The organism is Arthrobacter oryzae, assembly GCF_037911235.1.
Classification (GTDB): Bacteria; Actinomycetota; Actinomycetes; order Actinomycetales; family Micrococcaceae; genus Arthrobacter; species Arthrobacter oryzae_E.
On sequence record NZ_JBBLYW010000038.1, the window covers coordinates 1 to 57671 of the forward strand.

Here is a 57671-nt window from a genome sequence, read left to right on the forward strand (position 1 = left end):
GCCTCCCGCCGGGGATGCATTTCCCAAGAACTGCCGTATTACCGGATGCCCCGGACGCAACATTGCGTCCGGGGCATCCGCCTTTAACGGGTCTAGCTTCACAGGGCTGACGGGACGCCCGGTGGTGCGTCCGATTAGGGTACGGGTTCGACGTCGTTCGCGTGGTCCAGCGGCGCCGGCACCGGCGCTGCCGGGGCGCCTGCACCGCGAAGCTCGTCGACGCGGACCAGAACCACACCGCCCACAATCAGCACCCCGCCAAGCAGCTGGACGGGACCGGGCAATTCACCGAGCAGCAGCCATGCCCAGATGACGGCGAAGAGCACCTCGGTGAGCGACACAAACGATGCCACCTTCGAACCCAGGGCCCGCGCGGCCACAATGCCCGAAACGTAAGCGAGGACGGTGGCCAGGACAACCAGTCCGCCCAAAGAAACCCACCACGGTGTGACCCACGGTCCGAGCGTGGTGTCCGCCGTGCTGAACGCCATGGGCAGAAGGCCGGTGGCTGCTGCCAGCCACATCACCGCCGCGCCGACCATCAGCCCGCCGGACGCCAGGACGATAGGCGGAAGGGTGTCATTTTCCTTGGCCGTGATGAAGAAGTAGATCGCCAGGCAGACGGCGGCGGCGATGCCCCACAGGACACCGACGAAATCAATCCTGACCGCACCTGTGAGGTCCAGGACCAGGACGAGTCCGCCCAGTGAAAGCAGCGTTCCCGCGATGGTGAGCGCCCGGGGACGCCGGCGGCTCGCAGCCCACAGCCAGAGGACGATGATCACCGGCGCCAGGTACTCGAGGAGGAGGGCAACGCCCACCGAAAGGCGTTCGACGGCGTTGAAGTAGAAGAGCTGGCACGCCGCCACGCCGATCAGTCCGAACAGCAGGATGGTCAGCCAGTTGTCCTTCAGCTGGTGCCAGCGGCCGCGCAGGGCAGGGACAGCCGGGATGGCAAGGATGATGGCGGCACCGGTGAGGCGGGCGGTCACTGCCGCGCCGGGAGTCCAGCCGGTTTCGAGCAGGGACTTGGCAAACGATCCGGAGAGGCCGAAGACGGCCGAGGAAAACAGTGCCACGCCGAGCCCGGAGGCCAGGAAGCCGCCGGGCCGGTGCGCGGCACCGGGACGGGGAACGGCGCCCTGGATAGACGCTTCGGCGCGTTTGCTTACGGCAGGCACGGCTACCTCCTGTCAGGAGTAAAGTGGGGTAATGGTCATGACATTACGCCGGGAACCTGTAAGGAGTCAAGATGGTTTTTGCCCCTGACACTGAAGTGGCGCTCCGCACCGTGGTGGCGCTGATCAACAGCGCGGCCAACGGAGAAGAGCACCTCGCCACGATCGAGGACCTGGACCGTTTCCTCCATGCGGAAGGCTTCTCCGGCGCGAGGACCCGGGATGCCGCTGAACTGGCCAGCGTCCACAAGCTGCGGAGCCAGCTTTCCGGGCTCTGGACCATGGATGAGGACGCGGCAGTTGAGACGGTAAACCGCCTGCTCCGCGAAGCGAACGCGCTTCCGCAACTGATCAAGCACGATGAATGGGACTGGCACCTACACGCCACCACCCGGGAGGCGCCGCTGGCGGACAGGATGGGCACGGAGGCCGCTATGGCGCTGGTGGATGTGATCCGCAGCAAGGAGATGGACCGGATGCTGGTGTGTGCCGCGGAGGATTGCGATGCCGTGGTGCTGGACCTCAGCCGGAACAGGTCCAAGCGGTATTGCGATACCGGGAACTGCGCCAACAGGGCGCATGTGGCCGCCTACCGCGCGCGGAAGGCCGCCTCGTAACGGGAAGCGGGTTCAGCGGGCGCGCTTTGAGGGGGCGTCGCGCCTAGCGGGGATCGCTGCCGGGCGAGGAATCCGTCGCACCGGGAGCCTGTGCGCCCGGAGCCTGGGGGCCGCCGGCCTGGGTGCCGGGGCGCGCGGAAAAGCCGCCGTGTCCGGACGACTTCTTGGAACTCAGGTTGACGCCGGAACCCTTACCGAGGTGGTCGGCATTGTCCTTGTGGCTCATCGAAAGCATCGCGGCAATCACCAGTGTCACGATGAACGCAATGCCCGCTCCCGTGAACGCGAGGTCGAAACGGGGCGTCCGGGCACTGCCGCCGGAGGCGAAAATCAGCACGGCGACGAAGGCAAGGACAGCCCAGAACGCGGAGAACATGAGGGGTCCCTTGACCGAGGTCCGCAGATTGCGCGGCTCTCCTGGTTTCTGGTGTGCCAAGGTGTTTCCTCCCGTGCGGCGCGGCCGGAGCACCGCCGCTTAAGTCAAGCGTTTGTTCTACGCCAAGTAGAACCGTTCGCTACTAGTTTACGGCCTCACTGGAAACGGACCGCGCATCGTGCCGCAGGGTCAGGGCCGCCAGTATCCACAGGACGCCCGAAATGATGGCACCGCCGCCGGCAACGCCGAGCAGGGCGTGTGCTCCGAGGCTGATGAAGAACGGCAGTGCCACGGCCGTCCCCAGCCCGATCACGCCGGAGGCCAGCCAGTCACGGGCCAAGACACTGCGTCCGCGGTACAGGAATCCGAGGTAGAGTTCCGCCGCCCCCAGCACGCCCAGACCCAGGGCCCCCAGGACACCGAACACAAGTTCGCTGCCCAGGAATGCCACAGCCACGCCCGCTCCGGTCACGACGGCGCCGGCGGCTGCCATGACCTTGCCGGCCGGCTGCCTGGCCGCGAGACCGAACTTCCCGAGTCCGCGGAGCAGCGTCACGCCGATGGCCAGCAGGTAAAGGCCGGCCGCCCAACCCATTTCGGAGGCCGAGGGCGACGCCCAGAACACCGTTACCGCGCCGAAGGCGAGGGCAACGACGGCCCTGGTGAGCACCGGCTTCCACAGGTCCGCGGCGGGAGCCGTCAGGGAAGCGGGATCGGCGGGAGATGCGGGGAGGGTCACGGGTCCAGTTTAGTGCGCGGCGGAATCCACGCGAACCGGATGGAAACCGGCCACCGGCCGCAACGGGCAGGACCGTTCGGAATTCCCGCCTAGGGCGAACCCAAGACCATCCACTTGTCGGTCCTCGCCCGCAGCCCCAGGGTCACCGCCCGGGCGGACATGTAGCCCACCGAAAAGGCCGCCCACAGCCACGCGAGCCCCGTGGGCCCGCCAATGTCCGAGAGCCGGACAGCCGCCAGCAGCGGCAGGTACACCGCAAGGTTCACGACGCCGGCAATCGCCAGGTACTTCGCGTCCCCGGCCCCGATCAGGACGCCGTCCAGCACAAACACATAGCCGGCCACCGGCTGCCCGGCTGCGAGGACCCACAGGGCTAGCATCAGCGCCGACTGGACGCCGGCGTCGGACGTGAACAACGCACCGGCCCAGGGGGCGGCGACGGCCAGCAACCCTCCGGTGACCACGCCGAATACCGTACCCCAGCGGATCATGGTCCGGGTCAGTTCGCGCGCCATGGCGGAATTCGCTGCCCCCAGTTCCTTGCCGATCAGCGCCTGGGCGGCGATGGCCAGGGCGTCCAGGGCGAATGCCAGGAAGGTGAAGATGGTCATGGCCAACTGGTGGGCAGCCAGGTTTATGGGGCCTTGCGCCGTGACCACCAGCACGGTTGCGAGGATCGCAATGCGCAGGCTCAGCGTGCGCAGCATGAGCCAGGACCCCACTTTGGTCATGGCACGCACGCCCCGCCAGTCGGGCCGGAGCGAAACTCCGTGGTCACGCGCATTGCGCCGCACGATCACCAGGTACACCAAGGCCATGCCCCACTGGGCAATGCTGGTTCCCACCGCGGAACCGGTCACGGACCACCCCAGGCCGTAAACCAACGCCAGGTTGAGGAGGATGTTCAGGGTGAACCCCGCCGAGGCGACGGCCAGCGGCGTCCGGGTGTCCTGGAGGCCCCGCAGTACGCCGGTGCCTGCGAAAATCAGCAGCATGGCCACGAGCCCGGGCATGGACCAGCGGAGGTAGTCAACCGCAAACTGGCGGACCTCCCCCGTGGCGCCCATCAGGTCGACAAGAAGGTCTGCACCGGCGAACCCTGCCGCCGCGAGCCCCAGGCCCAGGACGAGCGCCAACCAGACGCCGTCCCGGCCAGCCGCGAGGGCCTTGGGAAGCTTGCCCTCACCAATGGCCCTGGCAACGGCCGGCGTGGTGGAATACGCCAGGAAAACCATCAGCCCCACGGCCGTATGAAGCACAGCTGATGCCAGCCCCACGCCAGCCAGCTGGGACACGCCGAGGTGTCCAACGATGGCCGAGTCCGCCAGCAGGAAGAGCGGTTCCGCGATGAGGGCGCCGAATGCCGGGACGGCAAGGCGGAGGATTTCCCGGGTGTTCCGGCCGGCAGGAACGGCCCGAGGGGCGGCGCGTGATTCAGGCACGGAGCCAGCCTAGCCGGAGACACCTGTCACATGCCGCACGAATTAGTTGACTCTTCAACTAATTCTTGGCACAGTTAACTATTGAAACTTCAACGGCACTCCTTGATGGGTGTGCCGCTCCCCGATCTCCGAAACGGTAGAACTCCATGAACCAGTCCACCCTGACCACCACAGCACTCACGATCCTGCGCGTCATTGCGGGCTTCCTCTTCGCAGCCCACGGCTGGCAGAAGTTCAACGAGTGGACCATCGCCGGCACGCAGGCGGCGTTCGCCAAAATGGGCGTTCCGGCCGCTGAACTGGCAGCCCCCGCCGTAGCCACGCTTGAGCTCGTCGGCGGAATCGCCCTGATCCTGGGCGTGCTGACGCGCGTCTTCGCCGCGCTCCTTGCCATCAACATGCTGGGCGCCCTGTTCATGGTCCACGCACCCGCCGGCGTATTCGCCGCGACGGGCGGCTACGAACTGGTGCTGCTGCTTGCGGCCGGAGCCCTGGCGATTGCCCTGACCGGCGCCGGCAAGGTGGCTGTGGACCGGGCCCTGTTCGGCCGCAGCAACTCCAAGCTGAGCGTCCTCGCCTAAAGCGAAGATCACCCCTGGGGGGTCAACCCCGAGTGGCGCCGGGCCGGTCACGCGAGTGGCCGGCCCGGCGTCGTTCGTGGGCGAAACCTAAAGTATTCCCGCTGAGGAATATTACCCGGACACTCCCGTCAGCTCGTTGGGCACATGCGGGAGCTCAGCAGACTTGCTGACCTTTCCGGACGATAGGTCCACGGCATGGATCGAGCTGCTTGAGGGCTCTGTGACATAAGCGGTGGAGCCCTGCACAAACAAGGTCGGGCGGGGGTCCTGCCAGGTTTCGGATTCCTCCCATGCCGCAACCACCGGAACGACTGAGGCGATATTTCCGGTCATAGGGTCGATAATCCGCAAGGCGCCGTCGGTCCCCAGGACCAGGGCCTCGCCGGACGGACCCCTGCCCAGCGACCGGAACGAATAGCTCGCGCCGAGTTCCACGAGCTGCAGGGCGGCCGTCTCCGTGTTCACGAGTGAGATCCGTGTGGGCCGTTCAAGCACGGCATCCTTGTCCACCTTGTAGTCGCCCAAAACCACCGGCGACTCAGGGGATCCCGCCTGGTTTCCCATCCGCCCGTAGTCATCGGGACTGGACACTTTAGAAATCTTCCCGTCCCGGTAGACCAGCATGCCGTTTTCACAGCCCACCACCACGGCGTCATGACCGGCCACCGCCTCGCCGTGAACTCCCGGGCAGTCCTCGCTGCGCACCAGTTCCGCCCGGTCCTGGCCTGTCCCTGCAGCCAGCACCGCAATCCCCCGCCCCGACTCGTCGTCGCCGAGAGTGACGAGCAATTTCCCGTCCTCCAAAGGCACCGCAACGCCGTGATGGGCTTCCGGCGTGGTGTAGACGTCGGTTTCGGGAAGGACGCCCGCTTCTTTCGCCAGCCCGGCCGGGTCAAACACTTCCACCTTGCCTGAACCGTCACTGAAGAGCGCAGTCCTGCCGGAATGGAAGACCGCATGTCCGGACTTGCCGGCCTCGAACGCAACATCCGTCAGTACCGGCGGGGCAGCGTAGGAGTGCCCGTGATCGCCGTGCCTTTCGGTCCACACACCGGCATCAAACACCCTGAACGCGTTTCCCGTCGATACCAGGACGTGCCGGCCGTCCCCGGCGGGGTTCAGCCTATTGAAGCCGTCCAGCCCCGCCTCCCCCACCACCTCCAGCGAGCGGGCGTCGAGCACCGTTATGCCCTCGGCATGGGTCAGCACCAGCCGGGGGGCGGGGCCCTGGACCTCCTGGCGCGCAGGGGGCGACCCGGCGGGCTGGCCGCCGGGCTGCGGATCCGCTCCCGGGACCCGGCCCCCTGAACCCCGCCCGGGATCGGCGGCGCAGCCGCTCAACAGCAGCGCCGCCACGGCGATGCCGGCTGCCGCGGACAACCCGGGCGGACTCGGCCGCGAAGCGGGCTGCGAGCCGGGCTGCAACCCGGGCGGACTCGGCCGCGAGCCGGGCGTCCGGGACGGTGACAGGAAGCGGGATGCGTGGGTCAGTCGGTGGATAACACCAGTTCGGGTCTTCATGCTGTTAATGATAGTGATTCTCATTTACTTCTCAAATTGGGTGCGACTCAGTCATCGAACACTTTTTGACTAAGTTGTGACATCGAATAACAAAAAGTCACAGAAAAGAAACAAGAGCCCTTGACCATTGAAACGATCCACTGCTAAACCTGTACCGATACATCAGGGCAGTACACGCATTATCAGCAGTAACTTCAGTAACACCGGACCGCACCCAAGGGGCCCGCCTGGGCGTGCGGCATGGACCGCGGCGGATGAAGCGCCATATTCATCCCACGCGCTGCACGCTGGCGGCCTTTGGCCGCCCCAGGGCCCATGCTCCAGCGTCACTTCCGCTCCGTCATGCATTGAAGTATTGAAACGATACAAAGTCCAACACTGTGGTTGGTATTTCCACAGGCCATCAAAGGAGATGTTCGTGAGTTATCCCCCACAACAAAGCATCCGGCAGGACGGCCGCTCCGGCCCCCCGCCGGTAGGAAGCTCCGGAACACGGAACGGCAACGGCAACGGCAACGAACGTGACGTCCGCGGCACCGGCGAAAACCGCTTCTCCGGAGCGCGATTCCCCGGCGCCAAGACCATCACCGCAGCAGTGGCGGCGGCGGCGGTGGCTTTTACGGGCCTGCCCGCGGTCCACGCGGAAACGCCGCTGCCGCCCGCCGGTGCAGGCTTCCGCTTTGACTTCGGACCCGGTGCCACCGCTGACGGCTACACCCGGGTGGATGCCGGCCAGGCGTACAGCGCCGCGTTGAAGTTCGGTTTTACGGACACCACCCTGACCTCGGGCACGGACCGCGGCACCGCCGACCCGTTGCGGTCCGATTTCGTCCAGGCCCAGGGCGGAAGCTTCCTGGTGGACCTCCCCAACGGCGACTACACCGTCAAGCTCGTTGCAGGTGACGCCGCCGCAACCACCAACATTGCCATCACAGCCGAGAAGATGGCCAAGGTCCAACTCACGGACAAGCCGGCAGGCCAGTACCTTGAAATGGAATTCCCCATCTCACTCGTGGACGGGCAGCTGAACCTCGACTTTGGCGGCAGTGCGGCCAAGATCAACTCGCTGGTCATCGCTGCCCGCGCACCGCGGACCGCCACTGCGGATCCCGCCGTCTACCTCGCCGGCGATTCCACTGTGCAGACCTATGACGCCGGCTACATCCCGCAGGCCGGCTGGGGCCAGATGATTGACCGCTACTTTGATGACAAGGTTTCTTTTTTCAACCACGCGATTGGCGGACGCAGCTCCAAGAACTTCATCAGCCAGGGACGCCTGGATGAAATCCTGCGCGTCATCAACCCCGGCGACTACCTGATGGTGCAGTTTGGCCACAACGACGCCACAGCGGGTGTTGATGACCGGTATGCGTCCCCCGCAGACTACAAGGAATACCTGCGCACCTACGTCGACGGAACCCGCCAGCGCGGGGCTACCCCGGTCCTGGTGACACCGGTGGGCCGGCGCGATTTTGACGAAGCCACGGGTAAATTCAATGTCAGCTTCCCCGAGTACGTGGACAAGATGAAGGAACTGGCCGCCGAAGAGAACGTGGCGCTGGTGGATCTGTCCGCACTGAGCCGCGCCTACTTCGATGCAATCGGCCCGGAGGACACCAAGTCGGTGTTCCTCCACGTGGATGCGGGCGTGTACCCGAACCGGCCGAACGGAACCGTGGACAACACCCACTTCCAGGAGTACGGCGCCATCCAGATGGCACGGCTGCTGGCGGGCGGCGTCAAGCAGCTCAGCGTTCCGCTGGCCGCACGCGCCACGGAGGCCACCCCGCCGTCGAGCGTTCCCGCCAAGCCCCTGGGCCTGGTGGCCGGCAGCATCTCCAACGCCGGGGCGCTGCTCAAATGGCAGCCCGCCGAAGGCACGGACATTTACAAGGTGTACCGGAAGCTGGCATCCGAACCGGATAGCGCCTACAAACTGGCCACCACGGCAACCATCCCGACCGCAAACCTCGCGGGCCTGGCTGAAGGCACCGCCTATAACGTGCGGATCGCTGCGATGAACGGAAAAGGGCTGTCCGAGCCCAGCGATGCCCTGGCCCTGACCACCAAGAAAGCCAAATACAAGTTCGACTTCGGCCCCGTGGGCGCCCCGGTTGAGGCCGGCTACACCGGGGTCAACCGCACCATGGCGTACAGCAAGGATCGCGGTTTCGGCTTCAAGGACCTTTCGGTCCTCAGCGACCGGGACCGCGGTGCCGTCACCACCGACCTGCTCCGTGACTTCGTGCTCAGCGGCTCCAGCTTCGAGTTCCAGCTGGATGTGCCCAACGGAACCTACGCGCTGAAGAGCTATCACAGCGACTGGATCGGATCCACGCGGACCGACGTGGCAGTGGAAGGCAAGGGCTATGGGCAGGTCTCATCCGGCAAGGAGTCCTCGGCCGAAAAGATCATCAGCCAGGTGCTGGTGACCGACGGCCAGCTCAATGTCACCATCAGCGGTTCCGGCCAGCGGCTCAACGGCCTGGAAGTCACTCCCCTGCTGGTCGGCCCCACCAACCTGCGCACCACCGCCGTGGATGCCGCAGCTGATCCGGCGGCAGTGGCACTCGCCTGGGATGCCGTAGCCGACGCCGCCAGCTACAAAGTGTTCCGGCAGGCAAACTTCGAGGCGCAGCCGCAGCTTGTTGCTGAACAAATCACGGAAACGTCCTTCAAGGACACCACCGCGTTCGCAGGGCTGCCCTACAAGTACTACGTCGTTGCAGTGGACAACACCGGCCTCGAATCAGTGCCGTCCAACACCGTGGACGTGTCCCTGACCGACCCGAACACGCCAGCTCCCGCGGCGCCGGCCAAGGTGGACATCAAGGGCATTGAGAAGAGCAGCGTAAGCCTTAAGTGGCAGAAGGTCAGCGAGGCAGCCGCCTACCATGTGTACCGTTCGACGTCGGCAGACGGCACCTTCGCCTACGCCGGGCGCGGCACCGAGGTGACCTTTACGGACACGACGGTGCTGACCACCATCAGGTACTACTACCGCGTCACGGCCGTCAACAAGGGCGGCGAGTCGGCACCGTCACCTGTAATCGGCACGGACAGGGTCACGGTGGTGAACCGGCAGGCGGAGACGCTGGACCGCGCTCCCGTGGCCCTGCTGACGGAAGGAGGCGTCCGCGTCGGCTGGCGCATGCTGGGCCTGGATCCGGAACAGATCGGCTTCCATGTCATCCGCGACGGCGTCCAGCTCACCGTGGATCCGGTCCGGAACAGCACGTCGTACCTTGACGCCGGCGGAACGGCCTCGTCCAAATACGTGATCAAGGCTGTGGGCGCCGGCTCAGACCAGCTGACGGCCGAGTTCACGCCGATGTCCCGCAACTACCTGGCCATCAAGCTGGACAAGCCTGCGGATGACTACACGAAGGACGGTCAGCCCTACAGCTACTCCGCCGGAGATGCCAGCGTGGCCGACGTCGACGGCGACGGCGCGTACGAAGTCATACAGATGTGGTCCCCCTCCAACTCCAAGGACAACTCGCAGGCCGGCTACACCGGAACGGTGTACGTTGACGCCTACAGGATGGACGGCACGAAGCTCTGGCGCATCAACATGGGCCCGAACATCCGTGCCGGCGCCCACTACACCCAGCTGCTTGCGTACGATTTCGACGGCGACGGCAAGGCCGAAATCGCCATGAAGACGGCGGACGGCACCCGGGACGCAGCCGGAACCGTGATCGGCAACCCGAACGCCGACTACCGGACCAGCAGCGGCTACGTCCTCACCGGCGACGAGTTCCTCACCGTCTTCCACGGGCAGACGGGCACCATCATGGACACCGTGAAGTACGATCCGCCGCGCGGCGACGTGGCGGCCTGGGGTGACGGCTACGGCAACCGCGTGGACCGATTCCTCGGCGCGGTGGCTTACCTGGACGGCGAACACCCCTCCATGATGTTCAGCCGCGGCTACTACACGCGTGCCGTGCTGGCGACGTACGACCTCGTGGCGGGCAAGATCATCAAGCGCTGGATCTTCGACTCGGACGTAGCCGGCACGCAGTACCGCGGGCAGGGCAACCACAACCTTTCCGTGGCGGACGTGGATGCGGACGGCAAGGACGAGTTCGTCTTCGGCTCCATGACCATCGATGACAACGGCCAGCCGCTCTACACGACGGGCCTGGGTCACGGCGACGCGATCCACACCAGCGACCTCGATCCGTCGCGGCCCGGACTGGAGACCTTCGCGGTCCACGAGGACATGAGCTCCAGCGGGAACCGCGGTGCGACATTCCGTGATTCCCGGACCGGTGAAGTGCTGTGGAGCATTCCGGCCCTCAAGGACACCGGCCGCGGCGCAGCCGGGGACATCGATCCCCGCTACGCGGGTGCCGAAGGCTGGGCAATCGGCGGCACCGCGGCATGGAACTCGCCCGTGGGCCGGCTGATGTCAGCCAAGGGCGAGCTGATCGCGGAGAAGATTCCGGCCGCCAACTTCCTGGCGTGGTGGGACGGCGACCTGCTGCGCGAGATCGTTGACCACGATTTCGACGACGCCACATACAGCGGAGTGCCCACCATCAGCAAGTGGAACTGGAACACCGAGACCAGCGACAGGCTGCTGACGGCCACGGGCGCCAAGTCCAACAACGGTACCAAGGGCACCCCCGCCATCCAGGCCGACCTCCTGGGTGACTGGCGCGAGGAAATCGCCTGGCCGTCGTCGGACAGCACGGAGCTGAGGATCTACACCACCGCGGCTCCGACCGACATCCGCCTGCGGACCCTGATGCACGACTCCGTGTACCGCCTCTCAGTGGCCCGCGAGAACATCTCGTACAACCAGCCCCCGCACCCGGGTTTCTTCATCGGTGAGGGAATGGAGATGCCGTCCCAGCCGGACATCGTCTACACCGGAGCCCGCTAAGGAATCCACCCGGAAACGGACGCCGCCCCACCCGCATATGGCGGATGGGGCGGCGTTTGTGTCAGTCCGACCCGCCCGTACGCCGCGTGGTCAGTAAACTCTCAGCATGAGCGAGACTGCCGCCAATTCAGTGACCCTCCGCTTCCTTGCGGCCCCCATGGACGTCGGCCACAGCGGCTCCGTGGACGCCGGCACCGTTCTCGAATGGGTGGACAAGGCGGCCTACGCCGCAGCAGTCGGCTGGGCCAAGTCCTACTGCGTAACGGCCTACGTGGGCAACATCCACTTTGCCGATCCGGTCAACAGCGGCGACATGGTGGAAGTCACCGCCACCATCGTCTACACCGGACGGTCCTCCATGCACATCCGCACGGTGGTGTCCTCCGGCGATCCCAAAGGCGGACCGGCCACCATGCGCAGCCAGTGCATGGTGATTTTTGTGGCCGTGGGGCCGGACGGGAAGCCTGTGCCGGTGCCGCAGTTCGAGGCCTCCACCCCGGAGGAGATCGAGCAGCGGGACCACGCCCTGGCCCGCATCAAGGTGCGCGAAGACATCGTCAAGGCGATGAACGCGCAGGAATATACGGACGCCGGCACCGCCGAACGGGTCGTCCTCCGCTTCATGGCAGCCCCCACGGACGTGAACTGGGGCGGCAAGGTGCACGGCGGCATCGTCATGAAATGGATCGACGAGGCCGCCTATGTGTGCGCGTCCCGGTACTGCGGCAGGGACACCGTCGCGGTGTTTTCCGGCGGGGTGCGCTTCTACCGGCCGTTGCTGATCGGCCACGTGGTGGAGGTGGAGGCCCGGCTCGTGTACACGGGCACCAAGGGGATGCATATTGCCGTGCACGTCCGGTCCGGGGATCCCAAGGGCAGGGAGATGAATCTGACCACGTACTGCCTGACCGTCATGGTGGCCAGGGACGCGGCCGGAAACTCGGTACCGATTCCGCCCTGGGTTCCGGTCTCCGAAGAGGACAAGCGCCTGCATGCCCACGCCCGGGAACTGCTGGAGATCCGGGGCCGGGCGCCGGGAAACCGGCTGCCCAACCACCTTCTCACCGCAGGCGGGGTCCATGAGGCCCCGCAGGCCGGCGGCCAGTAGCCGCTAGAAGCCGCCGCCTCCGGCGTCGGCGGCCATGTTGGCGAACCGCGAATAGTGGCCCTGGAATGCCACCACAATGTCCTTGGTGGGGCCGTTACGGTGCTTGGCGATCAGGATGTCGGCCTCGCCGGCGCGCGGCGATTCCTTGTCGTAGACGTCCTCGCGGTGAAGCAGGATGACCATATCGGCGTCCTGCTCGATGGAGCCCGATTCACGCAGGTCAGAGACCATCGGGCGCTTGTCCTGGCGCTGTTCGGAGCCACGGTTCAGCTGCGACAGGGCAATCACGGGCACCTGGAGTTCCTTGGCCAGCAACTTCAGCGCACGGGAGAACTCGGAGACTTCCTGCTGTCGGGACTCCACTTTCTTGCCGGAGCTCATGAGCTGCAGGTAGTCAAGGATGACCAGCTTGAGGTCGTGCTGCTGCTTGAGCCGCCGGCACTTGGCCCGGATCTCCATGAGCGACATGTTGGGGCTGTCGTCAATGAACAGCGGGGCATCGTTCATCCGGCCCATTGTGGTGGCAATCTTGGACCATTGCTCGTCCTTGATGGTGCCCTTGCGGAGGTCCTGGAGGCCGATGGTGGCTTCCGCGGACAGCAGGCGCATGGCAATCTCGTTCCGGCCCATTTCCAGGGAGAACATCACCGTGGCCAGGTTGTTCTTGATTGCAGCGGACCGGGCAAAGTCCAGCGCGAACGTGGACTTACCGACGGCCGGGCGGGCAGCGATGACGATCATCTGTCCCGGGTGCAGGCCGTGGGTCAGCTCATCCAGTTCGTAGAAGCCCGTGGGGACGCCCACCATCCCCTCGCCGCGGTGGCCTGAGGCTTCGATCTCGTCCACAGTGGATTCCATGACGTCTTTGAGGACCACATAGTCCTCGGCGGTGCGCCGCTCGGCGACAGCGTACACCTCGGCCTGCGCCTGGTTGACGAGGTCTTCCACTTCTCCGTCCGAGCCGTAGCCAAGCTGGACGATCTTGGTTCCGGCATTGACCAGCCGGCGCAGGACGGCACGCTCGGCAACAATTTCCGCATAGTACCCGGCGTTTGCCGCCGTGGGGACGGTCTGGATGAGTTCGTGAAGGTAGGCGGGTCCGCCGATCCTGTTGATCTCGCCGCGCTTGGTCAGCTCATCGGAGACCGTCACGGCGTCGGCAGGCTCACCGCGGCCGTAGAGGTCAATGACGGCCTCGTAGATCGTCTCGTGGGCGGGACGGTAGAAGTCCTGGCCCCGCAGGATCTCAACGACATCGGCAATGGCGTCCTTGGACAGCATCATGCCGCCCAGGACTGATTGTTCAGCGGGGATGTCCTGGGGCGGCTTGCGACTGCCTTCGGAACTCCGGGTGCCCTCGATTGAGTCCAGGTGCGTAACTGACAAAGCTGCCGTCCTCCGTTGTGTACCGCGGCGGATTCCTCTTGCCGTCGGTGCTGTAGCTATCTGTCGTTGGGATGCCCTGCCCAGCGGAACCCCGCTGCGCGGCAGGACCAGTACTACCACCGGGCACTGACAGCCCTAATACGCAGGCTGGGCCGGCACCCGCTGTTCCGGCCTTAAATCCAGTTATCCCCAGTTTGCGGAGGTTATCCACAATTGAGCGTTCACGTCCGCCGCGGGGTGGATGCCAAAGGGCTCCGGCCAAGCGGCGGAATCAACTACTCGTGCCCCAAAAACAGGTATCCCGCTACGTTAGTACCCCTGCTCCGGCCCACCAAGCCCACATACATGCACAGCTGTGGATAAGTTGTGGACTAAGGGCCGCTGCTTGTGCACAGCCTGTGGGGTCACCTGTGGAAACAAAAAAAGTTTGACGGCGGATATGCTTCTGACCTGCGAAAACGCTCAAAATGCCGTGTGGATTAAAGATATTTTGGCGGAACGTTCATCCACAGCTTGCAGGTTCATATTGGGGATACCGGCCAGTAACGCGAGCTCCAGTGACGTGGAATATACGCTCCCTGTGATTTGCGCCACGGCGAAGGTCGCGAATTGACGCCAGCACCTGCTGGCTGTATGCGCCGCCCAGAATATGCTGTGGATAACAGCGAACTGGCATAAGCTCTTGGTATGGGCGATGTGTTAATAGTTATGCTGCCTGCCCTCATCCTTGTGGCAGTGATCTGGGCGGTTTCCACGGCACTCAAACCGCGGGACACCGGCATCTCCGACGCAGAGCGCTACCAGCTGGAACTGGCTCTCCGGTCGCAGGCGCACTACGCCTCCCAGGTGAAGGCGGCCACGGCCGCGCGGGCGCGCGTTGATGCAGCCACGCGGCCCAGCCAAAACGAGCAACAGCAATCACAGCAGGCCGACCACGCGCGGGCGGCCTTGCGCGCCCAGGCCGGGTCAGGTCCGGGCGTGGGCATGCACGGCTACCAAGGCCCGGTCCTCCCTGGGGGCCAATTGAACCCGCAGTTCGCCCTGCAGCTTCAGTCCATGGCCCGCAACGGCCAGAAACTCCAGGCCATCAAAATGCTGCGGCAGGCAACTCATTCAGATCTTTTGACCGCCAAGAATTACATAGATCGGCTGTAGCAATGGAATCGCTAGTCATCCCCGTCCTGATCCTGCTGCTTGCGGGAGCTGCCGTCCTGCTCATGGCCCGCGCCTTGGGACGGCGAACTGCCGGCGCCCGGGCTTCCACCGCCAAGGCGGACAGCGCAAGGACCTCCACCGCGACGGCAGGCGGCACCGCACTTCCCGGAGATCCCGCGGAACGCGCCCGTGCCGCCGCAGCCAAGCTCACCGAAGACCAGCACCGGCGCCTTTACGCCCTCATCGCCCAAGGTCAGGCCATGGCGGCCATCAAGCTGTACTACGAAGCCTCTGGCGACGGCCTGCGGGCCTCCCGCGACGCCGTCGGTGCCCTGGCCGCCCATCCTCAGCCGTTCCACTCAGCGGCCCCTGAGGCGGCGGAGCCCGACGACGACGACACCCCCCAGCGCTTCCCCTACCGCTACCGCGCCATTGCCAGCAAGGGCGATGTCACCCGGGAAGTCAGCAGCAACATGCTGAACGACGAAATTTACGGCCGGATCCGCACTCTGGCCAGGAGCGGAGACACCGAGGCGGCAGCAACGGCGCTGACGCGCCACTCTGACATTTCCATGAAGCAGGCCAGGGAGTTCATCGCCCTGCTCGACGACTGAGCCCCCCTGGGCCGTGGTACCGGTGCGGCTCAGAAATCAAAGAGCTCGCCGAGCCAGCCTTCCTTCTTTTTGGGCCGACGGCGGTCGTCATGGCGGCGGTCATCATAGCGGGGCTGATCGTACCGGGGCCGGTCCCGACGGTCGTCATAGCGTCGATCGTCCGGCCGCCTGTCATCCCGGCGCGGGTCCAGGTTGCTGTACAACGGCGGCGGGATAAGCCCGGGACCGGCAGGGGCGGCCGGCGCAGCGGGAGAAACCGGTGTACTCGGACCCGCAAGCTCGGCGGCGCGGTCTATGATCTTGTCCAGCTCGCCGCGGTCAAGCCACACGCCCCGGCACTGCGGACAGTAGTCGATCTCCACTCCACTGCGCTCACTCATTACCAGGTCTATTGAATCCACAGGACATTTCATGTCCCGCTCAACGACCGGAACCCTGGAATAGTTCGGCTCACACCGGACGGCTCCCGGGGAGCTGGCGCCAAAGCCTAGCGGCCGCCTGAGATCCCCGCCAGGAGCTGCTCAAACGGCAGGGACTCGGCGGCCTGCTGCGCGCGCCGCGGCTGAGCGGCCATGACGAGTCCGGCGAACTCATCCGCTGCCCGGTCGATCCGCACCGAAAGGGGCGATCCGCCGTCGTCCGCGCTGCCCCAGTCCTGGGGACCGGCGAAGACGCCCGTGGCGGCCGTGCGCGTCCGCAGGTAGCTGAAGAGGGGGCGCATCGCATAGTCCAGTACCATCTGGTGGCGGTCGGTGCCCCCGGTTGCGCCAAGGAGGACAGCTTTGCCCTCGAGCGACTTCGGATCCAGGACGTCGAAGAAGGACTTGAAGAGGCCGCTGTAGGAGGCGCTGAAAACCGGGGTGACGGCAATGATGCCATCCGAGTCGGCCACGCCGGCAATCACCTCGGCCAGCCGTGGCGCCGCGTATCCGGTAACGAAATTGTTGGCAATGTCCACGGCAAGGTCACGGAGTTCCACCACGTCCACGGCCACTGAATAGCCGGCGGCGGCCAGCCGGCGTTCAACGGAGGCAGCGAGTTGATCGGCCAGCAGCCTGCTCGACGACGGTACGCCAAGTCCGGCGGAGAGAACGGTTATGCGGCGGGTTTCCACGGTGTGCTCCTGAAGGTCAGCGGTCTAATCCAGAGTATATGCGTTTGCATCTATCGACTAAACCGGCTGGCCGTCATGTTTATTCCGCGCCACCGGAACACTGCCGAGTTGGGCCTGCTGACAAGCGCAGCGGTGTCTGCCAGACTGCCGTCATGGCTGAAAACAAGACCCAGGCAACCGACGCCTCCGTGGAGGACTTCCTTGACGGCGTGGAGAACCCCGCACGCCAGCGCGACGGCCTGAGACTGCTGGCCCTTATGAAGGAAAACACCGGCGAAGTGCCCGTGATGTGGGGGCCCGGCATCGTGGGATTCGGCAGCTACCACTACCGGTACGAGAGCGGCCGCGAGGGGGACACGGTGGCCGTAGGTTTCTCCCCGCGGAAGGGGAGCCTTTCACTGTACGGACTCACGTATGCGCCGGAGGCCGCGGAACTGCTGCCGCGACTGGGCAAGCACAAGGTCGGGGCTGGATGCCTCTACATCAACAAGCTGGAAGACGTGGATGAAGCGGTCCTGGCCGAACTCATCCGGGCGGGCCACCGGCACTCCACCACCGTGATGCACCAGGACTAGCCCCGGGACAAAGCAGGCCTTAAGAACAAAGGCCCCCGCGTCCGGTTCCCAAGGGAATCCGAATGCGGGGGCCTTCAGCAGTTCAGGACTGCGTAGCGCTCTGGCAAAAAGCCGGAAGGACTACTTGCCTGCGACTACGTCGAGTTCGATCACAGCGGCAACGTCGTCGTGCAGACGGACGTTGGCCTGGTAGGAACCAACCGACTTGATGTGTGCCGGCAGTTCAACCTTGCGCTTGTCGATGCGGCCGAGGCCAGCGGCCTCAACAGCGTCGGCTACGTCGGCCTGCTTGACGGTGCCGAACAGGCGCCCGGTCTCGCCAGCCTTGACAACGAGCTTGACCGGCTTGGCGGAGAGTGCAGCAGCCTGCTTCTGAGCGTCTTCCAGGGAAGCGTGCTCGCGGGCAACGCGGGCAGCCTTGATGGACTCAACCTGCTTCTCGCCACCCTTGGACCAGGTCAGAGCGAAACCGCGGGGCAGCAGGAAGTTACGTGCGTAACCGTCCTTGACCTCGACAACGTCGCCAGCAGCACCGAGACCGGTGACTTCGTGGGTCAGAATGAGCTTTGCCATTTTAGTTAATCCCTTCCTTAGCCGCGGCCAGCGCCGGAGTAAGGCAGCAGGGCAACTTCGCGGGCGTTCTTGATTGCCTGTGCGATTTTGCGCTGTTCCTGCACCGTGACGCCAGTGACGCGACGGGCGCGGATCTTTCCGCGGTCGGAGATGAACTTGCGCAGCAATGCTACGTCCTTGTAGTCGATGACGGTGATGTCAGCGGCCTTCAAGGGGTTGGACTTTGGTTTGGGCTTACGGAGTTCAGCCTTAGCCATCGTGGAGCTCCTATTCTAGGGAGCCCGTGGATATTGATCCACGGGATGGTGGTGGTTCGACGGCGGCACTCATCGGGAGCCGTGAGGCATCCCGGCAGGTTCCGGCGCCGGACCTGAATTATTGGTTAGAAGGGAGGTTCGGAATCCGGGCCGTTGCCCCAGCCGCCGCCTGAATTACTGACACCGGGCGTTGCCCAGGGGTCTTCCTGCGCTGCGGGCTGGTTGCCGCCCCAGTTTCCTCCGGTGTTGCCGCCCTGGTTTGCACCCTGGCCGCCACCGAATCCACCGCCGCTGTTGCCGCCGCCGAAGCCACCCTGACCACCCTGACCGCCGGAGCGCTGGGTGCGGTTGACCTTGGCGTTGGCGTAGCGCAGGCTCGGGCCGATTTCATCGACTTCGAGCTCAATAACGGTGCGCTTCTCGCCTTCTTTGGTTTCGTAGGAACGGCTCTTCAAACGGCCGGAAACGATAACCCGCATGCCCTTCGTGAGGGATTCTGCGACGTTTTCGGCTGCTTCACGCCACACCGAAGCGCGGAGGAACAGGGTTTCCCCGTCCTTCCACTCATTCGACTGGCGATCGAAGGTGCGGGGCGTAGAAGCGATGGTGAAATTCGCTACTGCCGAACCTGACGGTGTGAACCTCAGTTCGGGGTCATTGGTGAGATTACCGATGACCGTAATAGTGGTTTCGCCTGCCATCTACTGCCTCCTTGTTCGTTCCTGCGGGGTAAAGATTGAATGCACGGAGCTGAAATTACTCAGCAACGACCTTCTGCTCTTCGGGGCGGGTGATCTTGGTGCGCATGATGGTCTCGTTGAGACTCAGCTGGCGGTCAAGTTCCTTGGCGGTGTCCGGCTTGGCGGTGAAGTTCACCACGGCGTAGATACCTTCAGACTTCTTCTTGATCTCGTAAGCCAGTCGACGACGGCCCCAGATGTCAACCTTTTCGATGGTTCCACCATCGTTGGTGATGACGTTCAGGAACTTCTGAAGCGACGGCTCAACGGTACGCTCTTCGACCTCGGGGTCGATGATTACCATCAATTCGTAAGGACGCATATGTGAACCCACCTCCTTTGGGCTAAGCGGTTACGGCATTTCCGTAACAGGAGGTTCATTTGCGGTGCCGTGCCCATCCGGTCTCCCAAAACGGAGGCAGGACGCAGCACAGACTTCAATATCTTAGTGCATTTAGGCCGGTTTCGGCGATTCGGGACCCTTTCAGGCTAGTCCGGGCCCGGCGGCGCGGGGAATTGCCCAGGGCGCTTATGTGGAAAAGCGGCGAATCACCCTGCCCGGGCCCTTGAAGTGGCTAGAGTATCGACACATGGACACCCGCCCTCTGCCCCCCGTGGTCAGACGCAGCCGCCTGCGGTTCTTCGCAATGTTCGGCGCCGGCCTGGCGGTGGCCGCCGCCACCGGGTTGACCGGGCACTGGGTGGAGGCGCCTGCCGCCGGGTGGAGCAGCGCAGCCCTGGTTTACGTTGCCTGGGTGTGGCTCGTGGTGGGCAGGCTCGGCCCCGCCGAAACCCACGTCCACGCGGTCTCGGAGGACCCCTCCCGCAGCACCACCGACCTGATGATCCTGGTGGCCAACGTCGCCAGCCTCGCCGCAGTTGCCGCCGTCGTGTTCGACTCCCACCGGTCGGGGGCCGGCTCCCGGCTTGGCGGCGGATTCCTGGCCCTGGCATGCGTCGCGTTGTCCTGGATGCTGGTGCAGACGCTCTTCACCCTGCGGTACGCCGAGCTGTACTACAACACGGGGGATCGCGGCGGAGGAGAGGTTGGCGGCATCGATTTCAACCAGGAACGGCCCCCGCAGTACACGGACTTCGCCTACCTCGCCACAAGCCTTGGCATGACCTACCAGGTCTCCGACACGAATCTGCAGAACCATCTCATCCGGGCCGAAGCCCTCAAGCACAGCCTGCTTTCCTACCTCTTTGGCACCGTCATCCTCGCCGCCACGATCAACCTGGTGATCGGACTCGCCTAACGGTTCCTTGACCGGCAGGACCCCGAAGAGGACGATGTCAAAAGTACCGGTCTCACCTCGGCGACGTTAGGGGTAGGCCATGGGAAAAAACACTCGTCGCAAGACGCTGCGTGCCGGCGGAGTCGGACTCGGCCTCATCATGGGATCGGCCCTGATCGGTTCAGGGCTGTCTGTCGTGTGGAACCCGGCGCAATCAACCCCGGCTGAAGCCGCCGAGGCCGCGGCCGGCCCGGTTCAACTGCGCCAGGTGGACGGTGGGGCCGATTATTTTTCGAAGTACCCCAACTCGCTGCCTTCCGATCCCTCCTACTTCCCCATCGGCGTCTGGCTGGAAAGCCTCATCGAACCCACTGACGCGCCGAAGGACCGTCTCGTCGGGATCAATCTTTATGTGGACCTGACCAGCACTTCGGACGCTGCGCATGCCACGAAGGAGGGAATGCGCGCCTTGACCAGCGGCGCGTCTGCGAATGCCGCCGGGCGGGTGCTCTCAGATGAGCCGGATATGTGGGCGGGCCCCGGCGATGCTGCGTGGACAGGCAATTGGCCGGGAATCGGCCCGATCTGCACGCCGGAAAACCAGGGCTGCGGCTATACAGTCCAGCGCGAGCTCAGGAAGACTGTGCCGGCCGGAGCACTGGTTTATACCAACTACGGCAAGGGCGTCACGTTCTGGGAAACCAACGAGCAGGCCGCTGTGTTCGTTAATGAATTCCAGGACGTGGTGTCGGCCGATAACTACTGGTTCACTGACCCCAATATCTGCGGTCCCTCCGAGGGCGGCGCCGTTTTCGCGGCCGGAGCCCAGCTGGCGCCGGAAAAATGCAGGCTGGCAGCGAACTACGGCTGGACAGTCGACCGGGTCCGGTCCCTCGTAATGCCGGCGGCCAGCAAGCCGGTCTGGTCATTCGTTGAAGTCGGCCATCCGTTCACCGAAGCTGACGCTCCAACGATTTCCGGGCCGGAAATACGCGCGGCCGTGTGGAGCAGCCTTATCCACGGTGCTCGCGGCATCGTGTACTTCAACCACAACTTTGGCGGCGACTGCCAGTCCCAGCATGTACTGAGGGACCCCTGCGGGGATGCGGTCAGGCCGTGGGTGACGGAAGTGAACGGACAGATTGCCCGGCTGGCACCGGTACTCAACGCGCCGTTCCTGGACAACGCTTTGTCCCACGGCGAAGGCGTGGACGCTGCGGTGAAAGTCCACGGCGGATCGCTGTACGTCCTTGCCGGCTCGGCGCAGGCAGGGCAGCAGGATGCTCTGTTCCAGCTGCCCTGCCTGGGGGGCACTGACGCCGCCGTGACTGTCCTGGACGAAAACCGCACCGTGGCTATGACAAGCGGCGCCTTCAGCGACCACTTTGCCGACGGCAATGCCGTCCATCTTTACCGGGTCGATGGAGCCGAGGCGTCCTGCGTCAAGTAGCGGGCGGCCCCTGACCCGGCATGCACCGGGACCCGACTGGCCGCCTGACCTGAATCACGCCGGGCTATGCCGCCGTCCGGAAGAAGAGTTCGGTCACGCGGGACAGCCGGAACGGGTCCTCCACGCCGCACAGTTCGCGGGCCGAGTGCATCGACAGCAGCGGCACACCCACGTCCACGGTCCTGATTCCCAGGCGTGTCGCCGTTAGCGGCCCGATGGTGGACCCGCACGGCATCACGTTGTTGGAGACGAACTCCTGGTAGGGAATCCCCGCCTCGCCGCACAGCCGTGCCCAGAAGGCGGCTCCCGGCGCATCAGTCGCGTAGCGCTGGTTGGCGTTGATCTTGAGCAAGGGGCCGCCGTTGAGGACCGGCCGGTTGACGGGGTCGTGGCGCTCGGCGTAGTTCGGGTGCACCGCATGGCCTGCGTCGGCAGAGACACAGAACGACGCCGCCAGGGCCTGGCGCCGCTGGCTCACCGACGCGCCGAGGCCGTCCGAGATGCGCACCAGGACGTCCTCAAGGAGGGGTCCGCAGGCGCCTGAACGCGAGTTGGAACCGATCTCCTCATGATCGAAGGCCGCGAGCACGGCGATCGGCGCGCCGTCCGCCTGCTCCCCGGCCTCTCCGTGTGCGATGAGCGCGGCCAGGCCGGCATGGGTGGCGGACAGGTTGTCCAGCCGCCCGGAGGCAAAAAACTCACCCTTGGCCCCGAAAACCGCACCCGGCTGCGTGTCCGCCACAACGACTTCGTACCCGCCGATCTGCGCAGGATCAACCGGTGCGGAGCCGGGGGCCGCTGCGGTGGCCCGCTCGGCCAGCAGCGCAAGGAGGTCCACATCTGCCGGATCGCCGAGCCCGAAGACGGGATTCATGTGCTGCTGCTTGTCCAGCGCCAAGCCCTCGTTAACCGCCCGGTCCAGGTGAATGGCTAGCTGCGGGAACCGCAACAACGGCCCGGTGGAGGTCAGGCACTGCGTGCCGTCCAGCATCACCAGCCGTCCTGCCAGCTGAAGTTCCCGGTCCAGCCAAGAGTTGAGGAGCGGGCCTCCGTAAACTTCCACGCCTGCCTGGAGCCACCCAAACTTTCCCGTGGTGGGCTTGGGCTTGAGCTTGAACGACGGCGAGTCGGTGTGTGCCCCCAGGATGTTGAACGCCGTGGCGGGGCCGGCTGTCGCCGGCGTCACCCAGGCAATCAAGGCGCCGTCGCGGGCCACGTAGAACCGTCCTGCCGTCCCGGAACCCTTGCCGGAACCGGCCGGCCACGCCGCCAGTTCATCCAGGCCCGTGAAGCCTGCCTCGTCCAGCCGCCTCGCGGCTTCGTGCACTGCGTGGAAGCTCGACGGCGACGCGCTGACGTACGCGCCCAGGTCCTGGATGTGGTCTGCGGCACTGGTGTGGGAAGGCATGGCTCCGAGTCTAGCCGCGCGACGGCGGGCCGCGTGTACGCGTCTGTCCCTGGTGCACTGCAGCTACACGGTGACGTTGAGTCCCGCCGTGTAGCCGCCGGCAACTGAGCCGGACATGGTGGCCAGTTGGTAGATACCGCCGTCGTCGCCGAAGACGTTATCCGAGGTGAGGGTGGTGTTGGGAAAGTTCCGGGCGCTGGACTCGTAGCCCGCCGTGGCATAGACCTCGTTGCAGGTTGCCTCCGTCAGGGCAATCTGGGACACCGCCAGGACCTGGCCTGCCGCCGTGGCATTGCTCATCGACTCGAAGACCTCGAAGTGGATGTGCGGCCAGCGGCCGTTGTATGCGCCGGGAAAGATGGTGGTGAACGTGACCTGCCCGTTGGCATCAGCCTCCTGGACGCCGCGGAGGAAGTTCTCGTTTTCAAGGCCGGCGTCATACATCGAGTACTTGCCGTCGCGGTCGCAGTGCCAGGCGTAGACGGCGGCCCCGGCGAGGGGTTTGCAGCCGTTGGTGTTATCCAGGAGCGTCAGGGTGACCGTCAGCGGGACCCCTTCGGCCCTGGTGGTGGAAGCCCCGAAGCTGGCGGTGATGTCCTGCCGGACCACGCCGGACGCCTCCAGGACGTTCGGACCGTTGGAACCGTCGCCCGGATAGGGCCCCGCTGTTTCCCGCGGAATTTCCACGCCGCATTCCGCGATGGCGCGGGTCAGTGTGGGTGACGCCGAGGGCGTAGCGGATGCCGACGCCGTGGTGGTGGCCGAACTGCCGGCGGACGCTGTTGCCGGGGCGGAACCCGAGCCGGACCCGCCCGGAGTGCAGGCTGCGAGGGCCGCTGCCGCCGTGCCGGCACCGAAGAACAGGCCCAGGGAACGCCTGCTCATCAAGGTGGAGAGGTCGAATTCGAGGCCGCGGTCGTGGTTGGGGTGGGGTTCGTGCGGCGGCTGCGGTGAAGTAGTCATTAACCCATGGAACCGTGAGGGGCTATGCCGCGTATAGGCCCTTCCTGTGAGCCGGCTGTGCGACCGCCGACGCCGCAGGTGTTTGTCCTTTAACCGGATAAATTCCAATGCTGCAGCAAACCACCAGCGAAATCCGGCGGACGGGGGGAAATATCCGGGGACTTTGGGCCCTGTTGCATGTTCCGGAGATGGGTATCTACTGGAGGTTCAGCCAGGGCTGCAGCGGAGCCGCCCTGTTGCTGAACCGCTTGCCGCCCCGCCCCCGCCCCCACCGCTAGCCAGCAAACCGCCTTGCCAAGAGACAACCAGGAGAGAGCCATGTCCGGTGCGTTGAAATGGTCCCCGTTCGAATCGGCGCGATGGCCGTCTGCCCAGGAAGAAGGGGGCGGCAGGAGTCCGTCGCAGTTCGCCGGTGCAAACGGGCGGCCCTTTGAACCCGCCGACAGGACGGTCCCCGTCCTCGTCGAGGAGGTCAGCGTCGACGAGTACGTCGACCAGGAGGCACTAGTGGTCCGGGCCCAGCTGCCCGGAGCGGATCCGGACAGGGACATTGAGGTCTTCGTGGCCGGAGGCGTCCTGCATATCCGGGGGCGGAGGGATGAGTCGGGCGGCCACGCCGGGGGCAATGGAACACGCCTTCATTCCGGGGCGCGGTACCGCCCGTTCGCCCGCAATCTCCCGTTACCGGAGGGGGTCACCGACGCCGACATCAAGGTGACTTTCAGGGACGGCGTTTTGGAAGTGAGGACGCCGCTGCCCGCAGTACCCGGCACGGCTGCTGCGGAGAAACGGCTCCCCATCAGCCGCGACTAGCTGCGGCTCCAGCACCAACAGCATCACCAACAGCCGGGCAACCGGGAAAGAGGCAACAGACACATGGAACGGCTTCCCCAATGGAACTGAAATCACAGTGGCACCGGCTTGATCACGCCACCCGCCGATGGCTCATGGACAATCCCGGTTGCGTCGTGCTGCCCAGAACGATCTCTACGATCGTTGCCAGGGTTGCGGACGAGCCGGTGGTCCGCGACCAGCACGGCGCAATCCAGCTCAGCGCGGAAGACGTCAGCTTCATTCGCACCAGGGTCCACGGCTCGTCGGACTCCGCAACCGGGGAGCACCGTTTCTTCGACAGCGTCCAGCCGGGCAACGCGGATCCACATAGCGCGGAGTCCGGCCACCTCGACTGAGGGTGGCCGGACTCCGGTTCAGGGCGGGGCTGTGCCCGCCCGTGCCGGGCTAACGCCTGTGCGTTACGACGCCGGACCGGTACCAACGCCGGCCGTTTCCGGCGCTGCTTCTTCCGTGCGGGTGCCGCCGGCGCCGCGATCCTTGCGGTACCGCCAGACGCCGACGCCCACCACCACAGCGGCGAGTCCCAGGGAGAGCAGCAGTGATTCCCGGGTTGACTCCAGGATCACCATGCCGATCAGCAGGGCGACGATGCTGGCAATTGACACCCAGGTCAGGTAGGGGAAAAGCCACATCTTGAGGGCAAGGTCCTTGGCGGCCGCACCCATGCGCCGGCGGAGGATCAGCTGCGAGGCAGCGATGACCAGCCAGACGAACAGAGCGATGGCACCCGAGGTGTTCACGAGGAAAAGGAACACCGTGTCCGGCGCAATGTAGTTCAGGCCCACCGTGATGAAGCCCACCACAGTGGAGGCCAGTACGGCAGCGGCCGGCACACCACGCTTGGAGATCCTCGTCCACGCCCGGGGTGCGTCCCCGCGGCGGGAGAGTGAGAACAGCATGCGGCTGGCCGTGTAGAGCCCCGAGTTCAGGCAGGACAGCACCGAAGTCAGCACCACAATGTCCATGATGGTGCCAGCGCCGGGGATGCCGAAGAGTTCGATCACGGCCACATACGGGCTCTTGGCCACAGAGGCGGAGTTCCACGGCAGCAGGGTGACCACAATGGCAATGGAGCCGATGTAAAACACCAGGATGCGCCAGACAGTGGACTTTACGGCCTTCTTGACGGCGTCCACCGGGTTCTCGGATTCGCCTGCCGCGATGGTGGCGATTTCGGCGCCGAAGAAGGAGAAGACCACCACAAGGATGCCGGCCAGGACCGCCCCGGGGCCGTTGGGGAGGAATCCGCCGTTGTTGACCAGGTTGTCCAGCCCGGGTGCCGGAACTCCCGGAATCAGGCCCAGGATGGCGGCCGCACCGAAGAGCAGGAACAAAACAATGGCAGCCACTTTGATGGAGGCGAACCAGAACTCGAATTCCCCGTACGACTTCACCGAGCCCAGGTTGGTCAGCGTCAGCAGGACCATAAGTATCAGCGCCCAAACCCACTGGTCGATGCCCGGGACCCAGCGGTGCATGATGGCAGCACCTGCGGTTGCTTCGATTCCGAGAACGATGATCCAGAACCACGCATAGAGCCAGCCGATGCTGAATCCGGCCCAGCGTCCCAGAGCTTTGTCCGCGTACGTGGAGAAGGAACCGGTTTCAGGGTTGGCTGCAGCCATTTCGCCGAGCATCCGCATCACCAGGATCACCACTATTCCGGCGGCCATGTAGGCGAGCAGGATTCCCGGACCGGCCTGCTGGATGGCGGCTCCGGAACCCACAAAGAGTCCGGCGCCGATCACGCCGGCAATGGCGATCATGGAGAGGTGCCTTGGTTTCAGGGACTTGGAAAGCTGTTGGTCAGCGTGCATGGAAGCGCCGTCCTTAGTTGAGGGTGCGGGCCCCGGACGGACACGGATTACCGTGTGTCAGGCCACATTTCTTTTTCACCCTAGACCGGATGCCGGGCGGCAGATCTTGTGCAGTCGAACATTTTGACGTGGACGCAAAAGGAGCATCCCACAATGAACGCCATCAATAGGCAACGGAAGTTATTTTCAGTGCAACTTTGAAATGTGCTCGAAATCTACCTCCGGGTAGCTAATAGTCCGGATTGCTGGGCACCACCAGGCCCGTCTCGTAGGCGTAGACCACGGCCTGCACCCTGTCCCTGAGATGCAGCTTCGCGAGGATCCGGCGCACGTGCGTTTTGACGGTTGCCTCGGAGAGGAAGAACCGGTGGGCGATCTCGGCGTTGGACAGCCCTTCGGCCATGGCCCCCAGCATTTCCGTTTCGCGCGGCGTCAGGGCCTCCAGCAGGGGGTCCCCCTGCTGTTCCTCGCCATACGGGTGACTGCCCCGGCCCCCTCCGGGTGCGGAAGCCCCCGTCCGCTGCCCGGGCACTGCCGAGGCGCGGTCCCCGCGGACATACGCTTCCAGCAGGCGGCGCGTGACGCGGGGAGCCACCACGGCATCACCGCTGGCCACCACACGCACGGCACTCACCAGCTCGGCCGGTGCCACGTCCTTGAGCAAAAATGCCGAAGCTCCCGCCTGCAGCCCGGCAAAGGCGTATTCATCGAGGTCGAAGGTGGTCAGGATGATCACCTTCGCGCGGGACCCTGAAGAAGTCACGGCCCGGGTGGCCTCGATTCCGTCCAGGACCGGCATCCGGACATCCATCAGCACCACGTCGGGGTTCACTTCCCGGACCTGCCGGATTGCTTCCGCCCCGTCGGAGGCCTCGCCCACTATACGAAGGTCGTCCTCGCCCTCAAGGATCAGCCGGAAGCCCATCCGCAACAAAGGCTGATCGTCCACCAGCAGGACGTTGATCGGTGCATTGCCGTTCATGTTTTTCCTTGGTCCCCATTCCAATTCAGTACCGCGCTGACGCGCCATCCGCCACCGGCAGCACGTCCGGCTTCCACCGTACCGCCGTAAATCCCCGCACGTTCGCGCATGCCGGTCAGGCCCTGTCCGGACCCCGCCGGCCTTGACCCGCCGGCGGCTGCCTCAGGTCCGCCCGCCGGACCGGTGCCCACGGTGCCCTTGCCGTCGTCGAGCACTTCAATGGTGACCGTACCGTCAGCGCGGACCATGCTCACGTCCACCCGGCCCAGCGCCCGGCCGTAGCGGAGGACGTTCGTGAGCGACTCCTGCACGATCCGGTAGACGGTCAGCTGGAAGGCTGCGTCCTCGGGCAGCGCGGGCCCGGTGTGCGAGTAGTGCAGCGGCAACCCCGCGGTGCGGAAGCCGTCAAGGAGCTTGGCCAGGCTGTTTCCGGCGCTCAGGGGCTGACGGGGCGCCAGGCCTGCCGGTGATTCGTCGCGGAGGACACCCAGCACCCGGCGCATGTCCGCCAAAGCCGTTCGTCCGGTACGGGAAAGTTCCCCGAGGACCTCCGCGGCGCGGTCAGGACTCTTCCTGACCACCACTGCGGCACCGTCGGACAAGGTGAGCATCACCGTCAGGGAGTGGGCAACGACGTCGTGCATCTCCCTGGCGATCCGGTTGCGTTCGGTGACCGAACCCAGCTCTGCGGTGCGGGCGGCCCAGGCGGCGATTTCCTGTTCATGTTCCCGGCGCTGCCGGACGGAGATGCCGATTCCGGTGGCGATGATGTTGGACAGCGTGATGGTGATGCCGGCAACGATTCCAAAGACCAGCTGCGAATTCTCCGGTGCGGCGGGACCTCCGTTGGGAAGGGCACGTTCCAGCGGACCCACGAGGGTCAGGAAGTACAGCAGGGACAGCGGCGTGTTGGACAATGCCAGCGCAGTGATGGAGAACCTGCGGGACCGCTGCACTGCCAGCGCATAGAGGGCGAACCACAGGCCCGCGGAAACATTGGAGCCCCAGGGATGCAGGAGCGTAATGCCCACTTCCAGGACTGCTACGGCGGCGACGACGGCCACCGGGTGGAACCGGCGGAAGACAAGCGCCGCGGCGACAGCGGCGAGCAGCGTGACCGCAGCCCAGCCGCCGTCGAGCACGGCATCCACGGCGGTGGGCGTGACGAGGAGCAGGTAGCACAGCCCCACCACCGCATCCATGACCCGGGGGCGCCGGTGGAGGTACCTGCGGAGGCGTCCCCGCCGCCGGTCGGCGAGTTCGGCAAAGGACGCATCAACCCGGGCCGAGGCTGACGCGTCCTTTGCGGGTGGTCCGTCATGCATGTGCTGAGCCTAGACTGCGGTCCGGCCGCCCCGCCCGCTCAAACGTCCCGCTTCTTCAACAGGATCATGGCCAGCACTGCCGGAACCACCACCCATGCACCAAGCACCAGCGCCGCCTGCCATGCCTCAAGCGTTCCCTCCACATGTTCGACGGCGGTCAGCGGGGTCACGGTATTGCCGGGAAGATACTTGCGGGCTTCCTCGAAGAATTCGCCGGGGATCAGCTGGAAGGCGATCGGCGCCACAAAGAACAGGCCCACCAGGCTCATGATCCCGCCCGCGGAATTACGGATGATGCTGCCCAGGGACATGCCGATGGAGGCCACCGCCGCCACATAGAGGCTATTGACCACCAGGAGTTTGACGGACTGGGAGCTGGCCAGGTCCAGGCTGAGGCCGTAGTTGTCCAGGATCGGGACGGACACCAGGCCCGCCAGCAGGATGGAAACGCCGGTCAGGATGAAGGACACCACCACCACCACGAGGAACTTCGCCACGAAGGCCGGAATCCTCTTGGGCACGGCCGCGAACGTGGAACGCGCCATACCGGTGGTGAACTCGGAGCTCATCAGCAGCACGCCCAGGGACCCGAGAATCAGCTGTGCGAAGGCGATGCCGGACGTGGGTGCGCTGACCGCGATGTCACCGCCCTGGGCCGCCATTTGGGCTGCGGCTTCCGGGTCGGCGGCCATCTCCTCGCGGAACTGGCCGGTGGACCATGCCGCCAAGGCGCCGAAGCCCACCAGCACCAGCATGGTGGACGCCAGCAGGATCAGCGTGGACAGCAGGGTGCGGAACTTGATGAATTCCGAGTGCAGCACGCGCAGGAAGCTCGGGCCGGGGCCCAGTGCGGCCGGACTGCCGGCGGAGCGGGCGGCCTCCCCGGAAGGACCGCCGGCCTGGGGTGCCGCGCCGCCCTCCGCCCTGCGGCCCGAAGGGTTGGGTTCCAAAGTTGTTGAACTCATGGCTTACTTGCCTCCGGTCTGGTTGGGAACGGGGGCTCCCGTGGTGATCAGCGAGTGGTATTCGACCTCATCCTTGGTCAGCTCCATGTAAGCCTCCTCGAGGCTGGCCTGGAGCGGGGTGAGTTCGTAGATCATGATGTGGTTCTCAAGCGCGGTACGGGCGATCTGCCGCGGATCCAAGCCCTTGACCTCCAGCAGTTCGTGCTCCTGGGCCTCCACCGAAACTCCGGTTCCGGCAAGGCGGCGCATGAGCTGGTCCGGCTGGTCGGTGCGGACGCGGGTGCGGATCGCGCCCTTCCCGGTGATGATCTCCTCAATCGGGGCGTCCGCGATGATCTTCCCGCGGCCAATCACGATCAGGTGGTCCGCCGTCACGGCCATTTCGCTCATCAGGTGGCTGGACAGGAAGACAGTCCGCCCTTCCGAGGCCAGGTACTTCACCAGGTTGCGGACCCACACCACACCCTCCGGGTCCAGCCCGTTCACCGGCTCGTCCAGGATGACGGTCTGCGGGTCGCCCAGCAGTGCCGCGGCAATTCCCAGCCGCTGCCCCATGCCGAGCGAAAAGCCCTTGACCTTCTTCTTCGCGACATCTGCCAGGCCCGTCATCTCGATGACCTCGTTGACGCGCTTTTTAGGAATGCTGTGCGTGGCAGCCATGGCCAGCAGGTGGTTGTAGGCCGAACGGCCGGTGTGGACGGCCTTTGCGTCCAGGAGGGCGCCCACTTCACGCAGCGGCGCCGCGTGCTTGGTGAACGGGACTCCGTTGACGGTGACCGAGCCCGACGTCGGGGCGTCCAGCCCCATGATCATCCTCATCGTGGTGGATTTGCCGGCTCCGTTGGGGCCCAGGAAGCCGGTGACCCGGCCCGCTTGGACCGTGAAGTCCACTCCGCCCACGGCGGTCTTGTCGCCGTAGACCTTGGACAGGCCTCTTGCTTCAATCATGGAAGCGTCCTTTGCATAGCTGTGGATGCGGTGACGGCTTCTGCTCGCCGCAGATCCGTTCGTACCACCCACGCTACAGACGCAAGGTCCGCATTTCGCCGGTCTCAGGGATGATTCAGGGTGGAATCAGGGTAGTCCCAAGGGATGACCGACGCTGGCGTGCCGGCGACGTTCATGAAGGCTGCGGGGTGTAGTAGGTCAGGGCGCCGGGCAGCACCGAGAATTCAACGCGGCGCACTCCCGATAAGGCTTCGCCGTCCACGGCAAGTGCCATGGGCGGCCCTGCCGCTTCCACGGTTACGGTGGTCGATTCGCTCAAATGCGTGATTCTGGACGTGGCCACCGTGCCTGTCAGCACGGACCACAGCAGCCGGAGCCTCGCAAAGGACTCATCGGCAGTGATCATCCGCAGGTCCAGGACGCCGTCGTCCATCACCGGGCGCAACAGCGGTGCATGGTCGCGGGGGTAGTAGCGGCCCCGGCCAACGTAGAGGATCCACAGTTTGTGGCGTACGCCGTTCACAGCCATGGTGGTGGGTCTGCCGGCCGCGAAGGTCCGGAACATTGCCGCCACGCCGGCGAGCGGTTTGCCGAGCGCCGGCTGCAGCTGCTCCCGCCGGCGGACCAGGTTTGGATAGAGGCCGATGCTTGCCGTGTTGAGCATGATCCGTTCCAGCTTTTCAGGGCTTTCAGCGAGGCCCCGCTCAACGCGGACGTATCCCACGTCCGCCCGCGCCGCCTCGCCGGCCGAAGCAGCCTCCACGGCATCCTCAAGGGTGGACGTTCCGGCGTCGCGGGCAAAGTGGTTCAGCGTTCCGCCGGGCAGCACGAGCAAGGGGAGGGAAAGTTCGACGGCGACAGCGGCGGCCGTTCCCACCGTTCCGTCGCCGCCCCACACCCCCAGCGCGGCCACGCCGGGACGGCCGGCGACCGCCCTGATCTCAGCGGCGACGTCACCTTCCTCGTCAATCTCCTGTACATACGCCAATGGGAATACATCCTGCAGCGCCTTTATGGTCTCAGGCGCGTACGACCCGCCCAGGGTGTTGACGGCAATGCTTAGTCCTTCGCCTCCGGGCAGCTTGGCCGCGCGAGTTGCCGTGCGGGTGGTCGCCGGGAAGGGCGGGCGGACGGGCCACCACTTGCGCGTGATCATGGCCGCGCCGGCCCCGATCGCTGAACCGAACAGCACATCCGTCGGCCAGTGGGCGCCGGTATGGACGCGGGAGTACGCAACGCCGGCTGCGAGCGGGGCCAGGGCGGCGCCGATCGCAGGCTGGACCAGCCCGACGCCCACGGCAAAGGCGGCTGCCGACGCGGAGTGGCCCGACGGCATCGACGAGCTGGTGGGCTGCGGATTGACGAACCTGAACACGGGAAGATGCTCGGGCAAGGGCCGTGCCCGTGGCAGGAGGGTTTTAAACACCATGTTGGTGACTGCCGAGGCCACGCCCTGGGCAATCAGTCCATGGAGGGCCGCGCGCCGGGGCTTACCGGGAATGAGGGCCAGCCCTCCGGCCACCGCGAACCACAGCTTTCCATGGTTCGCCGCCGCGGAAAGCCGGCGGAACAGCACATCATGGTTTCCGCCGGGCAGGCCGGATACGGCTTTGAGTAAGGTCCGGTCCAGCCCGGCCACCAGGCCGGGGCCTTTCCTCAGCATCCTTCGCATTTCCCTACCCTACCGCCGCCGGGCGGGATGGCCGGGGTGGACGGCAGGGATGGATAGCAGGGGTGGTGCGTGCCGGATTCTACTCGTTGCGGAGCGGTGCACCCGGCAGCGGCTTCGCCGCCCCGGCGAGCAGGAGGGCCAGCAGGATGGGCGCCATGATGGCGAGCAGCGCCAGATGGATGCCGGTGAGGTCGCCCAGGTAGCCGAGCAGTGGCGGGCCGGCCAGGAAGGAGATGTAGCCCAGCGTGGACACCACCGAAACCCGGGCCGCGGCCTTCTTCGGGTCGTCCGCAGCGGCGGACATGCCCATCGGGAAGGCCAGTGCTGCTCCAATGCCCCACAGGGCGGCACCCGCCGTGGCCAGCCATACGTTGCCGGCGAGGACAAAGAGGCCAAGGCCCGCGGCGGCTGCTGCCATGCTGGCGCGCAGCACGGCAACGCGGCCGTACTTGTCAATGACGAAACCGCCGCAGAACCGCATGGCCGTCATGGCCAGGACAAAGACCGCGAACATCAGTGCGCCCGTGGATTCGCTGGTGCCCAGGCCGTCCACGGAAGCTTTGGCGATCCAGTCGTTGCCGGCACCTTCGGTCAGGGTGGCACCGAGGACCACGACGCCGATCAGCAGCGTGCGGCTGTCCCGCCAGGCGGACTCGCCCTTCGGTGCCGCGGCTTCCCCGGGGGAATGAACCTCGGCGGCGATGTGCGGCAGGAAGTACCGGGGAGCCACCATGGTGAGCACGGCCACGACGGCGGCAATGACCAACAGGTGGGCGGGCAGTCCCACGCCCAGGCCGGAGAGGCCGGCGCCGATCAGGGCGCCTACAAAAGCGCCGCCGCTGAAAGCCGCGTGGAACTGCGGCATGATGGTGCGCTTAAGCCGGTGCTCGACGTCGGCCCCTTCGATGTTCTGCGAAACGTCCCACAAGCCGATGCCGATGCCGAAAAAGAACAGCGCCACGGCGGTCCCGGGCACCGACCCGGCCGTCAGCGAGAGGGCAATGCCCACCCCTGCCAGGGCGGCCAGCAGTCCGCTGGCGCGGACCGTGTTGGCGGTTCCGATGCGTCCCACCACCCACCCGGCAGTGGGGAGTGCGATCAGCGAACCCACGGCCGTGCAAAGGAGCAGCGTTCCCATCTGTCCGGAGGTCACATGCAGGATTTCGGTGACGGCGGGGATGCGGGCGGCCCAGCTGGCAAACACCAGTCCGTTAATCCCGAAGATCAGGAACGTGGCGGCGGCCGCGGCGTTCAGCTTCTGTGAGGAGACGGCGATGCTCATACATTCACTACTTTCACTGAGTGTTTTTCAAGTTGTGCGAGTTCCTGCGCGCTGAAGGACCTGTCCGTGACGATGACGTCCACGGTGTCCAGCCTAGCCACCAGCGCCACGGCGGCGGCGTTCCATTTGGAGCCTGCGCAGGCGGCGATGACCCGGCCGGCCGATTCGAGCCCGGCGCGTTTTACGGCGGCATCGTCGAGGTCGTGCGCCAGCAGTCCGTCTTTGGCGTTTAGTGCGCAGGGTGTCACCACTGCGGTGTCAAAGCGGAGGGAGCGGATGTTGGCCTCGGCCAGCGGACCCCGGAAGCACAGCTCGCCCGGGATGAGGCTCCCGCCCGGCACCAGCACGGCAGGGTGGTGCCCGGCCGGACCTTCGGCGGTCAACGCATTGAGGGCGGGCAGCGACATGGGCATGAGTGTCAGGTCGCGTTGCCGCAGCTGCCGGGCGATTTCCGTGGCTGTGGTGCCGCTGTCCAGCCAGACGTGTTCCCGGTCCTGCAACAGGCCCGCCACGCCGGCGGCGATCCGGACTTTAATATGCTGCTCTTCCAGCTCCCGCTGCCCGTACCCGGGATTCTCGCCGCGGAGGACCAGGCTTTTGGCCCCGCCGTGAACGCGGCGCAGGACCCCGTGGACGGCCAGGGTATCCAGGTCACGGCGGATCGTGGCGCCGGATGCCCCGCACTGAGCCATCAGCTCGTCAACGCTCACCTCTTCGCGGCTCCGCAGCAGCTCACCGATCAACCGGTGGCGCTCTTCAGTCCTCATGTTCAAATGCTAGCCCGAAATGATCATTTAATCAGAATGGATGATCGTTTCCACGGATTCCGCCCACCCGCTACCAACGCTCCCTCACTTCCTGGGGGAAAAACGCCAACGCTCTCTCACCGGTGAGAGAGCGTTGGCGCAAAACAGTCAGGAAGTGAGAGAGCGTCCTGTTAGCGGGTGACCTCTTCCAGCAGTTCCAGCACATGGCGGTACCGGGCGCCCGTTGCGCGCGTCATGCCCAGTTCGCAGGTCCGGTTGCACGAGGCATGAGCCGCGGCCCCCATGTCCGCCACTTCGGCGGCCTGTTTTGCGGTGGCCGACGCCGTCAGTTCGGGATGCAGCATGCCCCGGTCCCCGGCGAAGGCGCAGCAGCCCCAGTTTTCCGGGACCTCCACCCGGTCGGCCACGGCCCCGGCCACCGCACCGAGGGCATCGTTGAGGCCCATCCGGGTGGACGAACAGGTGGGGTGCAGGGCCAGCGACTCCAGCCTCCCGTGGTCCGGCAGCCGGGGCAGGATCCGCTCCGCGGCGAAATCCACGGCGTCCACCATGCGCAGGGCCCGCTGCCCTGCAGCGGGCGCGTCGGACTCCACGGCCTGGCGCAGGCCCTCGGTGCAGGAAGATGCGTCGCAGACAATGGGAAGTTCGCCGTCCCGGGTTGCCTCCCGGAGGGCCGCCAGGGTCTTCTCCCGCATGGTTTTCCGGCCGGCGTCCATGCCCTTGGAGGACCAGGGGGTGCCGCAGCACAGGCCGTCGATCCCCTGGGGGACGAGGAGCGTGAGTCCGGCCCGGTCGCACAGCTGTTCAAAGCTGTACTGGACGCCGCGTCCTTCGGTATACGCGCCCGCACCGGCGGGTCCGAACATGGTCCCCACGCACGCCGGGAAGTAGACAGCGTCAACTTCACCCGACGGCGTCGGACGCTTCCGCACGGAACCGCCGCCCGGCAGTTCGGCGGAGTACAGCGGAACGGTGTCCTTCCCGAGGATTGCCCGGGCGGCCTTGTTCGGCGGAGCGATGGCGGCCGCCGGGAGCTTGTCCACGACGGTCAGCGCGAGCGAGGCACCGCGGGTCACGCCCTCCCAGTGTTTGGCGGCGGCATTCCACACGCCGTTGGCGACCGGGCCGGCGTCGGCAGTGCGCAGGCGTTTCACGAGTGATCCGGTGTTGATGTCCACCGGGCAGGCGGTCTGGCACATCCCGTCCACGGCGCAGGTATCCACGGATTCGTAGTCGTAGTCGTTTTCCAGTTCCTTGACCAGCGCCGTGTCCCCGGCCAGCCGGGCGGACTCGATGGCGCGCAGCGTCACGATCCGCTGGCGCGGAGTGAGGGTGATGTCCTTGCTGGGGCACACCGGCTCGCAGTAGCCGCAGGAGACGCAGCGGTCCACTTCCTCGGCCACGGGCGGCGCTGTCTTGATGTGCCTCAGGTGCGCCAGCGGGTCCTCGTCCATCAGCACGCCCGGGTTGAGCATGCCGGCGGGGTCGAAAAGGCGCTTAATGCTGCGCATGACGTCGTAGAGCTCATCGCCGTACTGCCGGCGGACGAAGGGAGCCATCACGCGCCCGGTCCCGTGTTCGGCCTTCAGCGATCCGCCCTCGGCCAGGACCAGGTCCACCATGTCCTCGGTAAAAGCGCTGTAGCGGTCGAGTTCTGCCGGGGAGGCGAAACCGTCGGTGAGCATGAAGTGGACGTTGCCGTCCTTCGCGTGGCCGAAGATCACGCTGTTGCCGTAGCTGTACTTGTCGAAAAGCCGGATCAGCTCCCGGCAGGTCCGGCCCAGCACCGGGACGGGGACCACAATGTCCTCCAGCAGCGCGGTGGTGCCCTGGGGGCGGGCCCCGGCCACCGAGGCATAAAGGCCCTTGCGCAGCTGCCAGAGCTGCCCGCGTTCCCGGGCGTCGCCGGTGAACCGGGCCGGGGCGGACAGCCCCAGCTCCGGGAGGACGCCCTCGCCGTTGAGCTGGAGTTCCGCCAGGTGCCCGGCGTTGCCGGCGGAGTACTCGACGAGCAGGGCGGCATGGTCCCGGACCGCCAGGTCCTGCACGACGGCGGGCGTCCCCTTCAGCGTCTGGCCCACTTTCAGGGACAGCGCATCCATCAGCTCGATGGTCGCGGCGCCCGTTTCAACGAGGGCAGGCAGGGCCGCGTTGGCGGCCTCAAGGTCGGGGAACACCAGCAGGCCCGCGGCGGCGTGCTGGAGCCGCGGAATGGTGCGGAAAACCGCCTGGGCCACAAAACCCAGGGTGCCCTCGCTGCCGACGATCAGGTGGGCCATGATGTCCACCGGTGCCTGGAAGTCCAGCAGGGAGTTCAGGCCGTAGCCCATGGTGTTCTTCATGGAGAACTGCTGCCGGATCCTGTGCACAGAATCCGCGTTGTTCCTCACCCGGTCGGCCTGCCTGGCCAGGCCTTCGTAGAGTTCCGGTTCCAGGGCGCGGAGCTTCTGGTCGGCGTCCGGCGCTCCGGTGTCGATGACAGTGCCGGACGGCAGCACCACGGTCAGGGATTCCAGGGTGCGGTAGGTGTTGTCCACGGTCCCGCAGTTCATGCCGGAGGAATTGTTGGCCACTACGCCGCCGATCGTGCATGCCGCCTCGCTGGCCGGATCCGGGCCGAATTTCCGGCCGTAACGGGCAAGCCTCGCATTGAGTGCCCGCACGGTGACGCCCGGCTGGACGCGGACCCGCGCGCCGTCGTCGAGCACTTCAATGTCCCGGAAGTTGCGCCGGACGTCAACCAGCACGCCGTCGGTGACCGCCTGGCCGCTCAGGCTGGTGCCGCCGGAGCGGAAGGTCAGCGGAACGCCCTGGGCGGCGCTGGCCCGCAGCAGGCCGCCGACTTCGGCAGCGCTTCCCGCTGTCACCACCGCCTGCGGGACCATGAGGAAATGCGAGGCGTCATGGGCGTTCGCGTGCAGGTCGATGGCCCGGGTCTTCACCTGGCCGGGATCGTGCACAGCCGCGCGCAGCCCAGCCATGTCCAGGGGGGCCATCAGGGGACCATCCAGCCGAGCACGGGGGTGGACTGCAGGAAGATCAGCACGGTGATGAGCGCCAGCAGGCCCAAGCTCCAGCCCAGGAGCTTCCGGAAGAGGGTTCCCTCGGCACCGTCAAGGCCTACTGCGGCCGAGGCCACGGCAAGGTTCTGCAGCGACAGCATCTTACCCATCACCCCGGCGGAGGAGTTGGAGGCCGCCATCAGCACCGGTGACAGGCCGGTCTGCTCCGCGGCGGTGGCCTGCATCTGGCCGAACAGGGAGTTGGAGGACGTGTCGGAACCGGTGAGGGCCACGCCGATCCATCCGATCAGCGGTGAGAGGATGGCGAAGAAGCCGCCCGCGGAAGCCAGTGCAAAGCCCAGGGTGGTGGTCTGGCCGGACAGGTTCATCACGAAGGAGAGCCCCAGGACGGCGGTGACGGTAACAATCGTCCACCGCAGCTGGACCAAGGTGTCACGGTAGATCCGCAGGCCCTGTGATGCAGTGATTTTGTACAGCAGCATGGTGAGCAGGCCGGAGAACATCAGAAGGGTGCCGGTCGCCTTGAGGTGGTCGAGCTTGAATTTGGTGGCCGCGACCGGCTTGCCGGCCGAATCGGTGATGTCCAGCCCCGGCCAGGCAAACGTCACGCTGCCCACCTGCCCCAGCCAGGTCTTGACGAACGGAATCTGGGCCACCGAGAACACCGCGATGATGATCAGGTAGGGGGCGATGGCCATCCAGATCTGGCGCGGCTCGGGCCGTGAGTTATCGGCGGGGACCGTGGTGCCTGGGGCCGACGCTGACCGGTGTTCCCTGCCGGCCCCTGTGCCGGGCTCGACGGCGGGGCCGACGGCGGAACCGCCCTCACGGAAGCCGGTCCCCACGGCGGCGGCAGCGTGCGCAGCTTCCGGTGCGGCTTCGACGGCGCCGCCCATTCCGATGGTTTCCTTCGGCTGCCAGACCTTCAGCATGAGCAGCACGGCGGCCACCGTGACGACGGCGGCGACAACATCGGTGAGCTCCACGGCGAAGTAGTTGGACGTGACAAACTGGGCCGCACCGAAGGCGACGCCTGCCACCAGGGCCACGGGCCAGGTCTGCTTCACACCGCGCCGGCCATCAACGATGAACACCAGCAGCAGCGGCACAATCAGTGCAATGAAGGGCGTCTGGCGTCCGGCCATCGAGGAAAGATCGTGCAGCGGCAGGCCGGTGACGCCGTTCAGGGCGATGATCGGCGCGGCCATTGCGCCGAAGGCCACGGGAGCAGTGTTGGCGAGCAGCGAGACAATGGCCGACTTCATCGGCTTCATGCCGGCCGCCATCAGCATGGCGGCGGAGATGGCCACGGGTGCTCCGAATCCCGCGAGGGATTCCAGCAGCGCACCGAAGCAGAAGGCGATCAGGATGGACAGGATGCGGAGGTCGTTGGAGATGGAGCGGATGGTCCGGCCCAGCACTTCGAACCACGGGGTAGCCACGGTGAGCCGGTAGATCCACAGCGCGTTGACCAGGATCCACAGGATCGGAAACAGGCCGTAGAAGATGCCGGCCGCGGTGGCACTCAAGGCCTGGTTGACCGGCATCTGCCAGCCGGCGATGGCCAGCACAAGGGACAAGGCAAGGCTGGCGAGGGCGGCCTTGGGTGCCTTGACCTTGAAGACACCCAAAAGGACAAAGAGCAGGACGAGGGGGAGCGCTGCGCAGAGCGCCGAAAGCACAAGGGACCCGGCAATCGGGTCAAGGATCTGCTGAAACATGTGTCTCCAGATTGTGTTAGGCGTCACAACACCGTGGCGCCCTACGATTGTCTAACAAGTACACATGATGGTCAAGAGCAGTTTGTTGACTTGTCTGGCAAGATGGGGACTAATCAAGAGTCCTTGGCGGGAAGGAAGCTCCGGTGGCCGGGCGAATCACAGCAGTTTCGATCGTGGAGGCGATCTCCGCGGATCTGCGGAGCCGGATCTTTTCCGGCGAACTCGGTTCCGGCCATACCCTCACCGAAACGGACGTGGCCTCCTCCTACGAGGTGGCGCGTCCTACGGCGAAGGCGTCAATTGAAAAGCTCGTTGCCGAAGGGCTGCTGGACCGCGGTACGCACAAGACCGCCCGCGTGGTGGAACTCGGACCGGATTCAGTGCGGGACATCTATCTGGCCCGCGCCTATCTGGAGAGCGAAGTACTCCGGCGGCTCGCACGCACCAAGGAGGTGCCCGAAGCGGCCGTGCAGGCCAACCGGGACATCGCTGCACTGCAGACCGGAGCCCCGCTCGACGTCATCGAACCGGACATGCGGTTCCACATCAGCCTGATCGACGCCGTGGGCAATGAGCGCATCAGCAGGATGTACCGCTCGCTCGTGGGCGAGGTGAAGCTGTGCATGGTCCGCATCCAGTCCCTGCACCTCCTGGACACCGCGCTGATCCAGGCCGAACACCAGAGGATCCTCGAACTGATCGAGGCAGGCCAAGGGGAGGCCGCGGCCGAACTGCTCGACGAACACCTCGGGCGCGCCCGCGAACGGCTGGTCTCCGCCATGGGAGGAACTGCCGGACCGGAGGCTGACGTCTCCTCGGAGCTACTGCCCGAGTAACCTGTCCGGCAGCTAGCGGGCCCGCTCCACGCGCTTCTCGTCCCAGACCGGTTCTGCGGATTCGTATACCCTGCCGTCGGAACCGAACACCAGGAAGCGGTCGAAGGTCCGGGCGAACCAACGGTCGTGCGTCACGGCCAGGACCGTTCCCTCGAAGTGGTCGATGGCTCGCTCCAGCGCCTCGGCCGAGTGCAGGTCCAGGTTGTCCGTCGGCTCGTCGAGGAGCAGCAGGGTGGCACCGGAAAGCTGCAGCAGCAGGATCTGGAACCGCGCCTGCTGTCCGCCGGACAGGGATTCGTACTTCTGTTCGGACTGCCCGGCCAGCCCGTAGCCGTCCAGGGCACCGGCCGCTGCCTCGCGTCCAAGCCCGGAACGGTGCTCGTCGCCGCGGTGCAGAATTTCCAGCAGGGTCTTCCCCAACAGATCCGGGCGGACGTGCGTCTGTGCGAAGAAGCCGGGCCGGATGCGGGCGCCGAGTTTCACGGTGCCTTCGTGCGGCACTTCGGCGATGTCGACGTCGGACACCGGCAGGTGCTCCCGCTCGGGATCCGTTCCACCCGTGGCGAGCAGGCGCAGGAAATGGCTCTTGCCGGAGCCATTGGAGCCGAGAACGCCCACACGGTCACCGAACCACACTTCGGTGGAAAACGGCTTCATCAGCCCGGTCAGCTCCAGCTTTTCGGCCACAATCGCGCGCTTGGCGGTGCGGCCGCCCTTCAGCCGCATCTGCACGTTCTGTTCGATCGGCAGCGCCTCGGGCGGACCGGCTTCCAGGAACTTCGCCAGCCGGGTCTGGGCGGCGTGGTACCGGTTGGCCATGTCGGAGCGGAACGCGGCCTTGTTCTTGTACATGTTCACGAGTTCCTTGAGCTTCACGTGCTCCTCGTCCCAGCGCTTCCGCAGCTCCTCGAAGCGGGCGTTGCGGTCAGCCCTGGCGTCCACGTAGGAGCCGAAGCCGCCGCCGTGGACCCACGCACCGGCACCGTTGATCCCCGGTTCGAGGGTCACGATGCGGCTGGCGGCGTTGTTCAGCAGCTCGCGGTCGTGGCTGATGAAGAACACGGTCTTCTTCGACTCGTTGAGCTTGGACTCGAGCCAGCGCTTGCCCGGAACGTCGAGGTAGTTGTCCGGTTCGTCGAGGAGCAGGAGTTCGTCGGGGCCGGCGAACAGTGCCTCCAGCACCAGCCGCTTTTGCTCGCCGCCGGAAAGGCTCGACGCCGGGCGGTGCTGCGCGCGGTCGAACGGAAGTCCCAGAGCGGCCATGCAGACCTCATCCCAGACGGTCTCGACGTCGTAGCCGCCGGCATCTCCCCAGTCCACAATTGCCTGGGCGTACTGCATCTGGGTGGGCTCGTCGTCGTGCTCCATCATGGCCAGCTCGGCGTCGTCGACGGCGCGGGCGGCGGCGGCAAGGGCCGGCAGGGCGGCGGACACCAGGAGGTCGCGGACGGTGGAATCGTCCCGGACCTGGCCCACGAACTGGCGCATGATGCCCATGTTGCCGGACCGCCCGATCACGCCTTCGTCCGGGACAAGGTCGCCGGAAATGATCCGGAACAGGGTGGTCTTTCCCGTTCCGTTGGGTCCGATCAGTGCCGTTTTGGTGCCGTCCGGGACCTTGAAGGTCACCCCGTTGAGCAGCTGGGTGCCGTCGGAGAGGAAGTAGTCGATGCCGGAAACGTCAATATGAGCCACGCATTCCATCTTCCCACGCCCGCCCCCTCGGAGTTTTTGTCCAGATACCGCCCCCATAAACGCCCGGAAGCCGCGATTTCTGGACTAAAACTCCCGTCGGAAGGGAGGGCCCGGCAGACTGGTGGGCCCCGCTACCCCGCTGCGACCAGGAACTCCTTGAGCAACGGACCGGATGTGGTGGCTCCCAGGCCGCCTTCTTCGACGAAGACGGCAACGGCGAGGTCCCCGTGCACCGCCACAATCCAGGCGTGCGTCTTGGGCGGGTTCTCGGTGCCGAATTCGGCGGTGCCCGTCTTGGCTCCCACCGGTTCTCCCGGCACGGAAGCCAGGAAGCCTGCGTGCCCGGAAGTGACCACGGCCCGCATCATGTCCGCCAGGGCGGCGGCTTCTGCAGCAGTGACGGGCTTCTCCGCGGCTTTTGCGGGAGCAGGCGCTGTGGAGGACAACGACGGCGACGTTCCATCCGTCGTCGGCGTTCCAGACCCCTCCGGGGCTGCCGTTTCACTGGCGGAGCCGCTGCCGGCTTCCGCGTTCAGCACGAGTGTGGGTGACACGGGGGAGCCCTTGGCCACGGATCCGGCCATTACCGCAGCTGCCAGCGGGGAGAGGAGCACCTTGCCCTGCCCGATCATGGAGGCGGCATGCTCGGTTCCTTCGGCTTCGCCCGGGACAGAGCCGAGGAAGGCGTCTGCGCCCAGTCCGGGAGCCTCGACGGCAACACCGAGCGAGGTGGCCGCGGATTCCAGCTGGGCCTGGCTGACGGAGTCACGGGCCGCGATGAAGGCTGTGTTGCAGGAGTGCGCGAACGCGTCCCGCAGGGTGACGGATCCCAGGGAGCCTTCCGGATAGCCCTCGGCGTTCTTGAACGTGCGGCCGTCCACCGTGAGCGTCGGAGTGCATTCGACCTTCGAATCCGGCGTCATGCCGTTGCGGATCATGGCCAGCGAATCCACCATCTTGAACGTCGAGCCAGGAGCATACTGTCCCAGCATCGCCGTGTTGTAGCCGTTGCTGCCCGGTCCCGAGGCAGCGGCGAGGACGGCGCCGCTGGAGGGGCGCAGGGCCACGATGGCGGACGCCGGACCAACGTCCGCCAGAATGTCTTCAGCGAGCTGCTGCAGCTTCGGGTCCAGGGTGGTCTTCACGGGGGTTCCCGGCTTCATCTCAACCTGGAACAGGATCCGGCGGCCCTGGTTGGGCAATGCCTGCTTCTCCTCGGCGGTGAGGCCTTCCTTGACGGCAAAGACCTGGACCCCGTTAGCGCCTCTGAGCTGGGCGTCGTATTGCTGCTGAAGCCCGCCGGTGCCGGTGGTGTCCCCGGCTTTGAGTGCCCCGCCGGATTTCTCGATCTGTTCGGCATTAGCCTCGGCGGCGGTGCCCAGAAGGGCGCGGGCGAAGGTCCGGGTGGGTGCCAGCGGCAGGAGATCGGGGACGGACCGGGCGCCGGGAATCTGAGCGATCTGCTCATCCGTGATGGTCCGGCCGTCCTGGCGCAGCGTGATGGCGGCGACGAAGGCCTCGGGTCCGGCCGCCTCGACCTGCTGCGTGTAGGCGGCCGGATCCACTCCCACCAGTTGGGCGAGTTTGGTGGCGGACGCGGCCGGGTCGGCGGAGGCCAGCCGGGGCTTGTCGATGCCGACGTACACCACCGGCCGGGAGGTGACGAGTTTCGCCTCGCCGGCGCCCAGGATCTCTGCCCGCTCCGGCGACTGGCTGGCGGATCCGAGGACTTCGCCCTCGGCGAGCTCAGGGACCAGCAGGGCAGGCTTCCACACGGTCAGCCATTTGTCGCCGGACTTCTTCAATTCAGCGGAGGCCGTGTATTTCCACTCGCCGGAGCCGATCTTCCAGCTGTAGTTCAGCGGAACGGTTGCGGTGTCCTTCTCCAGTGTCAGCTCTCCGGCCTCAACTGCCGGTTTGGCGGGATCGAGCGCCTGGAACACTTCCTTCAGCTGTTCATTGGCTGCCGCGGCATCCTTGCCGTCAAAGGCGACGGAGCCGACGTCCAGCCCAGCCACCGCAGCGGCGAGCTGTTTCGCGGCGTCTTGAGCGCCGGCACGGCCGTCGTCGCAAGCCACCAGCGATCCGCCAATTATGAGTCCGACAAGGGCAAGCGAAAGTTTCTGAAAGTTCCCCACCGCGCCATTATGCCTGCAAGCCCGGACAAAGTCCCTGTCACATGGCGCCGGCCGTATTTAGGGCCGGATGATCCGGCGCTGCGTCGCCACCGAGATCGCAGCAGTGCGGTTGTCCACGCCGAGTTTCCCGTAGATGTGCACCAGGTGGGTCTTGACGGTGGCTTCGGAGATGAAGAGCTGCCGGGCGATGGCACGGTTCGGCAGTCCGGTAGCGAGGAGCTGCAGCAGTTGGATTTCCCGGGCGGACAATGCCGGTTCCGGATTCCGGATCCTGCCCATCAGCCGGGCAGCCACCTCGGGAGCCAGCGCCGTCCCGCCGGCTGCGGCAGAGAGCACGGCCCGGCGGATGTGCTCGGGCGGCGCATCCTTTAGCATGTACCCGCTGGCCCCGGCTTCGACGGCGGCGAGGATGTCGGCGTCGGAATCATAGGTGGTGAGGATCAGCACCGGCGGGGCAGGCGTGCCCGCCTCACCGGCCTTTATCTTTCGCGTGGCCGTGACGCCGTCCATGCCCGCGCCCATTTGCAGGTCCATGAGGACCACATCCACGGGCTCGCCCAAAGTGTGGAGCCGGTACAGCTCGGCAAGTGCGGCGGCGCCGTCACCGGCTTCGGCGGCCACCGTGATGCCTTCGAAGTCGCTGAGCATGGCACGGAGCCCGGCGCGGACCACGGGATGGTCGTCCACCAGCAGGATACGGAGCCCGGTCATTGCGGTTCCTCGCCGGCCGGGACCGTCGTCGCCGGACTCTCCACCAGCGGGAGCCGGATGGCCACCACCGTCCCCTCACCCGGGGCGGACTCGATGTCCAGCGTTCCGGACAGCGCCGTCACCCGCTCCCGCAGGGAGCGGAGTCCGTATCCGGAGCCGTCCGCTCGTGGTGATTCGTTTGAACTGACTCCAGCGCCCGCAGCCTCCGGGCGGAACCCGACACCGTCGTCGTAAATGTCCAGGGCCACTTCGGTGTCCATAAAGGACAAGGTCACGACGGCGGTGCGTGCCTTTGCGTGGACCCAGACGTTCGCAAGGCTCGCCTGCGCCGCGCGGAGCAGGGTGGTGGAGTACGGGTTGGGCAGCTCGACGGGGGTGCCTTCGAGGTCGAAGCGGCACCGAAGCACTGCCCCGCGTGCCGCCGCCTCGGCCTCGGTCTTTTCGCAGAGCCTGCGGAGGCTGCCCGCAAGGGATATGTGCTCGAGCTCCGGGGACTGCAGGCCGCGGACAAAATTGCGTGCCTCGGCGAGGTTCGCGGACGCCGTTTCCTGAACGGTCCGGAGGCGGGCGCGCGCCGTGGCTGTGTCGCCGTCGTCGAGGGCTTTTTCGGCCGAGCGGCCCATCAGCACAATGCTGGAAAAGCCCTGGGCGAGGGTGTCGTGGATTTCGCGGGCCAGCCGTGCCCGCTCGGTCAGTGTTCCGGCGTCGTGCTGGCTGCGGGCAAGTTCCCCGCGCGTGCGGCGCAATTCCTCGGCTGCAAGCCGCTGGTTCTCCGCCTCGAGGTACAACGCCCGGTAGGCGAGGCCGGTGATGACGGCAAAGGCTGCACCGAAGACCGGCCCCAGGACCATCGGCAGTTCCAGGGCCGGGCCGGCGGCATCCCGGTTGTGGAACCAGAGCGCCACCACAACCAGCACTGTGGACGCGGCAATGACAGGCAGGGCCACGCGCCTCGGCAGCACGTGCAGCTGCAGGAAGAAGAGCGGAAAGGCCAGCCAGACGAAATCCGCACTGGCCCAGATGAGCACTAGCCACAGAACAGAGACGGCACCGAGCCACCATTTTGCATAACGCCGCGGATCAAAGCGCTTCGTGTCAGTGGAGTGGCGCTTCTCCAGGACGGTGCCAACGAGGTAGACCGCGGCGAGCAGTGCGGCGGGGACCAGCGGCAACCAACCGGACGGCGCCGGACCGGACATCAGCACGCGGGCCATGGCCACCACGAGCAGGACGGCGAAGCCGACGTGGAGGCAGATCCTCAGGAGCCGCAGGATTACCGCGGAGCCGCTTGGTTCACCCTGTATCAACGCGTGCCTCGCATCAATCCAGCGTATCCTCCGGAGCCGCTGGTTCCGTGCGAAACCTCGTTGGCCGGCCGGAGATCAACCATTTGGTTGACCCGCTGCTGCACCCCGCGTCTGAAGACAGCCCACCGGGCGGCCGATGTGCATTGCCGCGCACGGCGGAAGAGTGGACCCAGAACGCCACAGCCCACGAAAGGAAACCCGTGTTTCTCGCCATTCGCGATCTCCGCTTTGCCCAAGGACGCTTTGCCCTGATGGCATCCGTCATCGCCCTGATCACCCTCCTGCTTGTCATGCTCTCGGGGCTGACGGCAGGCCTCGGAAACCAGTCGACGTCGGCAATCGCCGGTCTGCCGGCCGACCGGATCGTGTTCGGCGCCCCCGCCGGCACTCCTGCCAAGGCATCCTTTACGGAATCCGAGGTCACCCGGGACCAGCTGGCGGCCTGGTCCGGACAGGAAGGGGTGTCCGATGTGGAGGTGCTCGGCATCAGCCAGGTCCGGGCGAAGGCCGCCGGAACAGCCGGGGCGCCCGGCGGCACCGCAAACGTGGCGGTCTTTGGAGCCGACAGGGGACTGTCCGCGGCGGACGACGGAACCGTTGTGGTCGGCGAAACCCTCGCCGCAGACCTGCATCTCAGCCCCGGCAGCCTCCTGGCGGTGGGCGGCGCTGAACTTGCCGTTGCGGACATCATTCCGGACCAGTGGTATTCGCATACCGGTGTGGTCTGGACGTCGCTGACTGACTGGCGGCAACTGGCCCGCTCAGGCAACGGGGCCGTCGGCACCGTGCTGGCAGTGACGTTCGACGCCGGTTCTCAGGTTGACGTGGACGCCGCCAATGCGGCGGCCGGGACAGTCAGTGCCACCCGTGAAGGTTCGTTCCAGGCCCTTGGGTCTTTCAAGAGTGAAAACGGGTCGCTGGTGCTGATGCAGGCCTTCCTCTACGGCATCTCGGCCCTCGTGATTGTGGCGTTCCTGACAGTGTGGACCGTTCAGCGCACACGTGACATCGCCGTGGTCAAGGCGATGGGCGGGTCGCCGGGCTATGTGCTCCGGGACGCGATGGGGCAGGCCGCCGTGGTGCTGGCCGCGGGCACGATTGCCGGCGGCGGACTGGGCCTGCTGGGCGGCTTCCTCGCTGCCCGGGCCGCCCCGTTCCTGCTCACTCCGGGAACCACGCTGGTACCCATCGCCGGAATCCTGCTCCTGGGCCTGGTGGGAGCGGCGGTGGCGGTCCGCGGCGTCACCCGCGTGGACCCGCTGCTTGCCCTCGGCGGCAACTAATTCAGATCCCCCACCTTCACATTCCCCGAAAGGAATATTCAATGGATGCCCCGCTCAATCTCCTCAACGTGACCCTCGAGTACCCGGACGGAGACACCACCCTCAAGGCACTGGACCGGGTCAGCCTGGTCCTCGGCGCCGGCGAATTTCTCGCCCTGGTAGGTCCTTCGGGCTCCGGAAAGTCCTCCATGCTGGCAGTGGCTGCGGCGCTCATCCGGCCCACGTCGGGCGTGGTGAGCATCGACGGACAGGAGGCCACGGGCCTGCGGGACGCCGAGCTGACGGCGTTGCGGAGGAAGAAGATCGGCATCATTTTCCAGCAGCCGAACCTCCTCCCTTCCCTGACAGCCTTGGAGCAGTTGCTTTTGGCGGACCACCTGCGCGGCAAGCCCCTGGCTGCCGCCCGCCGGCGCGCAGCGGAACTCCTGGACATTGTCGGGCTCGGCCCGGTGCAGGACAAACGCCCGCATCAGCTCTCCGGCGGGCAGCGTCAACGCGTCAACATTGCGCGCGCCCTGATGGGCCTGCCGAAGGTGCTGCTCGTGGACGAACCGACGGCGGCCCTTGACCAGGAGCGAAGCGGCGGCATCGTCCGTCTCCTGCGCGAGGTCACGGACGAATTCAGCGTGGCCACGGTGATGGTTACCCACGACACCGAATTCGTCCCGCTGACCGATGCCGTGGCCAGCATGCGGGACGGACGGCTCTCGGCCCTTCAGCCGTCCGGCAGCGCCCCGACCCGGGCGTCATCATAGGCATCCCGGGCGTCCAGGATGCTGGGGACATTCGACTCCGCCCATTCCCGGAGGACGGAGAGCGGGCCCAGCAGGGACAGACCCAGACCGGTCAACTCGTAATCGACCCGGGGAGGGACCTGGGCGTAGACGGTGCGGGTAATCAGTCCGTCCCGTTCCAGTGTCCTCAGGGTCTGGGTCAGGACCTTGGGCGTGATCACGTGGACATGTTTGCGCAGTTCGGAGAAACGCACGGGTCCGTCGGCAAGCACCTGCACCACCAGCGACGCCCATTTGTCGCCGACCCGCTGGAAGACAACCCGGGACGGGCACTGCGGATCCATGATGTCGGCACCGGGCGCGGCGGCAGACCGGATGGTATCCATTCAACACCTCGTTTCTTCTGGGTCCTAGGTATCCTAGAGATACTGTGAATTCCTACGGTACCCAATACGAGGAGCGGCATGAAAATCGCAGTGTACGGTGCCACCGGGATGGTTGGCGGCCAGATCGTCAAGGAATCGCTGCGGCGGGGCCACGAGGTCACGGCTGTTTCGCGGTCGGGCGCAGCAGTCCGGGGTGCCACGGCGTGCCGCGCCGAACTGGCGGATGTCCGCACGTTCGCCAACATTGCCAATGACCACGACGCCGTGGTGCTGGCCACGGTGCCCAGCCGCACGGGCGGTGATCACAGCGAATGGCTGACAGCCATGAAAGCAGCCTTCGGCAGCGCCGGGGCGACGCGCCTTCTGGTGGTGGGCGGAGCGGGCGCGCTCGAAATCAACGGCATGCGGTTATGCGATTCCCCCGATTTCCCGGAGCCTTACCGTCCCGAGGCCCGCACCATGGCCGCCGCTTACGATGAAATCCGATCAGCTCCGGAGACACTCGACTGGACAATGCTGGCGCCCGCCCCCGTCATGCAGCCGGGGACCCGCACCGGTACCTACGTGACGGCAGGGGATTCACCCGCGGGCCCGTCCATCACCACCCAGGACTTCGCCGTGGCCGTGCTGGACGAACTGGAATCACCGGCCCACCACCGCACCCGCTTCACGGTGGCCAACTCTGAGGCGGGCACGGACACGCGTACCGGCGCCCGCCGCTAGACGCGGACTACAGGCCGAGTGGCGGCAACGGCAGCCCGAATATGTCCTTCAGGGCATATTTAGCGGCGTGGAAACCCGGCATGCCGGTAACCCCGGGCCCTGGCGGTGTCGACGAGGAGCACAGGTATACTCCGGCCAGCGGAGTGCGCCAGGGCACGGGACTGATCACCGGCCGCTGGACCAGTCCGCGGAGGTCCATGAGCCCTGCCGCGAAATCGCCGCCTACGTAGTTCTGGTTGTACTCCGCCAGGCCGGCCGCCGTCGTCACGTGCACCTGCATCACAATGTCCCGGAATCCAGGCGCAAAACGTTCCAGCTGGGCCGTGACAGCCTCTGCCATATCCACCGTTGACCCGGCTGGCACATGGCAGTAGGTCCAGAGGATGTGCCGGCCCGCCGGGGCGCGGGAATCATCGAACCGCGACGGCTGGGACACCAGGACGTAGGGCCGTTCCGGGTGCTTTCCCGCGGCCACCTGGTTTTCGGCGTGGGCCATCTCGGCACGCGTGCCGCCCACATGCACAGTTCCCGCATCGGCCAGTCCTGCCGCCTCCCACGGGACCGGTCCGGACAGGATGAAATCCACCTTGCAGGCGGCGTTTCCAAAGCGAAATGAAGCCAGGGACCGGCGGTATCCGGCCGGCAGCCTGTCCCCGGCCAGCCTCAGCAGTGCCGGCGGGGCAATATCCAGGAGCGTCGCCTTGGCTGCCGGCAGCTCCGCCAGGGAATCGATCCGCCGCCCGGTTTCCACCGTCCCGCCGTGCGCCTCGATGTCGCGGACCATGGCACGGGCGATCGACGCCGAACCGCCGACGGGAATCGGCCAGCCCTGCGCGTGCGCCAGAGTCCCGAGCATCAGCCCGGCCCCGGCAGGTGCCAGCGACGGGAGCCCTCCCACGGAATGTGCCGCAACGCCGGTCAGGAGGGCCGGTGCCAGATCCTCCCTGAACCGGGCGTTCCACGCCGGGGAGCCCTGCTCCAGTGCCCGCAGGCCGAACAGGACAGCGGCGAGGGGGTCGCGGGGGATCCGGAGCAACTGGTTGAGGGTGAAGTCCGCAACGCCGGTGGCCCGGCGCACGAGGGGCGCCATCAGTCGGCGGTAGGCGGGACCGTCCCGTCCGAGCCCAGCCGCAGTGCGGTCCAGCGATCGGTAGGCGAGGGCCGCACGGCCGCCGTCCAGCGGCGAGCCGAACGAGAGCTCCGGCGTGATGAGATCGATGCGCCGCGACAGCTCGAAGGCGTGGAAGAACGGTGAGGCGAGTGCCATCGGCTGCACTGCCGAGCAAATGTCGTGCAGGTGGCCGGGCCGCATCAGCTCCGACGTGCGAAGGCCACCGCCCGGGCTGGCCGCCGCCTCGAACACATGTACCTTGAGGCCGGCGCGGGCCATAGTTACCGCAGCGGCCAGTCCGTTGGGCCCTGAACCCACGACGGCGACGTCAGGCACCGCTGGCCGCCCGCCGCCAAGGGAGTACTGAGGCCACAGGGTCCCCCGGGTTTATCCGCAACCAGTCCCGGGCGCCGTCGAACGGCCCGCCCTGCGGATCATCCGTCGTGTGCCGGCGGATGACATCGTAGCCGGGGTCCCAGACGTCCCATGCCACGCGGACCATGAGGTACGCGGTGGCGATCATGTGCAGGCCCACCGCCAGTACGTAGTAGGGCATATCGATATTGTGCTGCGTCGGGCCGCCGCTGGTCACCTGTCCGAGGTACATCCACACAGCCGCCCAGTGCAGGCCTTCTATCCCCTGCCAGATGAGGAAGTCGCGCCAGCGCGGGCGCGCGAGGGCAAGGAGGGGGATCAGCCAGATGACGAACTGGGGCGAGTACACCTTGTTGGTCAGGATGAACGCCGCCACGATCAGGAACGCGAGCTGGGCTAGCCTGGGGCGGCGAGGTGCCGTCAGCGCCAGCACCGCGATGAGCACGCAGCTGATGAGGAACAGGTTGAGCGCGAGGGTGTTGATCGCCTCAGGCCCCAGTGCAAGCCACTGCAGGCGCCCGGCCACCAGGTTGTAGGCGAACCAGGGCGAGCTGTAGCCAGCCGGGCGGTCCTCGGTGAATTGGTAGAAGTACTTCCAGCCGGAGGGGTTCATGGCGGCAATCGGGAGGTTCACGGCGAGCCAGGCCGCCGCGGCGGCTGCAGCGGTGACCAGCAGCGGCCGGATCTTTCCGGTCCGGAGCGCCAGCAGGAGGATGGCGCCGAACACGAGCACCGGGTACAGCTTGGTGGCCGTGCCCAAACCGATGAACACCCCGGCCAGCACCAGCCGGTTGCGGGAGAAGAAATACATGCCGACAGCGAGCAGGCCCACCGCCCACATGTCCCAGTTGATCACTCCGGCCAGGACGATGCCGGGGGCAACTGCCACCATGGCGGCATCCCACGTCCGGCGGCGGCTCATGCGGGCGGTTGCGAGGACCGTGACAATCCACACGGCGGCGATAAGTGTGGCGTTTATGTCGAAGTAGCCGAGAATGCGCGCGTCCGTGGCACCCTGTCCGGGGACCATCATGGCCGTCAGTCCGGCGATGATGCCCATCAGGACCGGATATTCGAAAAAGCTGCCCTCGCTGAAGAAGGGGAAGGTGCCGTCACCGAGTCCGCGGTTGCGGAAGAGTTCCGGGAAATCCGAGTAGCACGTGGAATAGAACTGGCCCGGTGAATCCCAGCCGTGTGCGCGGCAGTAGTTCTTGGCCGTGATGCTGGCAAGGGCGGCCAGCATGGTGAGGATGATGAGGACGCGTTCAACGGTGAAGATTCCGGGTGAGACGATGCCCGGCGCAGCCCGGTGTCCCATGGGGCCGCCTATCAGCTCGGTGAAGTTCCTGAGCAGGAGATCACTTCGGCTGGGGATAACCAGGCGGGACCGTTTTCGGTGCGCCGGCGGCATTGTCTCCTGCATTCCTCGAGCTTACCGTCGCCCCCTTCAGGATCAGGCCCCGGCGGCGGGGGACGGTGTATCGTCAATCGTGTGCGCCGTGTGGATCCTTCCCACGATGGCCCCTTCCGCTCTTTCGTTCAGGGGCAGACTCGAGGTCGGTCTGTTCCGCCGCAACCGTCAGGCCTCAGGGGGCATCCCGTTGTGAATCAGCTTTCCCGCGTCCGCGACCGGCAGCGCCTACGGCAGGCTGCGCCGTCGGACGATGCGCACCTTCCGTGGGCGGGCCGGTGGCCGGCGCCTGCCGGCATTGGACTGCTGGCCCTCCTCATCGCGTTTGTCGGTTCCTGGAATCCGTCTTTCTGGGACGACGAAATTGCCACGATTTCAGCGGCCGGACGCTCGTCCGCCGACCTGATGGAACTGTTGCGGTCAGTCGATGCCGTTCATGGCTTCTACTACTTCTTCATGCATGCGTGGACGTCTGTCTTCGGGTTCTCCGAAGTGGCCATGCGATTGCCTTCGGCACTGGCAGTGGGGCTCGCCTGCGCCGGAACCGTCATCATTGGACGAAAGCTCGGCTCGGAGTCCATCGGCATAGCCTCCGGACTGGTCCTGGCCGTTCTTCCCCGCATGGTGTGGGCCGGGACCGAAGCCCGGCAGTCCGCCTTCACGGCGCTGCTGGCCGTGGGTCTTACCCTGCTGCTCATCAGGGCATGGGAATCCAACCGCCCCCTCGACTGGGTACTGTACGGCCTCTGCGCGGTGGCCGGTGTGTGCATGTTCATGTTCTTTGCCCTGGCCGTCGCCTCGCATGCCGTGGCCGCCATCATCCTTCGCAGGCGGCCCCTTGCGGTGCTCATTACGTGCGCGGCAGCCGGAGCGGCCGTCCTGCCATTCCTGCTCTTTGCCATGACGCAAAAAGCCCAGGTCGAATGGATCCAGAACCGCTCGCTGCTGGAAAACCTCACGATTGCCGCCGTCAAGCAATTCTTCTATGGAGACGACCGTCCCACGGGCAACCTCCCGCCGCAGTGGGTTCTCGGGTTTGTCCTGGTCCTCGGCCTCACCCAGGTCGGTCTGGTCGCCTGGGGGCTGTGGTCCGTGCGCGCGATGTCCGCCTACCGTCCACTGGTGGTCCTCAGCCTGACAGGGGTGGCACTTCCCATGCTTGGCCTGCTCCTGGTGAGTGTGGCCCTGCAGCCCGTTTATGTTGCCCGCTATCTCACGTTCACGGCACCCCTATTTGCGCTTCTGGTGGGCCTGGGCCTGGACCGGCTCCGCGCAGGCCGCAGGTGGCTCCTGCCGATCGCCGCCATCCTGGTCGTTCTGAGCAGCCTCGTTCCCCAGCTCACCATCAAGAGTTTTGTGAACGAACCAGTGGACACAGAGCGGCAAATTGCCGGCCTGATCGGCGCACAAACGACCAAGCCTGCCGGCATCGTGTATCTCCACCCCGAACTACGGGACATGGCCCTTGCCTATCCGCAGGATTTCCGGCTCATCACCGACCTCTCGCTCGAAGAAAGCCCGGCGGATTCCGGCACCCTCTGGGGCAAGAATGGCGCAGTCACCGCTGACCAGCTGAAGGGCCGCGGAGACGTCTGGTTCGTCGGTGCAGGCGGCGGGGCTCCCAACGATCTGTCCGCATTCGAAGCGGCGGGATGCCAGCAGACGCGGAACCTGACCTTCCAGCGGATGGCCCTGCTCTCGTACACGTGCCCCTAGCGCCCCGGCGGCACCCCTGGCGGCACTGACGTCCCCGGGAACCGCACCAGGAACCAACAAAAAAGCCCACGCGTCGCCGCGTGGGCTTTTTGTGGAGACGTTTTTTGTGCAGGGTTTCGGTTATCGCCACCGGGTCCTCCTCGATTTCCGTTGCCGGCTCCAGCGCGGCATGTACAGGAGCGGCATGTATAGGAAAGGACGACAGGTCCCGAGTCAGCGGATGACGCCACCCATCTGGTGCAGTACGACGTACACGTCTTCACGGTTCTGATCGAGCAGCTGGCCGTTGAACAGCGTCTTGTCCCTCAGGGCGGGCTGCCAGCCAAGGCGCAGAACCTGCCTAAGCCTTTTCATCATGGTTACCTCCCTTCGCGGTGTTGCCTGACGGGATGTCTGCCGGCGTCGAACACGGTCGGCCTGTTGCGTGGGGGTGGCTGTGATGCTCACTCTGGATCCTTTGTTGGTTGTTCTTGCCCGGAATTGGGCGCGACAAATAAAGCCAATTAATTGCATGAATTAGTTACGACAATTCGGGCATAGGAATGCCCGGTAATAAGCCCGGAGAAAAATCCGAAAGCACTGAGTGGATTTTGCTGGACAAAGAGTGCCCCTGGATGCAGCTACGCCGCAGGCCCAACAAGAGGCCGGGTTCCGAACTATGGGGTGTCGCGCAACCGCGTGGGCCCCGCGTGGACGGCCAACTGCCGACAGCCTTCCCGATGGGGAAGACGGTCACCGTGGATTCGGCCGGGAAGGCCGGAATCACTGGGCTAGGAGGCAGTCACTCCGCGAAAAGGGCGCGAGGCAGCAACAGAGGCCGGGGTGGCGGTGATGGTCATCTTCCATCCGCTAGTCAAAGTAATCATTTTTCCCAACCTCCTTTTCTACTATGCGGCTGAACAGCGCGCGCCGACAACCCTGGCAAATCGCACTGGAGTCAGGAATAAAATTACACCCCACTCAGGGCTTTTGACTACCGAATTTAGAAGATTCCCCGAAGTATTTTATAAATCGTCTTTATAGTCCCCAGCGGACCACTGCCGGAGTCTTCTTGTCCCAGCCCAGCGTGCAGACTTTCGCTGTCCCCAGAATGAAATGCCGGCCTTCGTGCGGATCCAGTCCCAGCCAGCGTGCAGTCAGGATCCTGGAGAAGTGTCCGTGGGCCACAATGAGCACGTTGTCCAACCCGGATTCCAGCACCCGGGCCACTATCTTGTCCGCCCGACCGGCTACTTCCTCCAAGGCTTCGCCATTGGGGACGCCGTGGGTCCAGATCAGGTACTCCGGGTTGTCCTTGCGGATCAGGTCGGAGCTGATCCCTTCGTAGTCGCCGTAATTCCATTCCACCGCGAGGGGTTCCTGTTCGGCGTCGGGAAATCCCGCCAACTCCGCCGTCCGGCGTGCCCGCCGCAGCGGTGAGGTCAACACCAGGTCGAAGTCGACGGCGTCAAGAACCTTCCGTGCCTCGACGGACTGCTGCTCGCCCTCCACCGTCAGGGGAAGATCAGTGAGCCCGGTGTACTGGCCGCTCTTGGACCATTCGGTTTCGCCGTGGCGCAGGATCCAGAGCTGGGGGCGGGCGTTGCTGTTCAGTGAAACCACTTAGGACTCCTCGGTAGTGGAAAGTTCGACGCCGGCGGCCGGCTGGTGTTCGGCGGCCTCGGGCTGCTGCGCCCACCACTCGCGCAGCCTGGCCTCGGCCACCTTGCGGTCAAGCGGGCCGTGTTCCATGCGCTGGTCAAGCAGGAACTTATACGCCTTGCCAACCACCGGCCCCGGCTTCAGCCCCAGCAGGGCCATGATCTGGCCGCCGTCCAGGTCCGGCCGGACCGCTTCGAGCGATTCCTGCTCCCGCAGCGCCGCGATGCGGGCTTCAAGATCGTCATAGGCGAAGGAAAGCCGGTCCGCCTTGCGCTGGTTCCGCGTGGTCACATCGGACCGGGTCAACCGGTGCAGGCGCTCCAGGAGGGGACCGGCGTCCGTAACATAGCGGCGGACTGCGGAGTCGCTCCAGTCGGCCTCCCCGTAGCCGTAAAAGCGCATATGCAGCTCGACCAGGCGTGCCACGGCCTTGATGGTGTCGTTGTCGAAACGGAGGGTCTTCATCCGTTTCTTGGTCAGTTTGGAACCCACCATGTCGTGATGGCGGAAGCTCACCGCGCCGCCCGGTTCAAAACGGCGCGTGGCCGGCTTGCCGACGTCGTGCATGAGCGCTGCAAACCGCAGGACAAAGTCGGGGCCGGGCACGGCGCCGTCGGAATCCGTTTCCAGGGAGGCGGCCTGTTCCAGCACCTGGAGGGAGTGCTGGTAAACGTCCTTGTGGCGGTGGTGTTCGTCGGCTTCCAGGCGCAGCGCGGAAACTTCCGGCAGGACGAATTCGGCCAGGCCGGTGTCCACCAGGAGGTCAATGCCCACGCGGGGGTGCGTTCCGCAGATGAGCTTCACCAGTTCCTCGCGGATACGCTCGGCCGAAATGATGGTGATCCGTTCCGCCATCTGCTCCATTGCCTGCTTAACATCCTCGCGGACCGCCACACCCAGCTGGGAGGCGAAGCGCGCCGCCCGCATCATGCGCAGGGGGTCATCGGAAAATGACGTCTCCGGCGCGCCGGGAGTGGCCAGCACGGAGGCATGGAGGTCGCGGACCCCGCCGAATGGATCCACGAGCTCCATCGAGGGCAGCCGCAGCGCCATGGCATTGATGGTGAAGTCCCGGCGCAGGAGGTCATCCGTCAGGGACGATCCAAAGGCCACCGTGGGCTTCCGCGATTCGGGATCGTACGCCTCGGCACGGTATGTGGTGATTTCAATCTGGAAGCCGGACTTCCGCATTCCGATGGTGCCGAATGCCCTGCCGATCTCCCAGAAGTTGTCCGCCCACTTACGGATCAGCGCTAGGGTCTGTTCCGGCGTGGCGTCCGTGGTGAAGTCAAGATCAGGGGAGAGCCTGCCGAGGAAGAGGTCACGCACGGGCCCGCCCACCAGCGACAATTCATGCCCGGCGTCGACGAAGCGCTGCCCGAGCTCAAGGACCACCGGGTCCACCTTGAAATCAACGGTGTGCGGGTCGGACTTTTGATGTGCGTGCGCCATAGTTACTTAAGCTTGTCAGAAAACCACGCCAACAAGCACCAATCGGGACCGCTGAACCGCGCCGTTACGCCGGTGGTTCGGGAATCCGCGTCACACGCAGTCCACTTTCTTGTCATGTTCCGGTCATCAGGAACGGGCAAGAGTCGTTAGAGTGGACTTCATGGCCCATCCCGTACCGAGTGCTCCAGGCAGGAGGACAAACCCACCGTTGCCGTCGGCAATCGGTGCCCATGTCGCGCCCGCCCCGCACCCGGGGCCGGCCTCGCTGCCCACCGTCGAGGAAATCTCCGCTGGCGGCGTCGTGGTCGACACGTCCGACGGCGAGCTGAGGGTTGCGATCATCGCGCGCCTCAACCGCGGGGGCCGCCTCGAATGGTGCCTGCCGAAGGGCCACCCCGAGGGCAAGGAAAAGAACGAGGAAGCAGCCGTCCGCGAGATCGCCGAGGAAACCGGCATCAGCGGCAACATCCTGGCCCCGCTGGGCAGCATCGACTATTGGTTCACCGTCAGCGGGCACCGGGTCCACAAGACTGTGCACCACTACCTGCTCCGGGCCACGGGCGGCGAGCTGACCATCGAGAACGACCCCGACCAGGAAGCAGTGGATGTCGCCTGGGTGCCCATCCATGAACTCGCCCGCAAGCTTTCCTTTCCGAATGAGCGCCGCATCGCCGACCTCGCCAGAGAAGTCCTGCCGGAACATCTCTGAGGTCCTGTGACTGAATCCAAGACTGTCCAGCAGGGCGAGGCCCGTTCCAGCGCGATCATGGCTGCCGGAACGCTGGTCTCCCGTTTCCTTGGCTTCGGCAAGACGTGGATGCTCGGGGCGGCCCTTGGACTGGGCTCCACGGTCAATGACACGTTCA

Annotated in this window: 52 protein-coding genes (1 of these 52 running past the window's edge); 18 read left to right on the forward strand and 34 right to left on the reverse strand. The window is 65.8% G+C overall.

From position 1 onward, the window contains the following. Window positions 1–134: 134 nt before the first annotated feature. Window positions 135–1148, reverse strand: a complete 1014-nt coding sequence (locus WMN78_RS11240; protein ID WP_340534017.1) for an EamA family transporter — start codon at window positions 1146–1148, stop codon at window positions 135–137. Window positions 1149–1252: 104 nt separating this feature from the next. Between WMN78_RS11240 and WMN78_RS11245 the strand changes: the two genes are divergently transcribed. After that, entirely contained in the window at window positions 1253–1795 is a 543-nt protein-coding gene (locus WMN78_RS11245) for a CGNR zinc finger domain-containing protein (RefSeq protein ID WP_340533808.1), read from the forward strand. Between the two features lie 43 nt (window positions 1796–1838). Here the strand turns inward: WMN78_RS11245 and WMN78_RS11250 are convergent, their stop codons facing one another. The 3 genes from WMN78_RS11250 to WMN78_RS11260 all read right to left on the reverse strand — a co-directional run bounded on the left by WMN78_RS11250 (window position 1839) and on the right by WMN78_RS11260 (window position 4352). Further along, window positions 1839–2231, reverse strand: coding sequence for a hypothetical protein (locus tag WMN78_RS11250; RefSeq protein WP_340533809.1), 393 nt, complete (start codon window positions 2229–2231; stop codon window positions 1839–1841). Between the two features lie 82 nt (window positions 2232–2313). Continuing rightward, the gene (locus tag WMN78_RS11255) at window positions 2314–2910 is read right to left on the reverse strand and encodes a hypothetical protein (RefSeq protein WP_340533810.1); all 597 of its coding nucleotides are present in this window, start codon (window positions 2908–2910) and stop codon (window positions 2314–2316) included. 89 nt (window positions 2911–2999) lie between these two features. Continuing rightward, complete coding sequence (locus WMN78_RS11260; protein ID WP_340533811.1) at window positions 3000–4352, reverse strand: MATE family efflux transporter; 1353 nt, start codon at window positions 4350–4352, stop codon at window positions 3000–3002. Between the two features lie 146 nt (window positions 4353–4498). Between WMN78_RS11260 and WMN78_RS11265 the strand changes: the two genes are divergently transcribed. Next, window positions 4499–4933, forward strand: coding sequence for a DoxX family protein (locus tag WMN78_RS11265; protein WP_340533812.1), 435 nt, complete (start codon window positions 4499–4501; stop codon window positions 4931–4933). A 111-nt stretch (window positions 4934–5044) separates the two neighbouring features. Here WMN78_RS11265 and aztD read toward each other — a convergent pair whose 3' ends face one another. Beyond that, window positions 5045–6454: a zinc metallochaperone AztD gene (gene aztD, locus WMN78_RS11270; RefSeq protein WP_340533813.1), complete on the reverse strand. Its 1410-nt coding sequence runs from the start codon at window positions 6452–6454 to the stop codon at window positions 5045–5047. Between the two features lie 418 nt (window positions 6455–6872). Here aztD and WMN78_RS11275 point away from each other — a divergent pair, with 418 nt between their 5' ends. Beyond that, window positions 6873–11348, forward strand: a complete 4476-nt coding sequence (locus WMN78_RS11275; RefSeq protein WP_340533814.1) for a fibronectin type III domain-containing protein — start codon at window positions 6873–6875, stop codon at window positions 11346–11348. Between the two features lie 106 nt (window positions 11349–11454). Further along, the gene (locus tag WMN78_RS11280; RefSeq protein WP_340533815.1) at window positions 11455–12456 is read left to right on the forward strand and encodes an acyl-CoA thioesterase; all 1002 of its coding nucleotides are present in this window, start codon (window positions 11455–11457) and stop codon (window positions 12454–12456) included. A gap of 3 nt (window positions 12457–12459) precedes the next feature. Here the strand turns inward: WMN78_RS11280 and dnaB are convergent, their stop codons facing one another. Continuing rightward, entirely contained in the window at window positions 12460–13842 is a 1383-nt protein-coding gene (gene dnaB, locus WMN78_RS11285; protein WP_043479700.1) for a replicative DNA helicase, read from the reverse strand. A 687-nt stretch (window positions 13843–14529) separates the two neighbouring features. On the opposite strand from dnaB, the gene WMN78_RS11290 reads away from it, so the two are divergent. Beyond that, window positions 14530–14997, forward strand: coding sequence for a hypothetical protein (locus WMN78_RS11290; RefSeq protein WP_340533816.1), 468 nt, complete (start codon window positions 14530–14532; stop codon window positions 14995–14997). 2 nt (window positions 14998–14999) lie between these two features. Continuing rightward, on the forward strand, window positions 15000–15611 hold the full coding sequence (locus WMN78_RS11295) for a hypothetical protein (protein WP_340533817.1): 612 nt from the start codon (window positions 15000–15002) through the stop codon (window positions 15609–15611). A gap of 29 nt (window positions 15612–15640) precedes the next feature. On the opposite strand, the gene WMN78_RS11300 is transcribed toward WMN78_RS11295, so the two are convergent. Together WMN78_RS11300 and WMN78_RS11305 are read right to left on the reverse strand one after the other, a co-directional pair. Next, entirely contained in the window at window positions 15641–16024 is a 384-nt protein-coding gene (locus WMN78_RS11300; protein WP_340533818.1) for a zf-TFIIB domain-containing protein, read from the reverse strand. A gap of 74 nt (window positions 16025–16098) precedes the next feature. Next, the gene (locus WMN78_RS11305; protein WP_340533819.1) at window positions 16099–16725 is read right to left on the reverse strand and encodes an FMN reductase; all 627 of its coding nucleotides are present in this window, start codon (window positions 16723–16725) and stop codon (window positions 16099–16101) included. Between the two features lie 152 nt (window positions 16726–16877). Here WMN78_RS11305 and WMN78_RS11310 point away from each other — a divergent pair, with 152 nt between their 5' ends. Then, on the forward strand, window positions 16878–17300 hold the full coding sequence (locus tag WMN78_RS11310; RefSeq protein WP_340533820.1) for a DUF1801 domain-containing protein: 423 nt from the start codon (window positions 16878–16880) through the stop codon (window positions 17298–17300). Window positions 17301–17420: 120 nt separating this feature from the next. On the opposite strand, the gene rplI is transcribed toward WMN78_RS11310, so the two are convergent. The 4 genes from rplI to rpsF all read right to left on the reverse strand — a co-directional run bounded on the left by rplI (window position 17421) and on the right by rpsF (window position 19192). Next, window positions 17421–17873 (reverse strand): 50S ribosomal protein L9, encoded by a 453-nt coding sequence (gene rplI / locus WMN78_RS11315; protein ID WP_340533821.1) that lies wholly within the window; start codon window positions 17871–17873, stop codon window positions 17421–17423. 17 nt (window positions 17874–17890) lie between these two features. Continuing rightward, window positions 17891–18130 (reverse strand): 30S ribosomal protein S18, encoded by a 240-nt coding sequence (rpsR, locus tag WMN78_RS11320; RefSeq protein WP_003800144.1) that lies wholly within the window; start codon window positions 18128–18130, stop codon window positions 17891–17893. Between the two features lie 125 nt (window positions 18131–18255). Further along, a complete protein-coding gene (locus WMN78_RS11325; protein ID WP_340533822.1) occupies window positions 18256–18831 on the reverse strand; it encodes a single-stranded DNA-binding protein in 576 nt (191 codons plus the stop codon). A gap of 55 nt (window positions 18832–18886) precedes the next feature. Further along, complete coding sequence (gene rpsF, locus WMN78_RS11330) at window positions 18887–19192, reverse strand: 30S ribosomal protein S6 (RefSeq protein WP_011693941.1); 306 nt, start codon at window positions 19190–19192, stop codon at window positions 18887–18889. A 268-nt stretch (window positions 19193–19460) separates the two neighbouring features. Here rpsF and WMN78_RS11335 point away from each other — a divergent pair, with 268 nt between their 5' ends. Continuing rightward, complete coding sequence (locus WMN78_RS11335; protein ID WP_340533823.1) at window positions 19461–20129, forward strand: DUF1345 domain-containing protein; 669 nt, start codon at window positions 19461–19463, stop codon at window positions 20127–20129. Between the two features lie 79 nt (window positions 20130–20208). After that, the gene (locus WMN78_RS11340) at window positions 20209–21558 is read left to right on the forward strand and encodes a hypothetical protein (protein ID WP_340533824.1); all 1350 of its coding nucleotides are present in this window, start codon (window positions 20209–20211) and stop codon (window positions 21556–21558) included. A gap of 64 nt (window positions 21559–21622) precedes the next feature. Here WMN78_RS11340 and WMN78_RS11345 read toward each other — a convergent pair whose 3' ends face one another. Next, on the reverse strand, window positions 21623–22966 hold the full coding sequence (locus WMN78_RS11345; protein WP_340533825.1) for a M18 family aminopeptidase: 1344 nt from the start codon (window positions 22964–22966) through the stop codon (window positions 21623–21625). A 63-nt stretch (window positions 22967–23029) separates the two neighbouring features. Further along, the gene (locus WMN78_RS11350) at window positions 23030–23929 is read right to left on the reverse strand and encodes an intradiol ring-cleavage dioxygenase (protein WP_340533826.1); all 900 of its coding nucleotides are present in this window, start codon (window positions 23927–23929) and stop codon (window positions 23030–23032) included. A gap of 318 nt (window positions 23930–24247) precedes the next feature. On the opposite strand from WMN78_RS11350, the gene WMN78_RS11355 reads away from it, so the two are divergent. Next, a complete protein-coding gene (locus WMN78_RS11355; protein WP_340533827.1) occupies window positions 24248–24742 on the forward strand; it encodes an Hsp20/alpha crystallin family protein in 495 nt (164 codons plus the stop codon). Window positions 24743–24822: 80 nt separating this feature from the next. Then, entirely contained in the window at window positions 24823–25119 is a 297-nt protein-coding gene (locus tag WMN78_RS11360) for a hypothetical protein (protein WP_340533828.1), read from the forward strand. A 63-nt stretch (window positions 25120–25182) separates the two neighbouring features. Here the strand turns inward: WMN78_RS11360 and WMN78_RS11365 are convergent, their stop codons facing one another. From WMN78_RS11365 to WMN78_RS11410, 10 genes are all read right to left on the reverse strand, one after another. Continuing rightward, a complete protein-coding gene (locus WMN78_RS11365) occupies window positions 25183–26601 on the reverse strand; it encodes an amino acid permease (RefSeq protein ID WP_340533829.1) in 1419 nt (472 codons plus the stop codon). 229 nt (window positions 26602–26830) lie between these two features. Continuing rightward, a complete protein-coding gene (locus WMN78_RS11370) occupies window positions 26831–27583 on the reverse strand; it encodes a response regulator transcription factor (RefSeq protein ID WP_340533830.1) in 753 nt (250 codons plus the stop codon). After that, window positions 27580–28908, reverse strand: a complete 1329-nt coding sequence (locus WMN78_RS11375) for a sensor histidine kinase (protein WP_340533831.1) — start codon at window positions 28906–28908, stop codon at window positions 27580–27582. The genes WMN78_RS11370 and WMN78_RS11375 overlap by 4 nt, the downstream gene beginning before the upstream one ends. Window positions 28909–28946: 38 nt before the next feature. After that, complete coding sequence (locus tag WMN78_RS11380) at window positions 28947–29873, reverse strand: ABC transporter permease (protein WP_340533832.1); 927 nt, start codon at window positions 29871–29873, stop codon at window positions 28947–28949. 3 nt (window positions 29874–29876) lie between these two features. Next, entirely contained in the window at window positions 29877–30821 is a 945-nt protein-coding gene (locus tag WMN78_RS11385) for an ABC transporter ATP-binding protein (protein WP_340533833.1), read from the reverse strand. A gap of 172 nt (window positions 30822–30993) precedes the next feature. Then, window positions 30994–32493 (reverse strand): bifunctional phosphatase PAP2/diacylglycerol kinase family protein, encoded by a 1500-nt coding sequence (locus WMN78_RS11390; RefSeq protein WP_340533834.1) that lies wholly within the window; start codon window positions 32491–32493, stop codon window positions 30994–30996. A 79-nt stretch (window positions 32494–32572) separates the two neighbouring features. Next, entirely contained in the window at window positions 32573–33775 is a 1203-nt protein-coding gene (locus WMN78_RS11395; protein ID WP_340533835.1) for an MFS transporter, read from the reverse strand. Continuing rightward, window positions 33772–34542 (reverse strand): DeoR/GlpR family DNA-binding transcription regulator, encoded by a 771-nt coding sequence (locus tag WMN78_RS11400; protein WP_340533836.1) that lies wholly within the window; start codon window positions 34540–34542, stop codon window positions 33772–33774. Before WMN78_RS11400 ends, WMN78_RS11395 begins: the two co-directional genes overlap by 4 nt. Window positions 34543–34712: 170 nt before the next feature. Continuing rightward, entirely contained in the window at window positions 34713–37538 is a 2826-nt protein-coding gene (locus WMN78_RS11405) for an FAD-binding and (Fe-S)-binding domain-containing protein (protein WP_340533837.1), read from the reverse strand. Then, on the reverse strand, window positions 37538–39286 hold the full coding sequence (locus WMN78_RS11410; RefSeq protein ID WP_340533838.1) for an L-lactate permease: 1749 nt from the start codon (window positions 39284–39286) through the stop codon (window positions 37538–37540). Before WMN78_RS11410 ends, WMN78_RS11405 begins: the two co-directional genes overlap by 1 nt. A gap of 143 nt (window positions 39287–39429) precedes the next feature. Here WMN78_RS11410 and WMN78_RS11415 point away from each other — a divergent pair, with 143 nt between their 5' ends. Next, entirely contained in the window at window positions 39430–40122 is a 693-nt protein-coding gene (locus WMN78_RS11415; protein WP_340533839.1) for a GntR family transcriptional regulator, read from the forward strand. 12 nt (window positions 40123–40134) lie between these two features. Here the strand turns inward: WMN78_RS11415 and WMN78_RS11420 are convergent, their stop codons facing one another. The 4 genes from WMN78_RS11420 to WMN78_RS11435 form a co-directional block, all read right to left on the reverse strand. Beyond that, window positions 40135–41817 carry an ABC-F family ATP-binding cassette domain-containing protein gene (locus WMN78_RS11420; RefSeq protein ID WP_340533840.1) on the reverse strand — a complete coding sequence of 561 codons (1683 nt, stop codon included), beginning with the start codon at window positions 41815–41817 and terminating at the stop codon, window positions 40135–40137. Window positions 41818–41948: 131 nt separating this feature from the next. Continuing rightward, the gene (locus WMN78_RS11425) at window positions 41949–43955 is read right to left on the reverse strand and encodes a penicillin-binding transpeptidase domain-containing protein (RefSeq protein ID WP_340533841.1); all 2007 of its coding nucleotides are present in this window, start codon (window positions 43953–43955) and stop codon (window positions 41949–41951) included. A 57-nt stretch (window positions 43956–44012) separates the two neighbouring features. Beyond that, complete coding sequence (locus WMN78_RS11430) at window positions 44013–44666, reverse strand: response regulator transcription factor (RefSeq protein ID WP_340533842.1); 654 nt, start codon at window positions 44664–44666, stop codon at window positions 44013–44015. Beyond that, window positions 44663–45973 carry a sensor histidine kinase gene (locus WMN78_RS11435; protein ID WP_340533843.1) on the reverse strand — a complete coding sequence of 437 codons (1311 nt, stop codon included), beginning with the start codon at window positions 45971–45973 and terminating at the stop codon, window positions 44663–44665. Before WMN78_RS11435 ends, WMN78_RS11430 begins: the two co-directional genes overlap by 4 nt. Window positions 45974–46173: 200 nt before the next feature. Here WMN78_RS11435 and WMN78_RS11440 point away from each other — a divergent pair, with 200 nt between their 5' ends. Both WMN78_RS11440 and WMN78_RS11445 read left to right on the forward strand, forming a co-directional pair. Beyond that, window positions 46174–47256, forward strand: coding sequence for an ABC transporter permease (locus WMN78_RS11440; RefSeq protein WP_340533844.1), 1083 nt, complete (start codon window positions 46174–46176; stop codon window positions 47254–47256). A gap of 41 nt (window positions 47257–47297) precedes the next feature. Continuing rightward, complete coding sequence (locus WMN78_RS11445; RefSeq protein ID WP_340533845.1) at window positions 47298–48011, forward strand: ABC transporter ATP-binding protein; 714 nt, start codon at window positions 47298–47300, stop codon at window positions 48009–48011. On the opposite strand, the gene WMN78_RS11450 is transcribed toward WMN78_RS11445, so the two are convergent. Then, window positions 47972–48376, reverse strand: a complete 405-nt coding sequence (locus WMN78_RS11450; RefSeq protein ID WP_340533846.1) for a helix-turn-helix domain-containing protein — start codon at window positions 48374–48376, stop codon at window positions 47972–47974. The genes WMN78_RS11445 and WMN78_RS11450 overlap by 40 nt on opposite strands. 78 nt (window positions 48377–48454) lie before the next feature. Between WMN78_RS11450 and WMN78_RS11455 the strand changes: the two genes are divergently transcribed. Continuing rightward, entirely contained in the window at window positions 48455–49099 is a 645-nt protein-coding gene (locus tag WMN78_RS11455; protein ID WP_340533847.1) for an NAD(P)-dependent oxidoreductase, read from the forward strand. Between the two features lie 7 nt (window positions 49100–49106). On the opposite strand, the gene WMN78_RS11460 is transcribed toward WMN78_RS11455, so the two are convergent. Next, window positions 49107–50546, reverse strand: a complete 1440-nt coding sequence (locus WMN78_RS11460; RefSeq protein WP_340533848.1) for an NAD(P)/FAD-dependent oxidoreductase — start codon at window positions 50544–50546, stop codon at window positions 49107–49109. Beyond that, complete coding sequence (locus WMN78_RS11465) at window positions 50539–52008, reverse strand: glycosyltransferase family 87 protein (protein WP_340533849.1); 1470 nt, start codon at window positions 52006–52008, stop codon at window positions 50539–50541. The genes WMN78_RS11460 and WMN78_RS11465 overlap by 8 nt, the downstream gene beginning before the upstream one ends. Window positions 52009–52188: 180 nt before the next feature. On the opposite strand from WMN78_RS11465, the gene WMN78_RS11470 reads away from it, so the two are divergent. Next, window positions 52189–53712, forward strand: a complete 1524-nt coding sequence (locus WMN78_RS11470; RefSeq protein ID WP_340533850.1) for a glycosyltransferase family 39 protein — start codon at window positions 52189–52191, stop codon at window positions 53710–53712. Window positions 53713–53925: 213 nt separating this feature from the next. On the opposite strand, the gene WMN78_RS11475 is transcribed toward WMN78_RS11470, so the two are convergent. The 3 genes from WMN78_RS11475 to WMN78_RS11485 form a co-directional block, all read right to left on the reverse strand. Further along, the gene (locus WMN78_RS11475; protein WP_340533851.1) at window positions 53926–54069 is read right to left on the reverse strand and encodes a hypothetical protein; all 144 of its coding nucleotides are present in this window, start codon (window positions 54067–54069) and stop codon (window positions 53926–53928) included. A 660-nt stretch (window positions 54070–54729) separates the two neighbouring features. Then, complete coding sequence (locus WMN78_RS11480; RefSeq protein WP_305942910.1) at window positions 54730–55314, reverse strand: histidine phosphatase family protein; 585 nt, start codon at window positions 55312–55314, stop codon at window positions 54730–54732. Then, window positions 55315–56805 carry a CCA tRNA nucleotidyltransferase gene (locus WMN78_RS11485; RefSeq protein ID WP_340533852.1) on the reverse strand — a complete coding sequence of 497 codons (1491 nt, stop codon included), beginning with the start codon at window positions 56803–56805 and terminating at the stop codon, window positions 55315–55317. It lies immediately after the preceding gene. A gap of 208 nt (window positions 56806–57013) precedes the next feature. Here WMN78_RS11485 and WMN78_RS11490 point away from each other — a divergent pair, with 208 nt between their 5' ends. Then, window positions 57014–57514: an NUDIX hydrolase gene (locus WMN78_RS11490; protein ID WP_305942912.1), complete on the forward strand. Its 501-nt coding sequence runs from the start codon at window positions 57014–57016 to the stop codon at window positions 57512–57514. 6 nt (window positions 57515–57520) lie between these two features. Beyond that, on the forward strand, window positions 57521–57671 hold the 5' portion of the coding sequence (murJ, locus tag WMN78_RS11495; RefSeq protein WP_340533853.1) for a murein biosynthesis integral membrane protein MurJ. 1907 nt of this gene lie beyond the right edge of the window; 151 of the gene's 2058 nt are visible here — the first part of the coding sequence; its start codon is at window positions 57521–57523; the stop codon falls past the right edge of the window.

Excerpts from the sequence above, each read along its gene's own strand:
- rpsF (WP_011693941.1), bottom strand. The coding sequence starts at position 19,192 with ATGCGTCCTTACGAATTGATGGTAATCATCGACCCCGAGGTCGAAGAG.
- rplI (WP_340533821.1), bottom strand. The coding sequence starts at position 17,873 with ATGGCAAAGCTCATTCTGACCCACGAAGTCACCGGTCTCGGTGCTGCT.
- WMN78_RS11345 (WP_340533825.1), bottom strand. The coding sequence starts at position 22,966 with ATGCCTTCCCACACCAGTGCCGCAGACCACATCCAGGACCTGGGCGCG.
- rpsR (WP_003800144.1), bottom strand. The coding sequence starts at position 18,130 with ATGGCTAAGGCTGAACTCCGTAAGCCCAAACCAAAGTCCAACCCCTTG.
- WMN78_RS11340 (WP_340533824.1), top strand. The coding sequence starts at position 20,209 with ATGGGAAAAAACACTCGTCGCAAGACGCTGCGTGCCGGCGGAGTCGGA.
- WMN78_RS11335 (WP_340533823.1), top strand. The coding sequence starts at position 19,461 with ATGGACACCCGCCCTCTGCCCCCCGTGGTCAGACGCAGCCGCCTGCGG.
- WMN78_RS11365 (WP_340533829.1), bottom strand. The coding sequence starts at position 26,601 with ATGCACGCTGACCAACAGCTTTCCAAGTCCCTGAAACCAAGGCACCTC.
- WMN78_RS11450 (WP_340533846.1), bottom strand. The coding sequence starts at position 48,376 with ATGGATACCATCCGGTCTGCCGCCGCGCCCGGTGCCGACATCATGGAT.
- WMN78_RS11280 (WP_340533815.1), top strand. The coding sequence starts at position 11,455 with ATGAGCGAGACTGCCGCCAATTCAGTGACCCTCCGCTTCCTTGCGGCC.
- WMN78_RS11300 (WP_340533818.1), bottom strand. The coding sequence starts at position 16,024 with ATGAAATGTCCTGTGGATTCAATAGACCTGGTAATGAGTGAGCGCAGT.
- WMN78_RS11485 (WP_340533852.1), bottom strand. The coding sequence starts at position 56,805 with ATGGCGCACGCACATCAAAAGTCCGACCCGCACACCGTTGATTTCAAG.
- WMN78_RS11370 (WP_340533830.1), bottom strand. The coding sequence starts at position 27,583 with ATGAACGGCAATGCACCGATCAACGTCCTGCTGGTGGACGATCAGCCT.
- WMN78_RS11360 (WP_340533828.1), top strand. The coding sequence starts at position 24,823 with ATGGAACTGAAATCACAGTGGCACCGGCTTGATCACGCCACCCGCCGA.
- WMN78_RS11395 (WP_340533835.1), bottom strand. The coding sequence starts at position 33,775 with ATGAGCATCGCCGTCTCCTCACAGAAGCTGAACGCCGCGGCCGCCGCC.
- WMN78_RS11475 (WP_340533851.1), bottom strand. The coding sequence starts at position 54,069 with ATGATGAAAAGGCTTAGGCAGGTTCTGCGCCTTGGCTGGCAGCCCGCC.
- WMN78_RS11380 (WP_340533832.1), bottom strand. The coding sequence starts at position 29,873 with ATGAGTTCAACAACTTTGGAACCCAACCCTTCGGGCCGCAGGGCGGAG.
- WMN78_RS11465 (WP_340533849.1), bottom strand. The coding sequence starts at position 52,008 with ATGCAGGAGACAATGCCGCCGGCGCACCGAAAACGGTCCCGCCTGGTT.
- WMN78_RS11350 (WP_340533826.1), bottom strand. The coding sequence starts at position 23,929 with ATGACTACTTCACCGCAGCCGCCGCACGAACCCCACCCCAACCACGAC.
- WMN78_RS11410 (WP_340533838.1), bottom strand. The coding sequence starts at position 39,286 with ATGTTTCAGCAGATCCTTGACCCGATTGCCGGGTCCCTTGTGCTTTCG.
- WMN78_RS11290 (WP_340533816.1), top strand. The coding sequence starts at position 14,530 with ATGGGCGATGTGTTAATAGTTATGCTGCCTGCCCTCATCCTTGTGGCA.
- aztD (WP_340533813.1), bottom strand. The coding sequence starts at position 6,454 with ATGAAGACCCGAACTGGTGTTATCCACCGACTGACCCACGCATCCCGC.
- WMN78_RS11325 (WP_340533822.1), bottom strand. The coding sequence starts at position 18,831 with ATGGCAGGCGAAACCACTATTACGGTCATCGGTAATCTCACCAATGAC.
- WMN78_RS11355 (WP_340533827.1), top strand. The coding sequence starts at position 24,248 with ATGTCCGGTGCGTTGAAATGGTCCCCGTTCGAATCGGCGCGATGGCCG.
- WMN78_RS11390 (WP_340533834.1), bottom strand. The coding sequence starts at position 32,493 with ATGCGAAGGATGCTGAGGAAAGGCCCCGGCCTGGTGGCCGGGCTGGAC.
- WMN78_RS11375 (WP_340533831.1), bottom strand. The coding sequence starts at position 28,908 with ATGCATGACGGACCACCCGCAAAGGACGCGTCAGCCTCGGCCCGGGTT.
- WMN78_RS11405 (WP_340533837.1), bottom strand. The coding sequence starts at position 37,538 with ATGGCCCCCCTGGACATGGCTGGGCTGCGCGCGGCTGTGCACGATCCC.
- WMN78_RS11400 (WP_340533836.1), bottom strand. The coding sequence starts at position 34,542 with ATGAGGACTGAAGAGCGCCACCGGTTGATCGGTGAGCTGCTGCGGAGC.
- WMN78_RS11310 (WP_340533820.1), top strand. The coding sequence starts at position 16,878 with ATGGCTGAAAACAAGACCCAGGCAACCGACGCCTCCGTGGAGGACTTC.
- WMN78_RS11295 (WP_340533817.1), top strand. The coding sequence starts at position 15,000 with ATGGAATCGCTAGTCATCCCCGTCCTGATCCTGCTGCTTGCGGGAGCT.
- WMN78_RS11245 (WP_340533808.1), top strand. The coding sequence starts at position 1,253 with ATGGTTTTTGCCCCTGACACTGAAGTGGCGCTCCGCACCGTGGTGGCG.
- WMN78_RS11455 (WP_340533847.1), top strand. The coding sequence starts at position 48,455 with ATGAAAATCGCAGTGTACGGTGCCACCGGGATGGTTGGCGGCCAGATC.
- WMN78_RS11265 (WP_340533812.1), top strand. The coding sequence starts at position 4,499 with ATGAACCAGTCCACCCTGACCACCACAGCACTCACGATCCTGCGCGTC.
- WMN78_RS11445 (WP_340533845.1), top strand. The coding sequence starts at position 47,298 with ATGGATGCCCCGCTCAATCTCCTCAACGTGACCCTCGAGTACCCGGAC.
- WMN78_RS11430 (WP_340533842.1), bottom strand. The coding sequence starts at position 44,666 with ATGACCGGGCTCCGTATCCTGCTGGTGGACGACCATCCCGTGGTCCGC.
- WMN78_RS11385 (WP_340533833.1), bottom strand. The coding sequence starts at position 30,821 with ATGATTGAAGCAAGAGGCCTGTCCAAGGTCTACGGCGACAAGACCGCC.